Below are 57,671 nucleotides of genomic sequence, written 5' to 3'. Positions count from 1 at the left end.
ACGCTGGGTGCCGGCAGGGGTTGTGGCGGCGGCCGGTCCCGCGCAGGCCGAGGCGTCCGACCCCGCGCTGCCGTGGGCGGACCAGCCTCGCCCTCGCACCGTGGCGCGGGTCGAGGGGAGCCCCTTCGCCCTGGTCGACGAGGAAGGCTCGGTCTTCAGCTACCGGCGCGGTGCGGACGGGACCTGGGAGCGCGACAGCTGCCTGCGGCTGGTCGATCCCGAGCCGTTCGTGGCGTCCCCGCAGGAGTCGGGGAAGCTCGCCCAGGTCACCGGCGACCTGGACGCCACCCCGACACCATGGGGACAACGGGCAGCGACCCTCAGCCGCTCGCTGACCGCGGCCGGCATCCGGGGCACCGACCTCGGCGTCCGCGTCGACCACGGCGGACGCACCTTCCTGCTGTTCGGCGACACGCACTGGACGCGGCCGTGGCTGGCGACCAGGGACGCGATCGCCGAGGTCGTGGACCCGTCCGACACCCGGCCCGCGGTGCAGTTCCACGGTGCGCCGGTGAAGCTGGTCGGCCACGCGGCGGGGCGGGTGACGATGCGCGAGTACGACGTCCCCCTGGACGGCTTCTCCGAGGGTGGGCACCTGCACGTCTTCTTCAGCTCGAACCACTTCCGAGGCGGCCGGGTGATGGGACGCTCCGTGCTCGCGCGCGCGGTCGATGCGGACCCGGTCGTCGACGGCGGCGCGCGGCGGCGTCCGGTGCGGTTCGAGGTCCTCGGCACGTTCAGCGCGAGGCACTTCATCAACGTGTCGGTGCAGCGGCGGCCCGCCTCCGCCGTACCGGGGTGGAGCGGTCACGGCGACGTGCTGCTCGTCTGGGGGACGGGACCGTACCGCGCGTCCGAGGTGCGCCTGGCCGCCGTGGAGCCGGCAGCGCCGCTGCGTCCGCGCTACTGGGCGGGGGACGGCTGGTCGGAGTCAGAGGCCGACGCCCGGCCGCTGTTCCGTCCGGCGGCGCTCGGCGAGTTGTCCGTGCGCTGGTCGGAGGAGGCGGGCCGGTACCTGATGCTGACCGCGTCCGCGCCCGAGGAGGACATCGGCAACGCGGTCGTCCTGCGTGCTGCTGGCGAGCCGTGGGGGCCGTGGTCGCCGCGGATCCGGCTGCTCGACTGGGTGGTCACCGGGATGTCGCTCGACCCGCACACCCGGTTCATCCGGGCGACCCGCGACGACGAGCACGTCGGCGACCGCATCTTCCGCGCGCAGGCGTCGGGGACGGGGGCGGCCTACGCGCCCTACCTCTTCGACACCGCTGTCGACGGTGACGACCTCGTCCTGCGCTACACCCTGTCGACCTGGAATCCTTACCAGGTCGTCCTGATGCGCCACCGGCTCCCGCTCGCGCTGCTCGCCTGACCTCCCGCGTCCCCGTTGTGGTGGACGGTTCGGTGGCGAACTCGCCGCGGGATGGTCCACGTTGTGGTGGACGGGGCCGCGTCCACCTTGTTGTGGACGGTTGTGGGGTGAACTCGCCGCGGGATGGTCCACGTTGTTGTGGACGGTTGTGGGGTGAACTCGCCGCGGGATGGTCCACCTTGTTGTGGACGGCGCGTCCCCGCCCCGGGCGCTCGACGACGAGCGGTGGCTCCCGACGGGAACCGTCTAGGCTGTGTCGCGGTCTCGACCAGGAGGTGGCTGTGGAGCAGGTCCGGCGCTGGGCCGTGCGGGTCGGACTCGTCCTCGTGCCGGTGCTCGCCGCGCTGTACGTCGGCGGGACGCAGATCGCCGGCGGCTCGTTGTGGCCCTGGCACCCCAACATGATCGACCTGCAGGTCTACCAGCGCGCGGGCCAGATCCTCCTTTCCGGGGGCGACATCTACGCCTCCGGCGGCGAGCTGCCGTGGATCTACCCGCCGTTCGGCGCGCTGCTGACCGTCCCGTTCGCCGTGCTGTCGGCGGACGTCGCGGCCGCGGTGTGGCTCCTCCTCTGCACGGCCGCGCTGGCCGCGATGTTGTACCGGCTCGGCTACACCGGCTGGCTGCTGAGCCTGCTCACCACGCTGGCCATCCTGTTCGTCCAGCCCGTCCGTGACACCCTCGGCTTCGGCCAGCTCGGCATCTTCCTCGTCGCCGCGGCCGTCCTCGACTCGATGCCCGGGCCGCGCCTGTTGCGCCGCCGGGTGCTCCCCGAGGGCTGGCTGGTCGGCATCGCGACCGCGGTCAAGCTCACGCCCGCGGTCGTCGCCGCCTACAACTTCTTCGCCGGACGCCGCAAGCCCGGCATCGTCGCCTTCCTCGGCTTCCTCGCCGCCACCGCGGTCGCGTTCGCCGTCCTGCCGGCCGCGTCCCTGACCTACTGGCACAAGCTGCTCTCCGGCGACTCCGGGCTGAACTCGGGGATCGTCTACGCCACCAACCAGTCCGTCCTCGGCATGTGGAACCGGCTGACCGGCGCACCGAGCCGCGGCGGACTGGTACTCAGCGCGCTCGTCGTCGTGCTCGGCGTCGTCGCCGCCGTCCTCATGCACCGCGCCGGCCAGACCGCCCTCGCCCTGTGCCTGGCCGGCCTGACCAGCCTGCTCGCCTCACCGATCTCCTGGTCCCACCACTACGTGTGGGTCGTGCCGCTCGGCATCGTCCTGTGGCAGCGCAGCGAACTTCCCGGCGTCCTGCGCTGGGCGGGCCTCGGGTACGTCGCCTGGCTGGTGGTCGCCCCCTTCATGTGGCTGCCCCGCGGCGACAACATCGAGCTCACCTACGCGCCGTGGCAGCAGGTCGTCGACAACCTCGGCGTCGTCGCAGGTGTCCTCCTGCTCGCCGGTTCGGCGGCCGCCGCACTCAGTTCCTGGGGACGCCAGCGCAGGGCCCTGCCGTAGCGCGAGAATGTCGGACGCGGGCCGCGCGGAGGTGGCCGAGGACGGGGACGACAGGACGATGCGAACGACCACCCACTGGTTCACCGCCGCGGCGGTGCTCACCTTCGCATCGATCGTGATGGGTGCCGTCGTCTGCGCCACCCAGTCCGGCGCGTCCTGCCCGAACTGGCCGGGCTGCTACGCCGGCCAGTTCCTGCCCATACCCGCAGCCGGCCTGCAGACGAACCCGCTCGTCGAGTTCGCCCACCGGGTGGTCGCCGGCGCGACCGGGCCCGCCGTCCTCGTCGCCGCGATCCTCGGACGCCGGCTCGCCGACCCCCGTCCGCGGATCCTGGCGTGGGTCGCGCTGGCGGGTGCGCTCGCCGCCGGGGTGTTCGGGATGCTGACCGTCAGGATCGGCATCCCGTGGTGGATGGGCGTGATCGACCTCGCCTGCGCGCTGGCCGCCACCGTCGCGATGCTGCGGGCACGGCTGCTGCTCGGCCGTCCGCTCGCCGTCCCGAACCCGACGGCGCGGATCGCCTGGGCCGCCGTCGGCACCCTCGGCGTCCTGCACTTGCTGGGCATCGCCGTGGCAGGGGAGAACTCGTTCACCCGCTGCCTGAGCTGGCCGCTCGGCATCCTCGCTGCCGACCGGTGGCCGCTGCTGCAAGGGGTCCGAGTAGGCCTGGCCGGCCTGGCCGCGGTCCTCCTCGTCGTCGTGGTCGTCCGTTCGCTGCAACACCCGGGCCGGCGGGCGTGGGCCTGGCTGCTGGCCGGCCTGCTCGCCCTCGAACTGCTGCTGATGGGGGCGCTGCTCGCCGGCGCGGGGGGCGTGGGCCTGCGCACGGCGTACGCCGTCGTGGCCGCGGGCGTGTTCGGAGCCGCTGCCGTCCTCGCGTCGAGCGCCGGACTGGCCGTCGCCGCCGGGCACCCCGAGCGGGTCGCGCAGTCCCAGCCGGCATGAGCAAGAAGGCGCCTTTCGGCCCGCACAGCTGCGGGGGCACACTCACAGGGCAGCCACAGGCAGGGGAGAGCTCTCCCTGATCCGCGTCGTGTCGACTAACGTGATCGTCTTCACGACGTTTCAACCCCGTCCGCCACCCCCGTGACCGACGCGAGAGGAATCATGACCGAACCCGACGTGCTGCCCCCGGGCGTGCGCCTGTTCCACATCGGTCCCCAGAAGACCGGCACCACTGCGCTCCAGGCGTCTGCCGCGGCCTCTCGTGGCGCTCTCAGGGAGCACGGGGTCCTGTACCCCGGCGTCGCCGTCAACCACCGGCTGCCGATCGCGGCGCTGATGGGAAAGACGATCGGCTGGAAGACGGGTGAGGGCCAGTCGCCCGTCCCGGAGCGCTTCTACTGGACCCGGCTGGTCTCGGAGATGCAGGCGCACCCCGACCTGCGGGCCTGGTTCGGCCACGAGTACGGCGCGGGTGCCTCGATCGAGGTGATTCGCGAGGTCCACGAGACGTTCGGGGACGACCTGCACGTCCTGATCACGCTGCGCAGCCTCTCCCGGCTGTTGCCGTCGGTCTGGCAGGAGACCAACAAGGCCGCCGGCAACCGCGGCACGTTCGACAGGTGGCTGGAGAAGGCGTTCGACGAGGGCTCGCCGGTCAACGAGATCGTCCGGACGCGGCACGACCAGACGGCGCTGGTCCGCCGGTGGGCCGACATCGTCGGCGAGGACCACGTGACGGTCATCGTCCTGGACCCGACCGACCACGCGTTCCTCCACCACACGGTCGAGCGCCTGCTGGGCCTGCCGCAGGACCTGCTCGCCGAGGTGGACGCGGGGCTGCGCGCGGCGAACCGCAGCCTGACCGTTCCGGAGATCGAACTCTTCCGCCGCTTCAACAAGAAGCTCAGGGCCCACGACGTGACCTGGGCGCAGTACGACACCCTCGCCGTCCGCGGCGCCATCGCCCGGGTGCTCGGGCACCGTCGGCCACCGGCCCACGAGGCGCGGCTGACGATGCCGGACTGGGCGGCGGACCGGGCGGACGCCCTGTCGATCCGGAACGCCGAGGGTGTCGCCGCGAGCGGTGTGCGGGTGATCGGCGACCCGCACCTCCTGGCCCAGCCGGCCGTGCGCAGGCACTCCGACGCGGAGGACCACCAATCGGTCACGGACGTGCCGGTCGACCTGGCTGTGCACGCCATGCTGGGCCTCTCCGCGTCCGCGCTCGGGCTCACCCCCGCCTTCGAGGAGCCGCAGAACGCGGCGAAGTGGGTGAACCCGTTGTCACGGTTCACGGCGAAGGAACTGGCGACAGAGCTCTACCGGCGTGGCCGGGGGAAGCTGCAGCGCTGAACAGGTGGACCGGGCCGGGCCGGTTCGGGGCGATGCGATACCCTGTCCCGACTGTTGGTTCTACAGCGACGTTCGCCGGGACGCCCGGGGATGCGGAGTTCCGGGGAAGTAGGGCATGGACGTAGGCATCGCACTGGCGGGTTTGCTCGTCGGCATTGTCGTCGGCCTGACCGGAATGGGCGGCGGCGCCCTGATGACCCCCGTGCTGGTCTTCTTCTTCAAGGTGGACGCCCTCACCGCGATCTCCAGCGACGTCGTCAGCAGCCTCTTCATGAAGCCGGCCGGCGCGATCGTCCACATCGTGCGCAAGACCGCGAACCTGCAACTGGCCTTCTGGTTGTGCGTGGGGTCGGTTCCCTCCGCCTTCCTCGGAGCGATGTTCGTCGACCACCTCAAGGTGCTCCCCGGCTTCGAGCAGGTGCTCCTTGCGATGCTCGGCGTCGCGCTCCTGCTGGCGTCCTCGGGCCTGATCATCCGCGCCTGGTTCCAGATGACCCGTCGCAGCCTCCCGTGGGGCGAGGGCCCGGCGCCGATGGCGTCCGCGGAGGTCGAGGTCCGCAAGGTGGCCACGGTCGCGCTCGGTGCGCTGGGTGGTCTCATGGTGGGCATGACCTCCGTCGGCGCGGGGTCCCTGATCCTCACCCTGCTGCTGGTCCTCTACCCGCGGCTGAAGCCGTCCCAGCTCGTCGGCACCGATCTCGTCCAGGCCGTGCCGCTGGTCGCCGCGGCGTCCCTCGGCCACCTGATCTTCGGGCAGGTGTCGCTGGGGATCACCGGGTCGATGCTGATCGGCGCGATCCCCGGCACGTTCATCGGTGCCCAGATCTCGTCCCGTGCCCCGGGCGGTGTGATCCGCCGGGCGCTCGCGGTCCTGCTGATGGCCTCGGGGCTCAAGCTGCTGGGGGTCTCGACCCCCGTGGTGCTGATCGCCTCGGCCCTGGCCATCGTGGTCGGCCCGATCGCCTGGGCGGTCCTGCGCCGCCGGTACAGCCGGGCGCGGGGAGCGCCCCCGCCCGCCGAGGACGACCCTGAATCCATCGTGGAGGCCGTGAATGACCCCTGACACCATTGACTGGGACACGATCGCGAGCCTGCCCACGATCACCGTCGAGGCCGGTGACCTCGATGTCGCCGAACTCGTCCAGATCGGGCTGGTCGCGCCCACCCTCCGGCTGACGCACACCGCGCTCGCCGCGCTGGCCGACGTGGACGCCCTCGTCGTCCGCGACGTGGAGGCCACACCCCTGCTGCGCGGCTCCCGACGCGGGGACCTCGTCGACCTCGAACCGCTGCGCAGGGTTGCTCCCGTCTCGGACGTCCCCGGACTCCTGGACGACGAGGCGCCGGTCGACCTCGCCGTGGTGGTCCGGGAGGTGCCGTCCGCGGCCGACCTCGCCCGCGTGGACGCGCTCACCACGCCCCGCAGCCGGGTGCTGTGGATCGTGCTCGCCGGCCGCACGAGGGACGGGCGCGAGATCCTCGCGTCCATCCCGGAGGTGATCGCCGAGCGGCCGAGGGGCCACCACCAGGTGGTCAGGGTGCCCTGGCCCGCCCCGGGCAGCCGGGGAGTGTTCGAGCGTCCCCAGCTGCCGGACGCCGGCGCGGTGGCCGCGGCGAGGGGTGCCAAGCACTTCGTCGTCGTCGGCGCGGCGCATCCCGAGACCCGCCGCGTGGACCGCGGTGGCACCGTGGTCTTCTTCACCGGCCTGTCCGGGTCGGGCAAGTCCACGATCGCGAAGGCGCTGCGCGACTCCCTGGAGCAGCAGACGGACCGGGAGATCACGCTGCTCGACGGCGACGACGTCCGGCGGATGCTGTCGGCAGGCCTGGGCTTCGACGACGAGGGCAGGGCGGCCAACGTGCGCCGGGTGAGCTGGGTGGCCGCGCTCCTGGCCCGACACGGCGGCATCGCCATCACCGCGCTCATCGCGCCGTTCGCGGAAGGCAGGGCGGAAGCACGTCGGATGGCGGAGGAGGCGGGGGACTTCCTCGAGGTCTGGGTGTCGACAAGCATCGACGAGTGTGAGCGTCGTGACCGCAAGGGCCTCTACGCGCAGGCCAGGGCGGGTCGGATCCCGAACTTCACGGGGATCGACTCCCCGTACGAGGAGCCCGTCGACGCCGACCTCGTGATCGACACCGCGGAGGTGGGGATCTCCGAAGCCGTCGAGATCGTGGTCAGGGAACTCGCCGAGCGGGCCGTGCGCCGGGGAACCGAGTTGGGCCCCGTGGACGGCGCGCCCAGCCACGCCACGCAGGAGGAACTGGTGACCTATGACATCTGACGCCGCACTGGCTGCTGCCCTCGCCGAGGGCGCGGGACAGATCCTGCTCGGGCTCAGGTCCGGGGTCGACGAGGTGTCGGGGGCGGCGGGCGACCGCCTGTCCAACGAGTACCTGCTGGCCGAGCTGGCGACCCGCCGCCCCGACGACGCCGTCCTGTCGGAGGAGGCGAAGGACGACGCGTCCCGCCTCGACGCGGAACGGGTGTGGATCATCGACCCGCTCGACGGGACGCGCGAGTTCGCCGAGCGGACCGACGGGGCGTGGCGCACCGACTTCGCCGTCCACGTCGCGCTGTGGCAGCGCGGGGCCGGCCTGGTCGCCGGAGCCGTGGCGCTCCCTGCGCGTGGCCAGGTCTTCATCACCGAGCCGCCGGCCGTCCTGCCCGATCCGCGGGGCGGGGAGGTCCTGCGTCTCGCGGTGAGCCGCAGTCGCCCTCCCGAGCTCGTCCAGCGGATCGGCGAGGTGCTGCCGGTCGAACTGGTCGGCATGGGGTCGGCCGGGGTGAAGGCGATGGCGGTCGTCACCGGAGAGGTGGACGCCTACGTCCACGGTGGTGGACAGTACGAGTGGGACTCCGCCGCGCCGGTCGCGGTGGCCGCAGCCGCAGGGCTGCACACGAGCCGACTGGACGGCTCGCCGCTGGTCTACAACAATTCCAGTCCCTGGCTGCCTGACCTGGTGGTGTGCAGGAAGACCGACGCGCCGCGGCTGCTCGCAGTCCTGGCGCAGATCGAAGGAGGACGATGACTGGCTACGTCTTGAGCCAGCTCCGCGCACTGGAGGCCGAGAGCATCCACATCATCCGGGAGGTGGCGGCGGAGATGCAGCGTCCCTGCCTGCTCTTCTCGGGGGGCAAGGACTCCGTGGTGATGAGCGTGCTGGCGCGAAAGGCGTTCGCTCCCGCCCGCATCCCCTTCCCGTTCATGCACGTCGACACGGGGCTCAACTTCCCCGAGGTGATCGCCTTCCGGGACTGGTGGATGGACCAGCTGGAGGTGCAGCTCGTCGTGGCCTCGGTCCCGGAGGCGATCGAGCGCGGCCTCGTGCAGGAGGAACCGAACGGGTCCCGGAACCGGATCCAGACCCCGGTCCTGCTGGACGCGGCGGAGAAGCACCGCTTCGACGCCCTGTTCGGCGGCGCGCGCCGCGACGAGGAGAAGGCCCGCGCCAAGGAGCGCGTGTTCTCCTTCCGCGACGAGTTCGGCCAGTGGGACCCGAAGAACCAGCGTCCCGAGCTGTGGAACCTCTACAACGGGCGGGTCAACTCCGGGGAGAGCATCCGGGTGTTCCCGCTGTCGAACTGGACCGAGCTGGACACCTGGGCCTACATCGCCGAGGAGGAGATCCCGCTGCCGAACCTGTACTACGCGCAGGAGCGGGACGTCGTGAAGCGCGACGGCATGCTCTACGCGGTGAACGAGTTCATCACCCCGAAGGACGGCGAGGAGATCCAGCGGTTGAGCGTCCGCTACCGCACGATGGGCGACGCGAACCTGACCGCAGCGGTGGAGTCGGTCGCCGACACGAACGAGACGATCGTGGAGGAGATCTCCGCCGCACGGCTCACGGAGCGGGGCGCGACCCGTGGTGACGACAAGGTGAGCGAGGCCGCCATGGAGGACCGCAAGAAGGAAGGCTACTTCTGATGAGCATGGACCTGTTGCGGTTCGCCACGGCCGGAAGCGTCGACGACGGCAAGAGCACCCTGATCGGCCGCCTGCTGTACGACTCGAAGGCGATCTTCATCGACCAGTACGAGGCGGTGGAGCGGGTCAGCACGCAGCGCGGCGACGACTACGTCGACCTCGCGCTGCTCACCGACGGGCTGCGGGCCGAGCGTGAGCAGGGCATCACGATCGACGTCGCCTACCGCTACTTCGCCACGCCAAAGCGGAAGTTCATCATCGCCGACACCCCCGGGCACCCGCAGTACACGCGGAACATGGTCACCGGGGCCTCGACGGCCGACGCGGCGCTGATCCTCGTGGACGCGCGGAAGGGGATGACCGAGCAGAGCAGGCGGCACTCCTTCCTCGCCACGCTCCTGGGCGTGAAGCACCTCGTGGTCTGCATCAACAAGATGGACCTGGTGGACTTCGACGAGGGTGTCTACAACCGGATCGTGGAGGAGTTCACCTCCTTCGCCAGCCGGCTCAACGTCGGCGACCTGGCGTTCATCCCGATCTCCGCGCTGCAGGGCGACAACGTGGTGACGCGGAGCGAGCGGACGCCGTGGTTCGACGGCCCCGCGCTGCTCTACCACCTCGAGCACCTGCACGTCGCGTCCGACCGGAACCTCACCGACGTGCGGTTCCCGGTGCAGTACGTGATCCGTCCGCAGTCGGCGAAGGCTCGCGACTACCGCGGCTACGCCGGCGAGGTAGCCAGTGGCGTGATCAAGGTCGGCGACCCGATCATGGCCCTGCCCAGCGGCTTCACGACGACCGTCGCCGCCATCGACACCCCGACCGGTCCGGTCGACGAGGCGTTCCCGCCCATGTCGGTGGTGCTGCGGCTGGCGGACGAGATCGACATCAGTCGCGGCGACATGCTGGTGCGTCCGAACAATGCCCCCGAGGGGGTGCAGGAGCTGGACCTGCGGGTGTGCTGGATGGACGAGACCACCGCGCTCGCGCCGGGCCGGATGCTCGCGATCAAGCAGACCACCGTGTGGGCGCGGGCCAAGGTTCGCGAGGTCGTCTACCGGGTCGACGTGAACACGCTGCACCGCGACGAGAGCGCCAACACGCTCGACCTGAACGAGATCGGGCGGGTGCGGCTGCGCTGCACGCGGCCACTGTTCATGGACTACTACGCCGACAACCGGGCCACCGGAGCGGTGATCCTTGTCGACGAGGCGACCAACCGGACGGTGGGCGCGGGCTTCCTCGCCTGAGCGGCACGGTGGCGAAGTGGGCGGGGTGACGCAGGCGCTGCCTCCGGGCGCGCGGCTCTTCCACGTCGGCCCTCCCAAGACGGGGACGACGGCGCTGCAGGCTGCGGCCGCCGCGCAGCGCGAGGAGTTGCTGGCCCACGGCGTCCGCTACCCGGGGACCAGCCGCAACCATCGGCTGGCCGTGGCGTCCTTCCTCGGCCGGAGCAGCGGCTGGATCGCCTCCGGAGGGGGCGACGCGCCGTCGATCCGGCACTGGTACAGCCTGGTCGGTGAACTCGAGTCCGAGCAGACCCGCCGCACGTGGTTCGGCCACGAGTACGCCGCGCACGCCGACGCCGCCCAGATCCGCCGCTTCGCGGATGAGCTCGGCAGCGCGCTGCAGGTGGTGATCACCCTGCGGAGCTTCGGCGGGATGCTGCCGTCGATGTGGCAGGAGCACCTGAAGATCGGCGGTGGGCGCAGGGCGTTCGAGCCGTGGTTGAAGTCGGTGCTGCGGCCGCGGCGTCCGCAGGACAGGGCGGCGAGCGAGCGGCACGACCACGTCGCGATGCTGGAACGGTGGGTGTCCGGTGTCGGCAGCGACCGGGTGACGGTGGTCGTCCTCGACGCTGCCGACCGCGGCTTCGTGTTCCGAGCCTTCGAGGACCTGCTCGGGTTGCCGTCCGGCCTGCTCGTCGCCCCGGCGGGCGCGACGAACCGCAGTCTCACCGTTCCCGAGGTGGAGTTGCTGCGCCGGCTCAACCAGCTGACCCGGGCGGAGGAGCTTCCCTGGGCGGACCACGAGCGCCTGGTCGTCCGCGGCGCCGTGGAACGCATGCTGGCTGCGCCGGCGGGCCCGCAGCGCCTGGAGGTGCCGGGGTGGGCGGTACCGCTGGCGAGCCGGGAGTCGGAGCGCGTCGCTGCGGCCGTCCGGGAGTCCGGGGTGAGGATCGTCGGGGACGTGGACCGGCTCGCGGAGCCGGTGCGGGAGGCGTCCGAACCGGTCGACCACCGGCAGGTCACGGAGGTGCCGCTCAGCGTCGCGGTCGAGGCGGTCGCGGGCATCCTTGCGGCGGCCACGGGACGCGAACCTGACTTCAGCAGGACGCCGGAGCGGGCCGGGCGGCAGGCGCTGGTGCACCTGGACGACGACACGCGCGCCTTCGGCGAGGTGGGGCTGCGCCGCCTGGTGGGCGAGGGGATCGCGCGTGCGAGCGGGGGTCTTCGCGGGCTCGGCTATGCCGCGCGCGGATGGCGGACCGGCCGGCGCTGAGCGGAATAGCCGGCGCGCTAGAGTAGTTGAGTCTGGTGAACTCAACTTTGCCTCTCCCAAGGAGAAACCACCTACATGGACACCGAGAAGCTGACCACCCGCAGCCGGGACGCGGTGTCGGCTGCTGTGCGCACCGCCCTCACCAACGGCAACCCCAGTGCTGAGCCGGTCCACCTCCTGCACGCCCTCCTGCTGGTGCCGGAGAACCCCGTCGCACCGCTGCTGACCGCCGTCGGCGCCGATCCGGCCGTCGTGGACGCCGCCGCGCGGGGCGCCATCACGAAGCTGCCGTCCGCCCAGGGCTCTTCGGTCTCCCAGCCGTCGATGTCGGGCGGGCTGGCCCGCGTCCTCGCCGACGCGCAGACGCGCGCCCAGCAGCTGGGGGACGCGTTCGTCGCGACCGAGCACCTGCTGCTCGGGCTGGCCGCCGTGCAGACCGACGCCCGCAAGATCCTGAACGACCTCGGGGTGAGCGTCGAGAAGCTGAACGAGGCGTTCGCCGCGGCCCGCGGCACCAAGCGGGTCACCTCGCCGGAGGACGAGGGTTCGCAGTCCGCGCTGGACAAGTACTCGGTCGACCTCACCGCGAAGGCGCGCGAGGGCCGCCTCGACCCGGTGATCGGCCGGGACGCAGAGATCCGTCGCGTGGTCCAGGTGCTGGCCCGGAGGACGAAGAACAACCCGGTGCTGATCGGCGAGCCCGGCGTCGGCAAGACCGCCGTCGTCGAGGGCCTCGCGCAGCGCGTGGTGGCCGGCGACGTGCCGGATTCGCTGAAGGACCGCCGCGTGGTCTCGCTGGACCTGGCGTCCATGGTGGCCGGGGCGAAGTACCGCGGTGAGTTCGAGGAGCGGCTGAAGGCCGTCCTGAACGAGATCAGGGACGCCGAGGGGCGGATCATCACGTTCATCGACGAGCTGCACACGGTGGTCGGGGCCGGCGCGTCCGGCGACTCGTCGATGGACGCGGGCAACATGCTCAAGCCGATGCTGGCCCGCGGCGAGCTGCGGATGATCGGCGCGACCACGCTGGACGAGTACCGCGAGCGGATCGAGAAGGACCCGGCGCTGGAGCGGCGGTTCCAGCAGGTGTTCGTCGGGGAGCCCAGCGTGGAGGACACGATCGCGATCCTGCGCGGGCTGCGGCAGCGGTACGAGGCGCACCACAAGGTGCGGATCACCGATTCCGCGCTGGTCGCGGCCGCGTCCCTGTCGAACCGGTACATCACGTCGCGACAGCTGCCGGACAAGGCCATCGACCTGATCGACGAGGCCGCGTCCCGGCTGCGGATGGAGATCGACTCGTCCCCGGAGGAGATCGACCAGCTCCGCCGTGACATCGACCGGATGACCATGCAGGCGTTCGCGCTGGAGAAGGAGGAGGACGCCAACTCGCGTGAGCGCTACGCGCGGCTGACGGCCGAACTGGCGGACGCGAAGGAGGAACTGCGCGGTCTCGAGGCGCGGTGGGAGGCCGAGAAGTCGGGCCTGAACCGGGTCGGGGAGATCGCCGAGCACATCGACAAGCTGCGGGTGGACGCGGAACGGGCGCAGCGTGAGGGCGACCTGACCAGGGCGTCGCAGATCCTGTACGGGGAGATCCCGGCGCTCGAGGCCGAGCGGGCCGCGGCGGCGGAGGCCGAGCAGGCCACGACGCCGATGGTGAGCGAGGAGGTGTCGGCGTCCGACATCGCCGAGGTCGTCTCGGCGTGGACGGGGATCCCCGTCGGCAAGATGCTGCAGGGCGAGAGCGAGAAGTTGCTCAGCATGGAGGAGCACCTCGGCGAGCGGCTGATCGGCCAGCGGCGGGCCGTGGAGGCGGTGGCGGACGCGGTCCGTCGGTCGCGGGCGGGGATCTCCGACCCGAACCGTCCGACCGGGTCGTTCCTGTTCCTCGGCCCGACCGGTGTCGGCAAGACCGAGCTGGCGAAGTCGCTGGCGGACTTCCTGTTCGACGACGAGCACGCGATGGTGCGGATCGACATGAGCGAGTACGGCGAGAAGCACTCGGTCTCGCGGCTGGTCGGGGCGCCCCCGGGCTACATCGGCTACGAGGAGGGCGGCCAGCTCACTGAGGCGGTGCGGCGCCGTCCGTACTCCGTTGTACTACTCGACGAGGTGGAGAAGGCACACCCGGAGGTGTTCAACATCCTGCTGCAGGTGCTGGACGACGGCCGGCTCACCGACGGCCAGGGCCGGACGGTGGACTTCCGCAACGTGATCCTGATCCTCACGTCGAACCTGGGCTCGCAGTTCATGGCGGACCCGAAGCTGCAGCCGGAGACGAAGCGCGAGGCCGTGATGGGGGTCGTGCGGCAGGCGTTCAAGCCGGAGTTCCTGAACCGGCTGGACGAGATCGTGGTTTTCGATCCGCTGGGCACGGAGGAGCTGAGCCGGATCGTGGACATCCAGCTGCGCTGGCTGAACAAGCGCCTGGCCGACCGCCGGATCACCGTCGAGGTCAGCCCGGCCGGCAAGGACTGGCTCGCGCTCACCGGCTTCGACCCGGTCTACGGCGCGCGTCCGCTGAAGCGCCTCGTCCAGACCACGATCGAGGACAGCCTGGCGCGCCGCGTCCTCTCCGGCGACATCACCGACGGCGACACCGTCCACTTCGACGTCGCCCCCGACGGCGGCGGCCTCGCCCTCGTCTGACCGGCCGGCCGTCCACTCCAAGGTGGGCGGTTTGTCGTGACTACGCCGCAGAAGGGTCCACTTCAGGGTGGACGGGAGCTGTGTGCGCCGTCGTTGTCGTCCCGCGCATCGTCTTGTCATCCCGGGCCTGACCGGGATCTCCGGGACAAGGCGGACTGCACGGACGCCGGAGATCCCGGCTTTCGCCGGGATGACGGGGTCGCCCGTCCACTTCAAGGTGGACGGATTGTCGTGACGACGCCGCACAACCGTCCACTCCAAGGTGGGCGGGAACTGGGTGCGCGTCGTCCCACGTTTCGTTGTCATCCCGGGCTTGACCCGGGATCTCCGTGTGGGTGGTGTCGGCGGCGTCGCCGAGATCCCGGCTTTCGCCGGGAGGACGGGGTCGGCCGTCCAGTTCAAGGTGGACGGATAGTCGTGACTACGCCGCACAACCGTCCACTTCAAGGTGGACAGGAGCTGTGTGCGCCGTCGTTGTCGTCCCGCGCTTGGTTGTCATCCCGGGCTTGACCCGGGATCTCCGTGTGGGCGCTGGCGGTCTGTGTCGCCGAGATCCCGGCTTTCGCCGGGATGACAAAGGTCGGCCGTCCAGTTCAGGGTGGACGGATAGTCGTGACTACGCCGCACAACCGTCCACTTCAGGGTGGACGGGAGCTGTGTGCGCCGTCGTCCCACGCTTCCTTGTCATCCCGGGCTTGACCCGGGATCTCCGTGTGGGTGGTGTCGGCGGCGTCGCCGAGATCCCGGCTTTCGCCGGGAGGACGGGGTCGGCCGTCCAGTTCAAGGTGGACGGATAGTCGTGACTACGCCGCACAACCGTCCACTCCAAGGTGGACAGGAGCTGGGTGCGCGTCGTCCCACGCTTTCGTTGTCATCCCGGGCTTGACCCGGGATCTCCGCGTTGTTGCCGTCGGCAGTTGTTGTGGACATCCGGCGTCCCTGGGAACGCCGGGCAACTCAGCCCGGGACTCCGGACGTGGCTCCCGCGCGCGTGCGCGTCCTCAGAGGCCGAAGGTGATGGTCACCTTGCCATCGGAGAGCGTCGCGTACACCGAGTGGATGCTGGAGTAGCCGCGCCAGTGGATCCCGTTGGTCGAGTAGCAGTAGACGCGGGTCTTCACTGACACGTTGCCGGTGGCGCTGCCGGCGGCGAAGAGCTTCGGCTTGAGCTTCTTCATCGCGTTGCTGCCGCTGGTCACGTCCCAGTTGATCGTGGCGGGCCGGACCTTGTTCTTGCCGGGGAGCCACGTCGAGAAGCCACAGCCCTTCGGAGTGAGGGAGTGCTTGGCGATGCACGAGTCCAGCTTGGCCTGGGCGGCCTTACGGATGGCGGAGACGCCCGAGTCGCTGAGCTTCACGGTGACGGTGGCGGGGTCCGCGCCCGCCGTGGTGTCGACGACGTCGATGGTGCCGCCGGAGATCCGGTACCACTGGTCGGCGCTGGCGATCGTGTACTGGCCGGGGAAGACGTTGGCGTTGTCGGTGAACGCCACCCCGTTGACCGTGAGCTCGACGCCCTGTGCGGCGGAGGCGTCCACCGGAAGCGGAACGGCGACGCTGTCCAGGAGCCAGACCCCGGAGACCAGGCTGGCATCGAAGGTCGTGCTGACCGGGGTGGACCCGAGGGTGTAGCTCGCGGACACGGTCTGGTGGTCGGAACCGGTGCCTGCCGTGGTGGTGATGTCGCTGATCGGGGCGGCGGCGAGGCTCGCGGCCAGGACGTCGTCAGTGAGCAGTGACCTCTCGGTGGGCGGGGCGGCGGCGTAGGACAGGGCTGTGGCCGAGTCGCCGCTGGCGAGTGCCTCAAGGTAGCCGCGGACGGCGGACGCGGCATCGGCTGACTGGGGAGGCGCGGAGGCGGATGCCCCTCCCGACGATGGGCCGGTCGTGGCCCCCGTGCTCGGGGTGGTGGTGGCGGTGCTGCCCCTGGTCAGAGCGGACACTGCGATCAGGATGATGATGAGCCCGCCGACGCCGAGCGCGATCAGGAGGGGCACCCTGTTCTTCGGCTTCTGCGGCGGGCCACCGTTCGGGGCCTGCGGAGGTTGGCCCTGCCCGTAGGTCGCCTGCCCGGGGTACTGCTGCCCGTAGGGAGGCTGGCCCGCGTAGGGCTGTCCGCCCTGGCCCGCGTACTGCTGCCCTGGGTACTGCTGGCCGGGCTGGCCCGGGTAAGGCTGTGCGTAGCTTGCGCCCTGGGGAGCGGAGTACGGTACGCCGGCCTGCGGATACTGCCCGTACTGCGCCGCCCCTGAGCCGGGCTGGGGCGGGTACTGCTGCCCGTACGGCTGGGGCTGACCGTACTGCTGGCCCGGGTACGGGTTCTGCTGCGAGGGCTGGCCGTACGGCTGCGGCTGCACCGGCGGTTGCGGCTGGCCATAGGAAGGCTGACCGGGGGCCCGGGGCTGGCCGCCGTCCGGGTTCACGGGCTGGCCGGGAGGTTGTGCAGGGAAGACCGGCGGCCCGTACTGCAGCGTCTGCTCGGGTATGGCCTGGGTTGGTGCATCGGACGGATCCGTGCTGGCGGGGGGAGATGGCTGGCTGCCCGGCTGCTGCGGGGGAGCCGCGGGATCGCTGGCTGCCGGCTCGCCAGCACCCGGCCGTGGCCGCTGCGGCGTCTCGTCCATCGGGTTCTGATCGTTGGTCACGGTCGCTCCCACAGTCCTTCGTCTTGGTGGCTGTCACCCTAGCGGCCGGACGTCGGTATGGATCAGGACTCGGGCAGGTCGGCGTCCGGATCGATGAGGACGGCCGGACTGACCCCGAAGGCCTCCGCGAGGTGGTAGAGGGTGTCGAGGCGAGGATTGCCGCGTCCGAGCTCCCTTGTGACGGGGTCGCGGGTGTTGTTCCGCGAGTGCTCGATGTTCTGGATCTGGTTCCGCGAGACGCCCGAGAGGTGGGCGAGCTCCTCCTGCGTGAGCTTCCGCTGTCGACGCAGGTCGTACACCTTCCTGCCGAGTTGCCTGGCCGCCCTGTCGAGCTGGGCGGGGTCGGCGGGCACAGCCCCACCCTCTCGGCCGACTGTGCAGGAGTCAGCCCAATGCATTGGGTATTGCGCAATCCAGTGTGCGCAGGGACGGCCCGCGGCGGGCGAGGGCCATCCGTTGCCGGAAGGCCATCCGATTCGACGGAGGTGCGCGGCCCTCAGTGGTGCTGTGCTGAGATCCCGGGTCAAGCCCGGGATGACGGTGCTGGGGTGGGCCGTTCAGCTTCGGGTCCGGTGGTGGGTGGTCTGCGAGGCGAACGGACACGCGGATTCAACGGAGGGTGTGTGGCGGTCCGTGCCCGCTGTGCTGAGATCCCGGGTCAAGCCCGGGATGACGGTGCTGGTGTGGGTTGTTCGGGTTCGGGTCGGGTGGTGGTGAAGGAGGTTCGCAAGGCGCCTGGTCAGGGGGCATATGCCAGCCAACGGATCGGCTGGGGCGTGTCGTGGCCACACCCCAGCCTCGGGGCCGCGACCGAGGCCCTCGGCGCAGGCTCCATCCTGTCGTACCGCTGGACCACCCTTCGCGCCGCGGTCGCAACCCCCTCAGGCCGCGACCCGCCCATCCCGGCCCGCGACCCGGCCTCAGGCCGCGGCGGATCCTGCCGCGGCCGCCCCTTCCTCCGCGGTCCCGTTTCGTTCGCGCGCGGCGGCGACCCTTCGTGCGGTCGTGGTGCCACGTCCGTCGGTGGCGCCACTTGCTGAGGCGGTTGCTCCGTCCCGTCCCGTCGCGGTGGTCGCGTCCGGCTGCCCCTTGAAGACCCTGATCCGCCCTGGGGTGGGTCGGTCCCGGTCGCCGGGGACGCGCCGCCCACCGCGGCGGCTCCGGCCGTGCGCGCGCAGAATCGCTGGTGCCGCACCGGCTTCCGCTGCGGGTCCTGGCGAGCGGGCGGGACCGCTTCGGGTACTCCGTCAGGACCCAGTCGCATCAGCCACTGGTCGCGCACGCCGTAGCGGGCGGGCTCGACGAGCGCATGGTGGTGGTGGCAGAGCAGGACGAGGTTCGACAGAGCCGTCACGCCGCCGGCCCTCCACGGCACGATGTGGTGGGCTTCGCAGGCGTTGGGTCGGGTCTGGCAGCCGGGGAAGGCGCAGCCGCCGTCCCTGAGCATGAGCGCTGTGCGGATGGCGGGCGTGACCAGGCGGTTCGCTCGCCCGACGTCCAGCACCTCACTGGCGCCACCGAGGACGGCCGGGACCAGGTCGGCGTCGCAACACAGCCGGCGCAACTCCCCGGCCGACAGCTGCTCGCCGTCTGCGATCAGCCCGGCCCCCGCAGCGCCTCGCCGGAGGGCCTCGTGGTCGAGCGTCACAACCACGCGCGGCCGGTCGCCGCCGACCGAGGGACCCTGTCGCCCACGCTCCCGGTCGCGGATCATCGCCACCAGTGCGTCGGCGCGTCGTTGCCCCGGCGTCGGGCTCACGGCCAGCGGGTCGCGCTCCTCCAGGGCGGTGCGACGTTGCGACTCCATGTAGGCGTCGAGCTGCACCAGCCACGCCTCCGCGTCCGTGCGCGGCAGGCTGCCCCGGAAGGAGACCGAGCCGTTGCCGTCCCGGAAGAAGACCAGCGACCGGTTGCGGTGGGCGGCCTCCGCCTCGCGCTGCAGCCGCTGCTCGAGCTGTTCGTCCGCCGAGGCCGGCGCCACCGCCGCGAGCACGTCGCCCGCTGCCCTGGCCAGGCGGTCGGCGTCCATCGTGGACGCCAGCCCGACCATCACTCGTTCCGCGCTCGCGCGCTGGGCGTCGTCGAGCTGGGACGCCAATGAGCCCAGGACGTCGGTGATCGCCTTCGCCTGCCCGGCTCCGATCCGTCCGTCCGCCGCCGCGGCACCCACCGCGGGATGGTCGGCCAGTGCACGGGAGCGGTGCAGCAGCCCGGCGGACTCCCGGCGGGAGAGGTTGCCGTCGATCGACAGCCACGACGAGGTCGGTGTGCCGGACGCGCGCTCGGCGGCCTGCACCCGATCAGCCTCCCCGATCAGGAGTTGCGCGAGCGCCGTGACCCTGTCGGCCAGCACCCGTGCACTCCGGGCCCACTCCAATCTGGTCGGCGCCGGCAGCCCTGACCGGTCCTGATCGACCCGGTCGAGCAGGTCCCTGATGGACGCCAGCACCTGCCCCGCCGGCAGCGTGCCGGCGGTCGCGGGACCGGTCTGGAACTCCATGACTCCAGTGAAACACTCGCCTCCGACATTTTCGAGCACCTGAGCGATTTTCGGTGTTGTCCGAATGTTGCAGACCCACTGTCATCTCTCAGGACATCGGTGACGGTTCTGCGTCAGGACATCGGTGACGGTTCCGGGGTTCTTGGTGGTGACACTTCCTCGGCAGGGTTGGCCGGATGGCTGCCAACGACCCCATCGATCCTGTTGTCCGTCTCGCGATCGCCGAGTGGCCCGACGACGCCCCTCGTGGTGCGGTGTCGACGTTCTGTGCCGAGCACGGAATCTCGCGCAAGTCGTTCTACGAGCTGCGCAAACGGGCACGGGTCAACGGGCAGGCGGCGGTCCTCGAACCGAGGTCGCGGCGGCCGAGGTCGTCCCCGACGCGGCTGAGCGAGCAGGTGAAGGCGCAGGCGGTCGCGGTCCGCAAGGTGCTGGAGTCCTCCGGGTTGGATCACGGCCCGATCAGCGTGCACGACAAGATGACCGCGATGGGCCTGCCGGTGGTGCCCTCCACCGCAGCGTTGGCCCGCATCTTCCGCCAGGCCGGCGTGGCCCGGGCCGAGCCGAAGAAGAGGCCACGGGCCGCGTGGCGCCGGTTCGTCTATCCGGCACCGAACGCGTGCTGGCAGCTCGACGCGACCGAGTACGTGCTCACCGGTGGCCGAAAGTGTGTGGTCTTCCAGCTGATCGATGACCACTCCCGCTACGCGGTCGCCTCCCACGTCGCCTGGAGCGAAACCTCCGCTGCGGCGATCGCGGTGGTCGACAAGGGCATCGCCGCCCACGGCGTCCCCCAACGCCTCCTCAGTGACAACGGTGCCGCGCTCAACCCGTCCCGGCGCGGTGTCACCGGACAACTCTTCACCCACGTGACCCGGATGGGCATCCACGCGATCACCGGCAAGCCCTACAAGCCGACCACCCAGGGCAAGAACGAACGCTTCCACCAAACCCTGTTCCGCTGGCTCGACGCCCAACCCCTCGCCGAGTCCCTGGCGGAACTGCAAGCCCAGGTCGACACCTTCGACCGGATCTACAACACCCAGCGGCCCCACCAAGGCCTGCCCGGCCGGGTCACCCCCGAGACCGCCTGGCTCGCCACTCCGAAAGCCGCACCACCCCGCCCCCTGACCAGCCAGCCGACCCCTCCCCGCCCCCGCAAGCGACGCCGACCCGCACCGGCGCCCGACCTGCCCGCCGGCACCGTGATCCGCCACCTGACCAGCCAAGGAACCTTCGGACTCGACAACGTCCGATACCTCGTCGGCCCCGAACACGGCCTCGCCGAAGTCCTCGTCCAGCAACACGACGACCAGATCACCGTCATCGACCACAACGGCGAGATCCTCCTGGAAACCACCCGACCAGCGGCCGGGGTGACCTACGTCGGCCGGACCCGCAGCACCCACCGAACGTCACCGAAGTCCTGACACACGATCCGTCACCGATGTCCTGATGCTGAACTGTCACCGCTGTCCTGAGACATCACAATGTTGCAGACCCACGGCAGCCGACCGCGGCGCACCCCGTCAGCCCTGCGCAATAGAGTCAGCCCAACGAGTTGGGAGGGATGCGGTGCGGCTCGAGGACATCCTCATCGGGGCGAAGCTGGTCGGCGTCGTGCCCGGCGAACACGTGGACGCGCTGCACACCGCGTGGCACGGGCAGGACGCCGTCGGCCTGGTGTTCCGCCGCGCCGACGGTTCGATCAGCGAACGCGTCCTGTATCGCGCCGACGAGGACGCACTGGCGCCCGCCGCGTCGAAGGGCCGTCCGTTCGACGCCCCGGGCAGCGACTTCAAACTGGCCGCGGAGGCGCAGCGGATCACCCTCGCCGGTCTGTTCGACCCGATGGTGGCCGTCGCCACGAGCGCGGTGGAACCGCTGCCGCACCAGCTCCGCGCCGTATACGGCGAACTCCTTCCCCGCACGCCACTGCGGTTCCTGCTGGCCGACGACCCCGGCGCAGGCAAGACGATCATGGCCGGCCTCTACATCAAGGAGCTGATCCTCCGCCAGGACGTCCGCCGATGCCTCGTGGTCGCTCCCGGTGGCCTCGTCGACCAGTGGCAGGACGAACTCTTCTTCAAGTTCGGGCTGCGCTTCGACATCCTCTCTCCCGGCATGGCCGAGGCATCCCTGGGCGGTTCGGTCTTCGAGAGACACCCGCTCCTGATCGCCCGGATGGACCAGCTCTCCCGCACCGACGAACTGCTGGAGGCCGCCCAGGACGCCGAATGGGACCTGGTCGTCGTGGACGAGGCGCACCGGATGAGCGCGCACTACTTCGGCAACAAGCTCACCAAGACCCGGCGGTTCCAGCTCGGCGAGCTCCTCGCCTCCCGCACGCGTCACCTGCTGTTGATGACGGCCACCCCCCACTCCGGCAAGGAGGAGGACTTCCAGCTGTTCCTGAGTCTGCTCGATCCCGACGGTTTCGAGGGACGCTTCCGCCAGGGCGTCCACGACACCGGGACGCAGGGCCTGATGCGCCGGATGGTGAAGGAGGACTTGCTCACCTTCGAGGGCCGGCCCCTGTTCCCCGAGCGGATCGCGATCACGGTGCCGTACCGGCTGAGCGATGCCGAGGAGCAGCTCTACCAGCAGGTCACCGAGTACGTCCGGGAGGGAATGAACCGGGCCGACCGGCTCGACGACAGCCGCCGCAACACCGTCGGATTCGCCCTCACCGTGCTGCAGCGGCGGCTCGCGTCCAGCCCGGAGGCGATCCACCAGTCGCTGATCCGGAGGGCGGCCCGGCTGCGCCAGCGCCGTGAGGCGCTCGAACGGGGTGAGACGCCCGAGCCGCCGACGCGCGACACCGACCTGCTCGACGCGGACGAGTTTGCAGCCGACGACGTGGAGACCATCGAGGAGGAACTCGTCGACGCCGCGACCGCGGCCCGCACGATCGCCGAGCTCGACGTCGAGCTCGCCGACCTGGACCGCCTGGTCGGGGCGGCGGCCCACGTGGTCGCGTCCGGCACCGACCGGAAGTGGGCCGAGCTGCGCACGATCCTCGAGTCCGGTGTGCCGGACGCGGCGGGCGGCACCTCCGTCGCGACGGACCGCCCTGGGAGCGGGCCCTCCTCGCCGCAGGGGAAGCTGATCGTCTTCACCGAGCACCGCGACACCTTGAACTACCTGCGCCGCCGCATCGCCACCGTTCTCGGGCGGCCGGACGCGGTCGTGGCGATCCACGGCGGGGTGCAGCGGACGGAGCGGCGCCGGCTCACCGAGGAGTTCACCAAGAACCCCGACTGTCGCATCCTGCTCGCCACGGACGCGGCCGGCGAGGGCCTGAACCTCCAGGCCGCACACCTGATGGTGAACTACGACCTGCCCTGGAATCCGAACCGGATCGAGCAGCGGTTCGGCCGCATCCACCGGATCGGGCAGACCGAGGTCTGCCGGCTCTGGAACCTGGTCGCCGACAACACCCGGGAGGGCGAGGTCTTCACTCGCCTGCTGGGCAAGATCGAGGAGCAGCGCCAGGCCTACGGCGGCAAGGTCTTCGACGTCCTCGGAGAGGCGTTCGCCGAGCGTCCGCTGCGCGAGCTGCTGATCGAGGCCGTCCGGTACGGCGAGCAGCCGGAGGTGCGGGCCCGGATGGAGCAGGTGATCGACGAACGCGTCGCGGAGGGCCTGCCCGAGCTGATCGCCGAACGCGCCCTCGCCGCGGAGGTGCTGAACGAGTCCGAGGTCGCCGAACAGCGGCGGCGGATGGACGAGGCCAGGGTGCGAAGGCTCCAGCCGCACTACATCGAACTGGCGTTCCGGGCGGCCTTCACCCGCCTTGGCGGCCGGCTGTCCCGGCGCGAAGCGGGTCGGTTCGAGATCACCCACGTCCCGGCCGCTCTCCGCGTCGGACGGACGGTGGCGACCCGCTACGAGCGGGTGGCCTTCGACCAGGCGCGAGTGGAGGTGCCGGACGGTCCGCGCGCGGACCTGCTCGCTCCCGGGCATCCGCTCCATGACGCCGTGATGGCCGCCGCGATCGAGAAGTGGGGGCCGAGCCTGGAACGCGGCACTGTCCTCGTGTCGCCGACGGCCACGGCGCCGTCCCTGCTGGTCGGTGTCGTGGAGGAGATCACCGACGCCACGGGGGCGAGCGTGGCGCGGCGCTTCGGCTACGCCTTCGTCGACCCGCGCGGGACGGTGCGGGACGCGGGCCCGGCCCCTTACCTGGACTGCGTGGCGCTGCCGGAGGTGGCGACGAGCGCCGCGGTCGCGGGGTCGACGCACCCCGGCATCGACCGGGATGCCACCTCTTGGTCGAGTGCGGAAGTCGCGGCCACCAGCTGGTTCGTGGCAGAGCGCCTGCCGGCCTATCTGGCCGAGGTCGGCGCCGCCCGCGCGGCGGAGCTGCAACGAGCGCGGGAACGGGTCGTGCAGCGCCTGCACCAGGAGATCAACCGGCTCGCCGCCGAGGCGATCGTGGTGGCCGGACGCGAGCGCGCCCACGCGCAGGGGGGATCGGCTGCCGCAGCGCCGCGCGGCCCGAGCGCCGAGGCGCTGTCGCGGCGGGCGTCCGAACTGGAGGCGCGGCTCGACCATCGGCTGGCGGAGATCGACCGCCAGCGGGCCCTCTCCACCCGGCCGCCGCGCGTGGTCTGCGCAGCGCTGGTGATCCCGGCGTCGGCCCTGCCCGGGGCGGCCCCGGACGTCCGCGATGAGGTCGTCGCCGCCGCCCGTGCCGCCGTGGCGACGAAGGAAGTCGAACGCAGGGGCGTGGAGCTCGTGCTGGCCAGCGAGCGCGCACTGGGCCGGTCGCCGGTCGAGCAGCCGTTCAACAACCCCGGCTTCGACGTCCTGTCCGGTGTTCCGGGCGGCGACCCCGTCCGGATCGAGGTGAAGGCGCGGATCGCTGGCGCAGACGACTTCTTCGTTACCCACAACGAGGTCATCTTCGGCCGGAACGCTGCCCCTCGCTACCGGCTCGCGCTCGTCCGGGTCGATCCGCGAGGCCCGGACTTCGACGAGGTGCGCTACCTCGACGATCCGTTCGCGGGCGTCGACCTCGGCGGCTTCGACGCGGTCGGCCACCGCGGCGACTGGTCGCGGACCTGGGCCAAGGCCCGCGAACCCTTCTGATCAGCCTCCCGCCGGAGTGAGCAGAACCACATCACCCCGGCCTCGGCCTGGGTCGCCAGAAGGGACCCACCTGGTCCTGTCATCCCGGGCTTGACCCGGGATCTCCGGAAGAGGACCGACCGCACCGGACGGCGAGGCTCCGGCTGTCGCCGGCATGACCGGGGGAGAAGGAGTTGCCCCTTCGGTGCTCTCAGTGCAGGAAGACCTCGTCCATGTGCCAGCTGACCGCGTCCCGTGAAGGACGGTCGGCGCGTCGCTCCGGCAGGTCGATCGTTGACCCGGCACGGCCGTAGAACTCCGCGCCGTTGCCGAAGTCGTCCCGAAGACGTCGGCTCACCTGCAGGCGGAGCTTGTGGTCCACCCCCAGATAGCCCTTGTCGAACAAAGTGTGCACGTCGGAACGCAGCAGCAGGCCGTTGTCGAGCCGGTGCTGGCCGCCCTTGTGGACCGGCACGATGTGCGCGGCTTGCAGGGTCGGGGTGATCTTCGCCCCAGTGATCGCGCAATGGCGGTGGTAGGCGGTGAGTACCAGGCTCTTGAACGCTTCCTGTCCGAGCCGAGGGACGGTGAGTCGTGGTTCCCCGAACACCGGTCCGGAGACCATCGTGCCGGCGTCGACGAACACCCGGGGCACGACCAGGTCGAGATACGAGCTGTCGACGTAGTTCTTCCAGCGGACGATCGGCCCGGCGAAGTCCTCGGGAGCCGGCAGCGCCTCGGCGTCGGTGAGGAACGCAACGCTGTGCAGCATCACGCAGCCGATCTCCGGATCGGGCTCCCGTTGGCCGCTGCGATGGCTGTGGATCGCGGCCAACAGGTCGCCCTCGCTGGCGACGCCGTTGCCTTCCTCGAAGAACCGCCAGGCCTCGCTCACCCTGAGCCGGGTGTAGCCACTGACGACTCCACCCCCGATGATCCGGTTGGGCGGCATCGTGTCGGCGACGCCGCGGCGTCGGGACGAGTGGGTCTTGAACAGGAAGATGGTCCCGGACGACCCTCCGAATCCGACGGTGCCGGGCAGCCAGAAGTTCACCTCGTCCAGGTGAGGTCGATCCCGCAGGAAGGCGGCCCAGTCGTTGTCGGTGACCGCCACCACAGCCCGCATGGCGGCAGGCTATTGGTGTGGGTTGGCGCGGTCAGCCCAACGCGGTGGGTGGGGTCGGCGGCTGGACGAGTTCGAGGTCGCACTCGTTGACGCCCGACGCGTCGCCGTGATGTTCGCGAGACTCGACCGCATTCCGACCGGTTCTGACCGACCCCGGCGGCGCTTCAGCGGGCGCTGGAGCTCATCGGGGACGTGGCGGGCCTGGAGTCCCGGCATGCAAGGCGCGTAGCCACACGCATTCCACATGTCAGGTGCCAAGCCCAATAGGGTGTGCGAAGCACAACAAGTTGGGTGGAAATGGCGAAGAAGCTGATCGAGGTCTCCCTGCCTCTGGAGACGATCAACCGCGAGTCGGCAAGAGAGAAGTCGATCCGGCACGGGCATCCGTCGACGCTCCACCTGTGGTGGGCACGGCGTCCGCTGGCCGCGGCCCGGGCGGTGCTGTTCGCCCAACTGGTCGACGACCCGTCCGCGCACCCGGAGCTGTACCCGACCGAGGAGGCCCAGCGGGCGCGCCGAGCCGAACTGCACGAGCTGATTGAGCAGCTGGTGGTGTGGGAGAACACCACGGACGAGACCCTGCTCAACCGGGCGCGGCAGGAGATTCGCGCCTCGTGCGGCGGCAATCCGCCGCCGATCCTCGACCCCTTTGCCGGCGGCGGGACGATTCCGCTGGAGGCCCAGCGGCTCGGCCTGGAAGCGCACGCGTCCGACCTGAACCCTGTCGCGGTGCTGATCAACAAGGCGCTGATCGAGATTCCGCCGAAGTTCCGCGATCGGCCACCGGTGTTCCCGGGGCTGGCCGACACCCGGGCCAGCTGGCGAGGTGCCGAGGGCCTGGCCGCGGACGTGCGGGCCTACGGCGAGTGGATGAGGGACGAGGCCGAGCGGCGGATCGGCCACCTCTACCCGAAAGCCACCCTGCCCGACGGGACGCAGGCGCCGGTGATCGCGTGGATCTGGGCGCGGACGGTGCGCTGCCCCAACCCCGGCTGTGGCATCGAGATGCCGCTCGTGCGGTCGTGGTGGCTGGGCAAGAAGAAGGGCAAGGAGGCGTACGTCGTGCCGCGGGTCGTGGCGGACGCGAGCGATCCCAGCGGCAAGCGCGTGGAGTTCGGCATCGGGCATGACGCCGGGGGACCGAGCGCGGATGGCACCATGTCCGGCCGGCAGGGAGGCGTGTGCCTTGCCTGCGGAGGTGTTGTCGACAAGGACCACATCAAGTCCGAGGCGGTCGACGGCCGCATGAGTGCGGTCTTGATGGCCATCGTCGCCGAAGGACAGCGCCAACGCATCTACGTGCCTCCGACCTCCGAGCACATTGCGATGGCGAGCGTTGCGCGGCCTCCCGACGTCCCCGATCAAGAGTTGGGCTACGACCCTCGAAATCTCTGGACACCCGCCTACGGCCTGACCCGCTTCTCCGACCTGTTCACCAACCGCCAACTGGTCGCGCTCACCACCTTCAGCGACCTGGTGGGAGAGGCACGCGAGCGGGCGCTGGCCGACGTGTCGGCGGCCCTTCGTGACGCGGGCTCCCTCGCAAGCTCGGTAGCGCGCTCCTCAGGGACCGAGTACGCCGACGCGGTAGCGACCTACCTCGGCATCGTGTCGAGCCGCATCAACGACAGGAACTCAGCTGCTCTGCTCATGGGATGCCAGCCCGAGCAAGGAGCAGGTAAGGGGTGTCTTTGCGCGGCAGGCGATCCCGATGGCGTGGGACTTCTCCGAAGCCAACCCGTTTGCTCGGTCGAGTGGGACCTTTCGAGAGAGCATTGAGTGGGTGGGCCGAGTGGTAGATCGATTGCCCTCTGGTGCTGGCGTGGTTTCGCAGGGTGGCGCGCTCGAGGCGGCCAGTTCCACGGCACTGATATCCACCGATCCGCCCTACTACGACAACATCGGCTATTCGGACCTGTCCGACTTCTTCTATGTCTGGCTGCGGCGCACGCTTCGGGACATCTATCCGGACCTGCTCGGCACGATGCTGGTGCCGAAGGCGGAAGAGCTCGTCGCCAATCCCTATCGGCACGGCGGCAAGGAAGGCGCGAAGGACTTCTTCGAGGACGGCTTCCGAAAGGTGTTCGCTCGCGCGCGACAGTCGGCGCTGCCGGACTTCCCGATCACGGTCTACTACGCCTTCAAGCAGAGTGAGTCGAGCGAAGCGGGGGAGACGTCCACCGGCTGGGAGACCCTGCTGGAGGGGATGATCCGCTCCGGCTGGAGCATTACCGCCACGTGGCCCGTCCGCAGCGAACTGAGCAACAGGATGATCGCGTCCGACACCAACGCTCTCGCGTCCTCGATCGTGCTGGCGCTGCGGCCGCGTCCCGACGACGCGCCGACGACCGACCGGGCAGGGTTCATCGCGGCCCTGCAGGCGGAGCTTCCCGACGCGCTGCGCAAGCTTCAGCAGGGCGGCATCGCTCCCGTGGACCTGCCGCAGGCGGCGATCGGGCCGGGTATGGCGGTGTTCTCCCGGTACGCGAAGGTGGTGGAGGCGTCAGGGCAGCCGATGAGCGTGCACTCGGCGCTGGCGCGGATCAACGAGATCCTCGACCAGGTGCTGAACGAGCAGGAGGGCGACTTCGACGCCACCACCCGGTTCGCGCTCGCCTGGTACCGGCAGCACGGCTACACCACGGGCCAGTTCGGCGACGCCGACAACCTGGCGCGGGCCCGGAACACGTCCGTGGCCGCGATGGACCGCGACGAGATCCTCACCAGTCGCGCCGGCAAGGTGGCGCTGGTCCGGCCTGCGGACACCGACGCCGGCTACGACGTCACCACCGACGAGCACACCTCGGCCTGGGAGGTGCTGCACCACGTGATCCGCTCGGTGCAGTCCGAGACCGAGGGTGTCGGCCCGGCGGGGGAGTTGCTGGCGAGGGCGGCCGCGCGTCCGAACGGCCCGGTCGACCCCGACCTGGTGAAGGAGCTGGCCTTCCTGCTGTTCTCGATCGCCGAGAAGAACGGCTGGACCGCCGACGCGCTCGCCTTCAACACGATCGCCACCTCCTGGCCCGACGTCACCGCCGCCGCCCGCAGCGTCCCGGCCCGCAGCGAGCCGGTTCAGGGTGTCTTCGACTTCAGCGAGGAGGAGTAGGCCTCACCACCCGACGACAGCCGCGAGGTCCGGGGGTGGCGCTACGGTGCTCGCATGAGCGAGGACATCCGCGAAGCACTCCGTCCGCTGCTGGCCGGCCGCCAGGCGTTCACCCGGGGCGACGCGGTGGCCGAAGCCCTCGCCGGGATCGCCGATCCACAGCAGGTGATCGCCGACAACCTGCTCAACAAGGCGATGCGCGTGCTGGCCGACGACCGGGAGCGGGCGAGGGCCTACGTCGAGCGCGCCACGCGGCTCCCGGTCGGCCCGGACGGTCCGCCGGTCGCCATCGCCGCCCACATGATGCTGTACTCGCTGGTCACCGACGTCGTCCAGGACTCCGACGAGGACGACCACGACTGGCTCGACGCGGCGATCGAGGCTCTGGCTGTGGCGGACGAGACCGGCCGTTGCGAGCTCAGGGACGTCCTGGAGGCGATCGACCACGACTACTCCATCGATGCGGCGGAGAGCCGTCGACTGCGCGCGGCGCTCGCCGACGTCCCGCCACGGGCGGACATCCTCGACCTCAACCTTGCGGGGCAGGAACTGGTCCACCACGTGATGTCCACCCTCGACACCTGCCGCGCCTACGACGAGTGGTGGGCCGACTGAGCCGAACCGGCGGCATGGGGCGCTGAGCCGGGCGGCGTGTCTTCACCTACCGGGTCGACCGGAAGGGCGGCACCAGATCGGCGAACATGGGGTAGTGGCGGACGTTCAGGGTCGCCAACTCCAGGCCGCGCGTGTCGGCGGTCGCGGCGATCAGGTAGTCAGCGATCCCGATGCCCGAGTGGCTGCGGCGGTACTCCCGCATGAGTTCGCCCGCGCGGTGCGCGACCACCTCGGTCACCGGCTCGGTCCGAAAGGCCGACAACAGCAGGTGCACGTCCTTTCGCTCGTGGGTTCGCATCCCACCGGTGATCTCCGCGACCGTGACCACACTGATTGCCAGCGGACCGTCCACTCTGGACGTGCGCAGCCAGTCACGGGCAGACGCAGCTCCCCGCAGGTGGGCGATGAGTACATCGGTGTCGACGAGCCTCACTCGTCACCCCACAGGTCGGACAGCCAGCGTTCGCGTGCGCCGGCCGAGCGATCAGGAGTCTCCAGATCCGGCGCCGAGCCGAAGGAACCGTCGATCGCGGCGAGATCGGACGCCGGGTCGTCGTCGATGCCGGCGAGCCCACGGTCGAGGAGCTGCCTGATCACCTCGGCACGGGAGACGCCACGTCCCGTTGCGAGACGGTCGAGGGCCTCCGTCTGCTGCGCCGCGAGGTAGATGTTGGTTCGCTGCATACGCCAGATCATACATCGCTGCATCAACAGAACCATCCGGCTATGCCCATCGGTGGCATCGACCCACGCTGACAGTTGGTCTCGATACGGTAAGCACAACAGGTTGGGTAAAGGAGACTGGGTAGTGAAACAGCTGGACGCGGGGGAGTACCCGCTGCGGAAGATCTTCTCCTCCGACTTCCAGTTCTGGATCCCCGACTACCAGCGCCCCTACGCGTGGGGCGTCGAACAGGCGCTCCAACTCCTCGACGACCTCGAAGGCGCGCTCGACCGCGACACCGACGAGCCCTACTTCCTGGGTTCGATCGTGCTGGTCAAGGAGTCCGGTGCGGTCAAGGCCGACGTGATCGACGGTCAGCAGCGACTGACCACCCTTTCGATCCTCTTCGCCGTGCTTCGCGACGTGACCGGGAACCCTGCCCTCTCCACCGAACTGGGCAACCTCCTCGTGGAGCCGGGCCAGATCCTGGCCGGCACGACCGCTGAACAGCGACTCCGCCTCCGCAAGCGCGACAGCCAGTTCTTCCGGGACCATGTCCAGACCGCGGGCCGACTGGGAGCGCTGATCGCCCTCACGGACGCCGCTCTCGAGACCGACGCCCAGAAGGCGATCCGTGACAACGCGAAGGCGCTACATGAGCGCATCCAGAGCTGGCCGGATGCGAAGCTCCAGACTTTCGCAGCGATGGTGGGCACCCGCACGTTCCTCGTGGTGGTGAGCACGCCCGACCTGAACAGCGCCCACCGGATCTTCAGCGTGATGAACGCCCGCGGCCTCGACCTGAGCCCCTCGGACATCTTCAAGGCACAGGTGATTGGCGCGATCGGGTCCGACGAGCAGTCGGCGACCTACGCGGACAAGTGGGAGCAGGAGGAACAGGACCTCGGCAGGGACGGCTTCGCCGAGCTCTTCGGCCACGTCCGGATGATCTTCGCCAAGGAGCGCGGTCGCCGGGAACTGCTGATCGAGTTCCCGCAGCAGGTACTGAACGGCTACCTGCCCGAGCGGGCCAAGGAGTTCGTGGACGAGGTGCTCATCCCCTACTCCGACGCGTACGAGCACCTGATCACCCAGAACTATCCCCATGACGCCACGTGGAGCCCTGTGAACGCCTGGCTGGCACGACTGATGCAGGTGGACAACAGTGACTGGCGTCCCGCCGCACTCTGGGCGCTCCGTCACCACGCGGACGAGCCGGCGTTCCTGGCCGCATTCCTCGAGCGGCTGGAACGACTTGCCGCCAGCATGCTCATTCGTCGGGTGTACGCGACGCCGCGTGCAACCAGGTACGCCGAGCTACTGAGGGAACTGGAGCGCGGTCTCGGTCTGGATGCGCCGTCGTTCGGGCTCAGTGCGGAAGAGAGACTCGAGACACGGCGCCGGCTGGAGGGCGAGATCTACCTGGTCGCACCGGTCCGCAAGTATGTGCTGCTTCGGCTTGATGAGCGCCTCGCGAACCAACCGGGCGTCAGCTACCAGCACAAGCTGATCACCGTCGAGCACGTCCTGCCGCAGACCCCGAAGACGGACAGCGCCTGGGCGCGGGAGTTCTCCGAGGACGAGCGGACGTCATGGACGCACCGGCTGGCGAACCTCGTCCTGCTCAACCGGGCCAAGAACAGTGAAGCCCAGAGGTTCGACTTCGGCGAGAAGAAGACGCGGTACTTCACCGGGCCGAACGGCGTCGCCGTCTTCGCCCTCACCAAGGGAGTGCTGCAGGAGTTCGAGTGGACGCCGCAGGTGCTCGAACGACGTCAACGGAAGCTGCTCGACCTACTCGGCTCGATGTGGGGGCTGAACTGACATGGCCGTCTCCAACCGCGACCGGATTGGGCAGATGTTCGAGGCGATGGCGCCGGCCCTCGACGCGTTCATCGCCGACTGCGTCCCCACCTCGCCCGGCATCCCCACCTGGGTGGACGTGCTGCGCCGCAAGGACGAGGCCAACGGCATCACGGGGAAGGCCTACGACCGGCTCGACCCGCAGGCACAGCTCCGGATGCTCACCGAGGCGTGGCGGTCGTTCGACGGCCGGCTGGGACGCGTCCACTCCAGCTACGCCAGCGAGCTGCGCGACATCCGCAACTCGTGGGCCCACAACGCGCCGTTCAGCGACGACGACGCCTATCGCGCCCTCGACACCGCCGAGCGGCTGCTCGCCGCGATCAATGCTCCCGAGGCGGCCGAGAAGGTCCGCGGCATCCGGCTCAACCTGCGCCGGGTCACCGCGGAGAAGGACGACCGGCGCACCCTGAAGTCCGCCTCCGAACTGCCCACCTCGACGGGATTGCGGCCCTGGCGCGAGGTGCTGCCGCCCCACACCGACGTGGCCACCGGCAACTTCCAGGCCGCCGAGTTCGCCGCCGACCTCTACAAGGTCGCTCACGGCACCGAGGTCGGCGCCGACTACGCCGATCCGCGCGAGTTCTTCGCCCGCACCTACCTCACCACCGGCCTGCGCGACCTGATCGGACGCTCGGTGCGCCGCCTCGCCGGCGACGACAACGCATCCCCGGTGATCAACCTCCAAACCAACTTCGGTGGCGGCAAGACCCACTCGATGCTGTCGCTGTGGCACCTCGCGTCCGGGCAGCAGTTGGGCGTCTACCCGCAGGACCTGCAGGAACTGCTCGCCGAGGCGGGCTACGCCAACCTGCCCACTGGCATCCGCAGGGTGGCGCTGGTGGGCAACCACCTCTCACCCGCGGGCCTCACCAAGCCGGACGGCACCCGCGTCAACACCATCTGGGGCGAACTCGCGTGGCAGCTCGGCGGCGCCGAGGCGTTCGCCATCGTCGCCGAGTCCGACGCCCAGCGGACGCCGCCGGGCGACGCGCTGCACACTCTGCTGGCCCGCTGCGCGCCCGCGCTGATCCTGATCGACGAGTGGGTGGCCTACGCCCGCTCCCTGGTCGGACGCGACGACCTCGCCGGCGGCACCTTCGACGACCAGTTCACGTTCGCTCAGGCCCTCACCGAGGCGGTCAAGGGCACCTCCGGCACCCTGCTGGCGATCTCGATCCCCGCGTCCGAGACCGGCGACGACTCCCAGATCGCGCTCGGCAACTCCGAGGAGGTCGGCGGGACGCACGGGCTGGAGGCCCTGCGCCGGCTGCAGAACGTCGTCCGACGGATCGCCGACCAGTGGCGTCCTGCCTCGGCCGACGAGGCGTACCACATCGTCCGGCAACGGCTGTTCACCGAGCCGGACAGCGCAGCCCTGGCCGAGATCGGAGCTACGGCGAAGGCCTTCGTCGAGTTCTACCGGCGGCACTCGGCCGACTTCCCGCTGGAGGCCAGGGACGCGGCCTACGAGCGCCGGATCCGGGAGACCTACCCCATCCACCCCGAGTTGTTCGACCGGCTCTACCAGGACTGGTCGAGCCTCGAACGGTTCCAGCGCACCCGCGGCGTGCTGCGGCTGATGAACGCCGTCATCCACGCGCTGTGGGTGGGGGAGGACGGCTCGCCGCTGATCCTGCCCGGCTCGATCCCGCTGGCCACCGGCGCGGTGAACGCGGAGCTCACCCAGTACCTGCAGGACTCCTGGAAGGCCGTCATCGACGCGGACGTGGACGGTCCCGGCTCCGAGCCCGTCCGCATCGACACGGAGAAGCCGCTGTTCGGCCAGCGCGCGGTCACCAAGCGGCTGGCCCGCACGGTGTTCTTCGGTGCCGCCCCCACCATCGGGTCGGCCCACAAGGGCATCGAGACGCAGCGGGTGTTCCTCGGCATGGCCACTCCCGGCGACGTGCCGGGCAACTTCCACTCCGCGCTCAACCAGCTGGCCGACCGGGCGACCTACTTCTACACCGGGCAGGGCAAGCACTGGTACGACCTGCAGGCCAACATCAGCCGTCGCGCCAAGGACCAGGCCGAGCGCCTGCACCCCGAGGACGTCTGGGCCGAGGTCGTCCGCCGCCTCGACGACCAGCGGCGCAGCCCCGGCGACTTCGCCGGCGTCCACGTCTGCCCCCAGGAGCACGGCGACATCCCCGACAGCGATGAGGCCCGGCTGGTCATCGTCCACCCCGGGCTCGTGCACAAGCGCGGGGACGCGGCGTCCACCGCCGTGGTGTTCGCGAAGACCGCCACCGAGCGGCGCGGCCCGGCCAACCGCGTCCACCGCAACATGGTGGTGTTCCTCGCCGCCGACGCCGACCGGATGGCCGAGCTCGATCACGCCGTCCGCGACTACCTCGGGTGGGCGCAGGTGCTGGGCAGCGCGGACGAGCTCGACCTGACCCGCAACCAGCTCGCCCAAGCCCAGGCCCGACTCCAGCAGGCCGACCAGACCGTCGGGCTGCGGCTGCTCGACACCTACCAGTGGGCGCTCGTGCCCGAGCAGCCCGACCCGGGTGAGGGGTTCGGCATCGGGGTCGCCAAGGTGGAGGGACAGGCGCGATCGCTCGCCGAGCGCGCGTCCCGGCGCCTCGGCAACGACGGCAAGCTGAACACCCAGCAGGCCGCCGGTGTGATCCGGATGAAGCTCGACACACTGGTGCCACGGCTGTGGGAAAGCGGCCACGTCCGCCTCGGTGACCTGTGGGGCGTCTACACGCAGTACCCCTACATGCCCAGACTGCGCGATCGCGGGGTCCTCAACAGCGGACTGCTGCAGCAACCCCTGCTGCCGCTGGAAGGGCTCGCCTTCGCCGACTCCTGGGACGAGGACGCTCGGCGGTACCGGGGGCTCGTCCTCGGCGCGGACGCGGGACTCGTGAACCCGACCGACGACCTGCTCGTCGTCAAACCCGAACTCGCCGAGGCGCAGCTGGCGGCCGACCGGCCCCGGCGCGTGGACGAGTCCGATCCCGCGCCCGGGCCGACCGGTGACGCGGGTGCGGGTGGGGGCCGTTCCCCGGTTGACCTCGCCTTCCCTGCGACCCCCGTGAAGGTGCGCTTCTTCGGTGCGAAGGAGCTCAGCGCCGACCGGTACGCCGTCGACTTCAAGAAGGTCGTCGACGAGGTGCTCGTCCACCTCGCCGCCACGCCGGGCGTCCGGTTGAGCCTGCGGGTGGAGATCGAGGCCGACGCCCCGGGCGGCTTCGACGAGGGGAGGGTGCGGACGGTCTCGGAGAACGCGGCGACCCTCCGGTTCGAGCAGGCCGGCTTCGAGGACCGCTGATCCCGGCGGGTCGGTTCACCGATCCTCGCTAGGCTCGGACCCCATGATCATCTGGTCGCGCTGGGGGTTCCTGTCGTTCCTGGGCTTCGGGGTCGGGGTGGGGCTCGCGTTCGCCACCGCGTCCCTCTTCGGGCTGGACACGTCCGGGCTGCTGATCGGCGCGCTGATCTTCCTGTGGGCGGCCGCGATCAACCTCCTGCTCGCCTACCTCGTCTACCCGCGGCTCGACAAGCCGCGCCCCGTGACCGTCGTCCGCCGGCTGCCGCAGCCCTACACCTGGCCGGACGGACGCGTCCAGACCGAGGAGGTCGTCCCCGCCCTCGACCCGCAGGGACGCCCCGTCTGGACCACGCCCCGGTCCACCCTCTTCTTCATCCCCGCGAACATCCTGTGGATCCCGCTCCTCGCCGTGTCCCTCGTCCTCGCCGTCGCGTCCTTCTTCAGCAGGTGAGCCCGCCATGAGCGAAGTGGTGCCCGCCCCGGACGACCGCCGCGCCTTCATGGTCGTGAACGGACGCACCGAGCAGTCCTGGGTCGACCTCTCCGACCCCCTGCGGCTGGAGTTCGAGTATGTCCAGCGCATCGCCGAGGTCCTCGAATCCGGCGTCCTCGCCCGCCCCGAGGCCGAGCGCGTCCGGATCGTCCACATCGGCGGCGGCGGGCTCACCCTTCCCCGCTACGTCGAGGCCCGCCGTCCCCGCACCGCCCAGGTGGTCATGGAGCCGGACGAGGCCCTCACCGAGCAGGTCCGCGCCAAGCTCCCGCTGCCCCGCAACAGCGGCATCAAGATCCGTCCGGTCGACGGACGCACCGGCGCGGCCCAACTCCCCACCGCCTGCGCCGACACGGTCATCGTGGACGCCTTCGCGGGCGCCAGCGTCCCCGCCGAACTCGCCACCGCCGAGTTCCTCGCCGAGCTCGCCCGCACCCTCCGCGACGGCGGGCACGTGGTCATGAATCTCACCGACCAGGCCCCGTTCGCCTGGTCGCGCCGGACGCTCGCCGGCTTCACCGCCACCTTCGGCCAGGTCGCCGTCAGCGCGGAGGTCCCGGTCTGGAAGGGACGCCGCTTCGGCAACCTCGTCGTCGCCGCCGGCGCCGACATGCCCGTCCAGACCCTCGAACGGCACCTCGCCCGCGCCCCCTTCCCCTACCGGCTCCTGCACGGACGCGAACTCGCCCGCTGGATCGGCGGTGCCGCCCCCTTCACCGACGCGGACGCCGAGCCGTCCCCCTCTCCGGCGTGGAGCCGCGGCTGGTTCTCCTGACGGTACGGTTCTGCCCATGGCAGCGCGTGACGACCTCGTCGAACAGATCAAGAACCTCGCCGTCGTGTGGGGGAAGGTGACCCTCGCCTCCGGCCGCGAGGCCGACTACTACGTCGACCTCCGCCGCGTCACGCTGGACGGGGTCGCCGCCCCGCTGGTCGGCGAGGTGATGACCGACCTCGTCGCCGACCTCGACTTCGACGCCGTCGGGGGCCTCACCCTCGGCGCCGACCCCGTCGCCGTCGCCATGCTCCACCACGCCGCCCACACCGGCGGCCGCCTGGACGCCTTCGTCGTCCGCAAGGAGTCGAAGGCCCACGGCCTGCAGCGCCGCATCGAGGGCACCGAGGTCGCCGGACGCCGCGTGCTGGTCGTCGAGGACACCTCCACCACCGGCGGTTCGGTGATGACCGCCGTCGACGCCGTCCGCGAGGCCGGGGGAGAGGTCGTCGCCGTCGCCGTGATCGTCGACCGCGCCACCGGCGCCGCCGAGGTCATCGAGGCCGCCGGCGTCCCCTACCGCTACGCCGTCGGCCTGGCCGACCTCGGCCTCGCCTGAACCGCAGTCCTCCACCCGCCCGACACCCACCCGCCCGAACCCGTCCGGGCTTCCGCATCCGGCCGCCCGCCTACATCGATGGATATAGGATCCTGAACCGTGACGGCCCCAACCATGCAGGACGTCGCCAGGCTCGCCGGCGTCTCGGTCAAGACGGTGTCGAATGTCATCAACGACTACCCCTACATCAGGGCCGAGACGCGCACGCGCGTCGAGCACGCCATCGATGAGCTCGGCTACCAGCTGAACACCTCCGCCCGCAGCCTCCGTTCCGGCCGCACCCGCACGCTCGGCCTCGCCCTGCCCGAACTGAGCCTGCCGTACTTCGCAGAACTCGCCGACCGGGTGATCCGGGCCGCCCGACGAAGCGGCCAGGTCGTGCAGGTGGAGACCACGAACGGCGACCGCACCCGCGAGCTCGACCTGCTCCGCAGCCCCCGGCTCCAATTCCTCGACGGCCTCATCTTCAGCCCGCTGGGGATCACGCCCGACGACATCGACGCTCTTCCCAAGGCGCTTCCCGTGATGCTGCTCGGCGAGCGGATCTTCGGCGCCCCCGCCGACCACGTCACCATGCACAACGTCAAGGCCGCCGCTGCCGCCACGTCCCACCTGGTCGCCCTCGGCAGGCGCCGGATCGCCGTCATCGGCGAACACCCCGACGAGGTCGTCGGTTCGGCAGGACTGCGGCTGCGCGGCTACCGTGAGGGCCTCGAGCAGGCCGGCATCGACTACGACCCCGCGCTCGTCGTTCCGGCCGGCCTGTGGCACCGCGCCAACGGTGCGTCGGCGATGCGTGAACTGCTCGGTCGCGGCGCCGCCTTCGACGCGGTGTTCGCCTTCAACGACACCCTCGCCCTCGGCGCCATGAGGGTGCTGGAGGAGGCCGGGTACCGGATCCCCGAGGACGTCGCGGTGATGGGCTTCGACGATCTGGACGAGAGCCAGTACTCCCTGCCCAGCCTCTCCAGCGTCGACCCCGGACGGGCCGAGATCGCCGACCTGGCGGTGTCCATGCTGCTGGAGCGCATCGAGGGTCGCGTCCCCGAGGCGCCGCGGCTGGTCGAGGCGCCCTTCGCCATCGTCGACAGGGAGTCGACCCTCGGCCAGGGGGTTGACACCTCTTCATCGATGTAAGAAGCTTCCCTCCATCGATGTAGGACGGTGGTGTTCCACCCCTGTTCGCACCGTGGCGGCCCCCCGGCCGTCTGCCCACCGACACTGAGGTCAGGGAGAGCATCACGATGCGCAGGCGAGCAGAAGATGCGGTGACGACGAGCACTTCGTCGGCGACCGGAGGCAGCGCCCCCCTCGGGGAGCGGATCGCGGCCGCGGCCTCTGCCGGAGGCCAGCGGTGAGGAAGTTCCTCTACTCGCCGAAGGTCGCCCCGTACGTCTTCGTCCTCCCGTTCATCCTCACGGTCGCGATCTTCTGGGCCAGCCCGCTGGTCAAGTCCGGGATCATGAGCACGCAGCACATCGTCGCGGGATCGGTCGAGAACGTCGGGCTGCGCAACTACGAGCGCATCCTCGGCGACCGGCTGTTCTGGCTCGCTCTGTGGAACAGCTTCCGCTATATGCTGCTCACCCTGCTGATCCTGATCCCCGGCCCGCTCGTGCTCGCCGTCCTGATCAACTCCAAGCTCGGCAGCGCGCGGTTCAAGGCCTTCTTCAAGTCGCTGATGTTCCTCCCTGCGCTGACGTCCGTCGTCGTGGCCGGCATCATCTTCCGGCTGGCCTTCGGGGAGTCGAGCGTCGCACTGATGAACCAGGTGATCGGCATCTTCGGTGCCGATCCCGTCAAGTGGCTGAAAGGTGACCTGACCGGCCTGATCGCGCTCCTGATCCTCGCCAGCTGGCGATGGACGGGGGTCAACATCCTCTACTTCCTCGCCGGGCTCCAGGCGATCCCCGCCGACTACTACGAGGCCGCAGAACTCGACGGCGCCAACGCGTGGCAGAAGTTCTGGTTCGTGACCGTCCCCTCGATCCGTCCGACCCTCGTCTTCGTCCTGACGATCAGCGTGTACGGCGGCCTGGCCATGTTCCTGGAGAGCTTCATGCTCTGGAACGGCAACAACTCCCCGCAGAACATCGGCCTCACGATCGTCGGCTACCTCTACCGGCAGGGGATCGAGAAGAACGACCTCGGCTACGCATCCGCCGTCGGCGTCGTGCTGCTCATCGTCGTCCTGGCCATCAACATCCCCCAGCTGATCGCCAACGGCTCCTTCAAGCAGGAGACCCACTGATGTCCGTGATCCAGAAGGCACCGGCCACCACCACCCCCGCAGGCCCGGTGTCCACCGCGGACGCAAGGGCCGCGCGGCGCCGGCGGCGGCTGGCGACCTGGCTGATCGTCGCGCTCTTCGTCGTCCTCGGCGTCCTGGTGATGATCCCGTTCTGGGCGGCGTTCATCGCCACGTTCCAGGACGGCAACATGATCGTGCGGTACGGGCTGAACCTCGGGATCGACCTGAAGTCCGCCAGCCTCAAGAACTGGGTGATGCTGTTCACCGACTCGGGCAGCTACTTCCGCTGGTTCTTCAACAGCATGGTGGTGACCGTCGTCCAGGTCGTCCTCACGCTCCTGGTCAGTTCCTTCGTCGCCTACGGCTTCGCGATGTACCAGTTCCGGTTCAAGAACACCCTGTTCGTGATCGCCGTCCTGCTGATGAGCGTGCCGTTCGAGATGATCATGCTTCCGCTGTACATCCAGATCAACGACATGGCGCTGCAGGACACCTACGCCGCGGTGATCCTCCCGTTCCTCGCCGCCGCCGTCACCATCCTGTTCTTCCGCCAGTACATGCAGGGCGTCCCCCGGGAGATCCTCGAGGCCGGACGCCTCGACGGGCTCACCGAGTACGGGATCTTCTTCCGGCTCGTCCTGCCCGTCTGCAAGCCGGCGTTCGCCGCGATGGCGATCCTCAACGGCATGGCGAGCTGGAACAACCTGCTCTGGCCGCTGCTGGCCCTGCGCAGCCCCGAGAAGTACACCCTCCCGATCGGCCTGAACACGCTGATGACGCCCTACGGCAACAACTACGACCTGTTGCTGGCCGGCTCCTTCTTCTCCGTGATCCCGATCTTCGTGCTGTTCCTCGCCTTCCAGAAGTTCTTCATCGAAGGCATGACCGCCGGTGCGGTCAAGGGCTGACCGCCCGCACACCCGAACCCCCCAGCTCTGACCGGAGCTGAGCCCCCCACCCGACACCGCAGGTGTCACCACCCAGGAAAGGAACTACATCGATGAAGATGCGGAAGCCCTTCGGCGTAGCACTGGCGGTCGCAATGGCCGTCTCCGCGTTCGCCGGCTGCGCCACCGCCACGAGCGGAGGCGAGGCGTCCCCGAGCGCCGAGGGCAGCGTGATCTCGCAGGCTCCCGTCGAGGGCGCCACCGAACTCTCGCTGTGGACGTTCGTGGAGTTGCACGCGAAGTTCTACCAGTCCATGGCGGAGAAGTGGAACGCGGCGAACCCGAACGAGAAGATCACGGTCAACGTCAACGTGCTGCCGTACGACGACATGCACAACAAGCTCCAGATCGCGCTGACCTCGGGCCAGGGCGCTCCTGACATCGCTGACATCGAGGCCGGCAAGTTCCCGCAGTTCGTCCAGGGCACCCCGGCCCTGCTCGACCTCACCTCCTACGCCGAGCAGTACAAGAAGGACATCGTCCAGGCCCGCCTCGACCTGTTCTCGAGCCAGGGCAAGCTCTACGGCATCGACTTCCACGTCGGCACCACGGTCGCCTTCTACAACACCGAACTGCTGGAGTCCGCGGGCATCGACTACAAGACGATCAAGACCTGGGACGACTACAAGGCGGCCGGCGCGAAGTACTACGAGAAGACCGGCAAGCACCTGGGCACCGTCGACACGTCGGCCCTGTGGCAGACCAACCTGCTGATGGGCCAGCTCGGCGGCGAGTACATCGGCACGGACGGCAAGGTGAACGTGGACAGCCCCCAGCTGACCAAGGCGCTGGAGATCCTCAAGGGCCTGCAGGACGCGAACGCCGTGGCCGTGCCGCCGGGCGGCCAGCCGGACACCGAGGAGGCGTACGGCGCCTACAACAACGGTGACTTCGCCGCGGCGATCATGCCGTTCTGGTTCACGTCCCGCTACCTCGCCTACATGCCCGACTTCAAGGGCAAGATCGCGATCGCGCCCGCTCCCGTCGTGGACGGGGCGAAGGTCGACACCGTCGGTGGTGGCGGCACCGGGACGGCCGTGGTCGCCAAGGGCGCGCACGCCGACCTCGCGGCCCGCTTCGTGGCCTGGGCGAAGCTCTCCAAGGAGGGCAACATCGAGACGTGGAACCAGCTCGGCTTCGACCCGCTGAACACCACCGTGTGGAGCGACGAGTCCATCACCCACAACCCGGACAACTCGTTCGTCCAGTACTTCGAGAACAACCCGTTCGACCCGCTTCTCGAGGTGAAGGACAGCATCGGCCACCTGCAGTCGCTGTCGAACGTCGCGATGCCCTCGGTGAACAACACCTTCGGCACCACGACCCTCAACGACATCTTCGAGAACGGTGTGTCGATCTCGGACGCGCTGGGACAGGCGCAGTCCGACTTGAAGAATGAGCTCGGCCAGTAGCGGACCGAGTCACCTTCCCCGCGCCGGTGGGGCGGTCGGTCCTTGCGGCCGCCCCACCGGGTCCCGGCTTGCCCCAGAATTCGAGAGAGATGAGTACTGCACAGATCACCGTCGACCCCGGCTTCGTCGTCGGCCCCGTCCGGAGGCGCACCTTCGGCTCCTTCGTCGAGCACCTCGGACGCTGCGTCTACACCGGCATCCACGAGCCCGGGCACCCCACCGCGGACGAGAACGGGTTCCGCACCGACGTGCTCGACCTCGTCCGCGAGCTCGGGGTCGGGACGGTGCGCTATCCCGGCGGCAACTTCGTCTCCGGCTACCGATGGGAGGACGGCGTCGGCCCCGTCGACCAGCGGCCGCGCCGCCTCGACCTGGCCTGGCACTCCACCGAGCCGAACACCTTCGGCGTCGACGAGTTCATGGCGTGGTGCGCGAAGGCCGGCATCGAACCGATGATGGCCGTCAACCTCGGCACCCGCGGGATCGCCGAGGCCCTCGACCTGCTCGAGTACTGCACGATCGCGGGCGGCACGGCCCTCTCCGACGCCCGCCGCGCCAACGGTGCCGCCGACCCCTACCCGGTCACGATGTGGTGCCTCGGCAACGAGATGGACGGGCCCTGGCAGATCGGCCACAAGACCGCGACGGAGTACGGCCGGCTGGCCGCGGAGGTCGCCCGCGCGATGCGGATGGTGCAGCCCGACCTCGAACTGGTCGCGTGCGGCTCCTCGGGCACGGCGATGCCCACCTTCGGCGAGTGGGAGCGCGAGGTGCTCACCGAGACCTACGACCTGGTCGACCTCATCTCCGCCCACGCCTACTACTGCGAGGAGGACGGAGACTCGGCCTCCTTCCTGGCCTCGGCCGTCAACATGGACGCCTTCATCACCGGGGTGTCGGCCACCGCCGACGCCGTCGGCACCGCGCGGAAGTCGGCGAAGCAGATCCACATCTCCTTCGACGAGTGGAACGTCTGGTACCAGCAGCGGGTCGAGTCGAAGGTGCCGGAGGGCGACGACTGGCCGGTCGCCCCGAACCTGCTCGAGGACCGCTACAACGTGGCGGACGCCGTCGTCGTCGGCAACCTGCTGATCTCCCTGCTGCGGCACACCGACCGCGTCCACTCGGCGTCGCTCGCCCAGCTGGTCAACGTGATTGCCCCGATCATGACCGAGCCGGGCGGCCCGGCCTGGCGGCAGACCACCTTCCACCCGTTCGCGCTCACCTCCCGCCACGCGCGCGGCGAGGTCCTGCGTGTCCCCGTGCGCTCGGAGAGCTACGCGACGGCGAAGTTCGGGGACGTGCCGGTCGTGGACGCCGTCGCCACGCACGACGCGGACGCCGGCGAGGTCGCCGTCTTCCTGGTCAACCGCTCGATCGCCGAGCCCAGCCCGGTCGAGATCGACCTGCGGGCGTTCGGGGGGATCGAGCTCGTCGAAGCCGTCGTGCTTTCCAACCCCGACCACACGTGGCACGCGACCGCGTCCGACTCCACCTCCGTGGCGCCGAGGCCGCTCGACGGCGCCGGGATCGACGCGGGCCGGCTGTCCCTCGTCCTGCCGCCGGTGAGCTGGGCGATGGTCCGGCTCCGGACGGCTTGACTCCCGGGTCTCGTCGCGCCCGGTGGATCGGCGGCGTCGCCCTGGTGGCGGCGGTGGCGGTGGCCGTGCTCCTGATCCGGCCGTGGGCAGGGAGCGCCCCGCTGCGGCTGGAGCTCAGTGGCGACCTCGCCGCCCACGACCCTGCTCTCGTCGTGGGGGAGGAGGGCCAGCCGTGGTACGTGTACTCCACCGGCGGCGGACGCGGCAGCAACGCACCGATCGTGCGCCGGAGCACCGACGGTGGCCACACCTGGGAGTTCGTCGGGGCGGCGTGGAAGGGTGCCGACACCCCGGCCTGGGTGAAGGCCGCCGTGCCCGGCGTGTCGAACCTGTGGGCCCCCGAGCTCGTCCGCCACGACGGCACCTGGTACCTCTACTACTCGGCCTCCAGCTTCGGCAGGAACCGCTCCGTGATCGGCCTGATGACCGGCCGGAGCCTTGATCCCGACGCGCCCGACTACGGGTGGACCGACCAGGGCCTCGTCGTCGCCTCCACCTCCGCGGACGGCTACAACGCCATCGACCCGGGGGTGGTGACGGACGCCGACGGCACGCCGTGGCTGTTCTTCGGGTCCTTCTGGGGCGGCATCCAGCAGGTGAGGTTGGAGTGGCCCAGCGGGAAGCCGGTGGCCGGAGCGACGCCGGTGACCGTCGCCGCCCGGGCGTCCGCCGACTCCCCGGCCAACGCCATCGAGGCCCCGTACGCGATCCGGCACGGCGACTGGTACTACCTGTTCGTGTCCTTCGACGCCTGCTGCCAGGGCGTCGAATCGACCTACCGGATCGCGGTCGGTCGCTCCCGGCAGGTGACCGGTCCGTTCGTCGACGGGGATGGCCGGCCCATGCTCGAGGGTGGCGGGTCGATCCTCGCGGCGAGCGAGGGCGACCGGATCGGGCCGGGCGGGCAGTCGGTGTCAGGGGAGTACCTCGCCCACCACTTCTACGACGGCGCGCGCCGCGGCGCCGTCACGCTCGCCATCGACAAACTGGGCTGGACCGTGGACGGCTGGCCGGTCCTGCCCGCGGCGGACGGGCAGGAAAGCCCGTGACCGGTGCCGCGACACGGGCGCGGCGATCGGGGCTCGGCCGACGAAACCCGGCGCGCTCTCGCCAGTCCTGAGCAGCCATCGTTAGGCTGGGCCCACCGTCACTGCGGAAATGGAGAACTGCCAATGGGTACCGTCCTCGTCATCCTCCTGGTCATCGTCGTCGGCCTGGCGATCTGGGGCGTCTCGCTCTACAACGGGTTCGTCCGGTCCAGGAACCTGATCCAGGAGTCGTGGCGGCAGATCGACGTCGAGCTGAACCGGCGCTACGACCTGATCCCCAACCTCGTCGAGACCGTCCGCGCCTACGCCGCGCACGAGCGCAACACCCTCGAGGGCGTCACCCGGCTGCGCAACCAGGCCGCCTCGCTCGCGCAGGCCGGCGGGGGGCCGGTGACCCAGGAACGGGCCCAGGTCGAGGAGCAGCTGAGCGGAGCCGTCCGCAACCTGCTCGTCAGCGTCGAGGCCTACCCCGAGCTGAAGAGCAACGTGAACTTCCTCGAACTGCAGCGCGAGCTGACCGCCACCGAGGACCGGATCGCCGCGGGCCGCCGCTTCTACAACGCCAACGTCCGCAACTACAACACCCAGGTCGAGTCGTTCCCCTCCAACGTCCTCGCCGGCATGTTCAAGTTCGAGAAGGCCACCTACTTCGAGGTCAACGACGCCGCCGTCCGGCAGGCCCCGCACGTCAGCTTCGGCGAGATCAGCGACCGGCCCGAGGCCACCAGCGAGCCCACGAACGACCAGCTCGCCGCCGGCGCGCAGCCGTCCGCCCTGCCCAACCCGCAGGCGTACCCGCAGGCCGACCCCGCCGCTCCCGCGCCCGGCCAGTTCAGCGCGCCGCAGCCGCCCACCTACGCGCCGCCCGTCGAGGCCCCGGCCCCGCAGCAGCAGCCGCCGCAGGGGGGCTACACGCCGCCGAACTACCAGCAGCCGCCCACCCAGCAGTAGGGCGTTCGCCAGCGGGCTACAGCTTCCGCTCCAGGTAGGTGACCACCTCGGTCGTGCCCGCGTTGAGCCGGACGGACGCGAGGTCGTCACCCCTGGTCAGGCCGCGGTTCACCATCACGATCGGCAGGCCGAGCCCGGACGCGTGGCGCACGAACCGGAGCCCCGACATCACCGCCAGCGACGTGCCGGCGACCAGCAGCGCGTCCGCCGCGTCGACCAGGTCGAACGCCGCGCGAACGGTCGCCTGCGGCACCGACTCGCCGAAGAACACGATGTCGGGCTTCAGGATGCCGCCGCACACCGGGCAGTCGGCCACGACGAAGTCGGAGGTCTCCTCCAGCACGACGTCCGCGTCCGGCGCCACCTCGACGTCGCCCAGCTCGGTGACCCGTTCGAGGAAGCCGGGGTTCAGCGCGGACAGCATCACGTCCAGCTCCGCGCGCGTGCACGTCCACCCGCAGGACAGGCAGCGGACCACGTCGTAGTGGCCGTGCAGGTCGACCACCCGTCGCGAGCCCGCCCGCTGGTGCAGCCGGTCCACGTTCTGGGTGATCACGCCGAGCACGCGTCCGGACGCCTCCAGGCGGGCCAGCGCGTAGTGGCCCTCGTTCGGTTCGGTGACGCGCATGTGGTGCCAGCCGAGGTGGTTGCGCGCCCAGTAGTGCCGCCGGTAGTCCGCGCTCCCGACGAACTGGTCGTAGGTCATCGGGTGGCGTTCCTTCGCGTCCGGGCCCCGGTAGTCCGGCAGGCCCGAATCGGTGGAGAACCCCGCGCCGGTCAGCGCGACGAAGCGGCGTCCGGCCAGCGCGGCGACGGCCGCGTCCAGCTCGGCCTGGCCCGCGGGCGGACGCGAATCGGCCTCGCCCGGCATCCAGCCGATGCTTGTGCGGCGGACCGGCATCAGCCCTGCGCCGACTCGGCCCTCGCCCTGCGGCGGGCCAGGAGCCACTCGACCACCATCGGGATCACCGAGACCAGCACGATCACGACCAGGACCGCGTCGATGTTGTGGGCGATGAAGTCGATCGTGCCGAGGAAGTAGCCCAGCAGCGTCACGCCGGCCGCCCACAGCACCGCGCCGATGCCCGTCCACGTGATGAACGTGCGGAAGCTCATCCCTGCGGCGCCGGCGACCATCGTGACGAACGTCCGGACGAACGGGACGAACCGGCCCAGCACGAGCGCCTTGGAGCCGTACCGCTCGAAGAACTCATGGGTCTGGTCGAGGTGTTTCTGGGAGAAGATCTTGCCGATGAATCCCGGCCTCGGCTTGAACAGCCACGGGGACACCTTCTTGCCCACCCAGTAGCCGACCACGTTCCCCGCGACCGCCGCGACGACCAGGACGAGGATCGCGATCGCGAGGGTGGCCTGCTGGCTCATCCCGGCGAAGCTGATGATCGGCGGGTCCTGGGCGATGAACATGCCCACCGTGAACAGCAGCGAGTCGCCCGGCAGCACAGGGAAGATCGCGCACTCGATGAAGACGATGAAGGCGGCGCCCCACAGGGCTCCGTTGCCCAGCGCCCGCAGGAGGAACTCGGGATCGAGCCAGTCGGGCAGCAGCAGGGGCACGAGGGCCAGCTGGGGCAACAGGTTCACAGGACTGAGGGTACCGTGACGGCCATGCCCTCCCTGAGCGACGACGAGGTGGCGGCTGTGAGCAGCCCCGGGGTGGGTCCCCACCCGCTGCCGTGGCCGGACGACCCGCGCTACGACGCGTCCCTGCTGGCCGAGGGCGACCGGCGCAACGTCCTCGACAGGTACCGGTACTGGAGCGTGACCGCGATCGTCGCCGACCTCGACACCCGCAGGGCGCCGCTGCATGTCGCGATCCAGAACTGGGAGCACGACTTCAACATCGGGTCGATCGTGCGAACGGCCAACGCCTTCAACGTCGCCGGCGTCCACATCGTCGGGCGACGGCGCTGGAACCGCCGCGGCGCGATGGTCACCGACCGGTACCTGTCGGTCCACCACCACCCGGACGCCGCTTCCCTGCTCGACTGGCTGGCGGAGGCGGGCGTGACGCCGATCGGGGTCGACAACATCCCCGGCTCGGTGCCGCTGGAGACGCAGGCGCTGCCGGAACGCTGCTGCCTGGTCTTCGGCTCGGAAGGCCCGGGCCTCACCGAGGAGCTCGCGTCCGCCTGCGAACGGGTGGTCGCGATCACCCAGCACGGGTCCACCCGCTCGCTGAACGCCGGCGCCGCCGCCGCGATCGCGCTCTACCACTGGTCGTTGCAGTGGCCCCGTTCCTGACGTGGACCAGGTCCGGGCAGCGGCGGTCGATATCGGGGCTCTCCTAGACTGGCCGGGTGAGCGACGAGTACGGGGTCTACTACACCCGGGGGCTGGGGAAGCGGCAGGTGGCCCGCGCCCGGAACCTGATCTGGTGGCGGCTCGGTTCGATGCTGTTCAGCGCCGCGCTCGCCGGTGCGGCCTGGTACTTCTGGCCCGACCAGTTCGGTGAGTGGGCTCCCTGGGTGATCGGCGCGGCCGTCGTCACCGGCCTGGTCTCGGTGGGCCTCAGCGTCGTCCAGTTCGTCCGGGTGGACAGGGACGCGAAGCTGGCCCGGAACGGCCTGGCGATCGGGCTCAACCGCGACGGCATGCTGATCGGCCAGCGGTGGCTCGTCTGGCCGGAGGTCGGGTCGGTCGTCGTCCGCCCCGGCACGCTCGGCTCGTCCACCTCCCTCGTTGCGACGGCACGCGACAACTCGACGGCCCGCGTCCCTCTGGACTACACCGACACGATGCCCGCCACGCTCGACTCCGCCGTCCGCGTCCTCTCGTCCGGCCGCGCGTGGGTGGACCTGTCCCGGCTGGACTGATCCCGCGGGCTGGGACGGCTCCGTCCAATCTCGCACGGGGTTGGGCAACCGCACCCGAACTTTGAGAGACTGGACGCGTTGCTGGCGGCCGCGATGTCGCGGGCGCAACCACTCCAGAGAGGCCTCGAATGCCCATTGCAAGTCCTGAGAAGTACGCCGAGATGCTGGACGCCGCCAAGAGCGGCAAGTTCGCCTACCCGGCGATCAACATCACCTCGTCGCAGACGATCAACGCGGCCCTCGCGGGCTTCGCCGAGGCCGGCTCGGACGGCATCATCCAGGTCAGCACCGGCGGCGCGGAGTACGCGTCCGGCCCGACCATCAAGAAGATGGTCGACGGCGCGGTCGCGCTGGCCGAGTACGCGCACGTGGTCGCGAAGAACTACCCGATCAACGTCGTGCTGCACACCGACCACTGCCAGAAGGAGAAGCTCGACACCTACGTCAAGCCGCTCATCGCCATCTCGCAGGAGCGCGTCGACCGCGGTCTGGAGCCGCTGTTCCAGTCGCACATGTGGGACGGTTCCGCCGTGCCGATGGAGGAGAACCTCCAGATCGCCGACGAGCTGCTCGCCCTCACCGCGAAGGCCCGCCAGATCCTCGAGATCGAGGTCGGCGTCGTCGGCGGCGAGGAGGACGGCGTCGTGGGCGAGATCAACGAGAAGCTCTACACCACCGTCGAGGACGGCCTGCGCACGATCGAGGTGCTCGGCCTGGGCGAGAAGGGCCGCTACATGACGGCCCTCACCTTCGGCAACGTGCACGGCGTCTACAAGCCGGGTCACGTGAAGCTGCGTCCCGAGGTGCTCAAGGAGATCCAGGACGCGGTCGGCGCCAAGTACGGCAAGGACAAGCCGTTCGACCTGGTCTTCCACGGCGGGTCGGGCTCCACCCCGCAGGAGATCTCGGACGCGGTCGACTTCGGCGTCGTCAAGATGAACATCGACACCGACACGCAGTACGCGTTCACCCGTCCGGTGGTCGAGCACATGTTCCGCAACTACGACGGCGTGCTGAAGATCGACGGCGAGGTCGGCAACAAGAAGCAGTACGACCCGCGCGCGTGGGGCAAGGCGGCCGAGGTCGGCATGTCCAAGCGCGTGATCGAGGCCTGCGAGTACCTGCGCAGCGTCGGCAAGAGCGTCGGCTGACCCTTCTTCCTTCGACGGCCCGGAGCTCTGGCTCCGGGCCGTCGTGCGTTCCCTGCGGAATTGCTCAGCCGATGGCGACGCCTGCCCTGCAGAGGCGTACGAACTCGATCTGCCGTGCCATTCCGCAGGCTCAGTACTCCGCCGCCCGTCGGTAGGCCTGGAGCACGATGCCCACCAGTTCGGCAGGATCGTCCAGGTGCTCCCACCCGAAGTGGAGCATGTGGTAGCCGAACGCCTCGTACAGGTTCCAGTGCTCCCGATCAATCAGGAACTGGCTCGGCTGGTTGTGCACAGTCCTGCCGTCGAACTCCAGGATCAACCGGCGACGCCGGAAACGGACATCCGGCCACAGCAGCCGATCCCCGAGCCGCAGCGGCCGGTTGCCGACCCAGTCCGTGATCCCGGCCTCGATCAGGATGCGATGCAGCTGGAGTTCGGCGTAGGACCACGGGTTGGTGCGGCACGCCAGGACCGCCCTGCGTCGGGCGTCCTGACCAACCGTTCCTTGGAGCGCGGCGAGCGCAATCAGGAGGTTCTCGCTGTCGGCCAGCCGCAGGCGAATCGCCTCACAGGCAGCCCTCCCGTCGTCCGTGGCGGCCAACTCCGCGGCTGCGTAGGCCGGGGCGGCGACGCGGAGCCCGGGGAGGTCCATCACGAACCCGGATGGGATTCTCCGGCGGGTGACCTCGACGTTGCGACGGGACCGCAGGCTCGGATGGGCGAGCTGTGCAACCGGTGAGGTCAGCTCCGGCAACCAGATCGAAGCGGCTGAGCCCGCATGCAGTACCCCCTGCGGCCTGCTCCACGCCGAGACGGCCTTCAGCCAATCGGTCGTGGAGTAGCCCGGCGGGAGGTAGATGCCGGGGAGGGGAGCCCTGAGCTCTCCGCTCGCCTTCAGCTGCGAGAGCGCCCACCTCAGCCGGGGGTGTTCCGAGACGGCGACGTGGCCCTGGCTGGCGAGCAGTCCGGCGATTCTTGTGTCCATGCCCTGCACCTTCGGCAGGCGACGAGTGGACCGCTCAGTCATCCACAGGGCGCCCTCCGCGGATTCGCCCTGTGGATGGCGGATTCGCTCCTGCCGGGCGCCGCCGGTGCCGTCAGCGGTGCAGATCCGCAGGGCATGCCGAGGAGGAGTCGTGACGGTGGCGCCCTGGCGGAGCCGGAGGACTTTCGGGTCACCCGTTGCGGCCGACGCTGGGATCTGCGGAATCGCGCTGTGGATGGGCCGGCGGAGCCGTGACCGCGCCGGAGGGGCGATCTGGGGTGCAGATCCGCAGGAGTGTGGTCTGAGGCGGCGCTGCAGCCGCAGACGTGGGAGCAAGAGGAGCGAGGCGCGCGTCCTCCCTCGCACTGCCAGGCACGGGTCCCTCTCGCGGTCGGGGGCTGCGGTCCACGACGACCGCTCTGGACGGTCTGAAGTCGCGGCCCCTCTCGCGTTGGGGGGCTGCGGAATTGCGCTGGGGATGGGTCAGCGGGGCCTTGACAGCGCCGGAGGGGCGATCCGGGGTGCAGATCCGCAGAGCAGCCGTTCCCGAAGGGCGCCCCGGCGCCAGGTCTCCCGCCGCTACAGGCTGGCCTCGATCCGGACCACCGAACCCGCGGGGGCGTAGGGCACCAGGTTGCCCTCGACCGGGGCGCCGTCGACGACGAGGCTCGCCCGCGACCCGGGGGCTCCGGAGTTGGTCACCTCGACCACGTACGTCGCGCCGCGCAGCTTCCGGGTCACGGTGAACGACGGCACGTCGGGCCCCAGCTGGGGGTCGACGACCAGCCCGTCGTAGTCGGGGCGCACGCCCAGCAGGTACTGCGATACCGCGACGAAGTTCCAGGCCGCGGTCCCCGTGAGCCACGAGTTCTTTGCCTCGCCCTCCCGGACGGCCTGCTTGCCCGCGATCATCTGCGCGTACACGTACGGCTCGAGCCGGTGCACGTCGCTGATCTCCTCGCGGTAGGCGGGCGTGATCCGCCGGTAGTAGTCGAACGCCCGCTCGCCCCGTCCCACCACCGTCTCGGCGATGATCACCCAGGGGTTGTTGTGGCAGAAGATGCCGCCGTTCTCCTTGTAGCCCGGCGGGTAGGTCGACACCTCGCCCAACTCGATCCGGTAGGTCGTGTACGCGGGGTACTGCAGCACCAGTCCGTGCGGGCTGCCGAGCAGCTCACCCACCGAGTCCAGCGCCCGGATCGCCGGGGCGGACGCGTCGTCCGGCCCGGCACCCACGCCGACGCCCGCCATCACGGCGAAGCCCTGCGGCTCGATCCAGATCCGGCCCTCGGTGTCGGCACCGGTCCCGACCGGGTTACCGAAGTAGTCGTACGCGCGCAGGAACCACTCCCCGTCCCAGCCGTGCGCGAGGATCGCCTCCCGCATGGACGCGACGTCCGCCTCGGCCGCGTCCGCGACCCCGGCCAGGCCGCGGCGCCGTGCGATCGCCGCGAACTCGGCGCCGTACAGCACGAACTGGGCGGCGATGAACACCGACTCCGCCGACCCGCCGGCCTTGTTCTCCGTGGTCTGGAACGGCTCCCCGGGCTCGGAGGAGAAGCAGTTCAGGTTGAGGCAGTCGTTCCAGTCCGCGCGCCCGATCAGCGGCAGGCCGTGCGGGCCCCGGTGCGTGCGGACGAACTCGAACGAGCGCACGAGGTGCTCCCACAGCGGCACCTCGCTGCCCGGCTCGTTGTCGAAGGGCACAGGCTCGTCGAGGATCGAGTCGTCCCCGGTCTCCTTCAGGTAGCCGGCGACCCCGGCCACCAGCCACAGCGGGTCGTCGTTGAAGCCGGAGCCGATGTCGTTGTTCCCGCGCTTGGTCAGCGGCTGGTACTGGTGGTACGCGCTGCCGTCCGGGAACTGGGTGGACGCGATGTCGATGATCCGCTCCCGCGCCCGCTCGGGCACGAGGTGGACGAAGCCGAGCAGGTCCTGGTTGGAGTCGCGGAAGCCCATCCCGCGCCCGATCCCGGTCTCGAAGTAGGACGCCGAGCGGGACATGTTGAACGTGACCATGCACTGGTACTGGTTCCAGATGTTGACCATCCGGTCCAGCTTCTCGTCCGGGCTGGTGACCGTGTAGGTCGACAGCAACTCCGTCCAGTGGTCCTTCAGCTCGCCCAGCGCCGCGTCCGCCGCGTCCGCGGTGGCGAAGCGGGCGAGCAGGTCGTGGGCGCCCGCCTTGTTCACGACCTGGTGGGCGTCATCGGCCCACTTCGCGTCCTGCGGGTTCTCCAGGTAGCCGAGGACGTAGACGAGGTCGCGGGTCTCCCCGGGGGCCAGGTCGAGGTCCACGCTGTGCGACCCGATCGGGTACCAGCCGGACGCGACGGAGTCCGCCGAGCGGCCGGCGCGCGGGACGGCTGCGTCCGCGAACCCCGCCCAGGGGTCGCCGAGGAAGGTCTCGCGGTCGGTGTCGAAGCCGGCGGCCGGCACGTTCACGCCGAACACCGCGTAGTGGTTGCGGCGCTCCCTGTACTCGGTGCGGTGGTAGATCGCCGAGCCGCCGGAGGGGGTGGCCGGCTCGACCTCGACCTCGCCAATCGAGAGGTTGCGCTGGTAATTGGTCTGGTCGTCGTAGGCGTTCCAGAGCGCGAACTCCACGAACGAGAACAGCGTGATCCGCTTGGCCGCATCGCCGAGGTTCGTCACCCGGACGCGCTGCACCTCGGCGTTCACCCCGAGTGGCACGAAGTAGGTCGTGCTCACCTCGACGCCCCCGCGCGCGCCGGTGATCACCGAGTAGCCCATCCCGTGGCGGGCCTCGTAGGCGTCCAGTTCGGCCTGGACGGGCATCCACGTCGGCGACCACACGTCGCCGCCGTCGTTGACGTAGAAGTAGCGCCCGCCGGCATCGGTGGGGACGTTGTTGTAGCGGTAGCGGGTGAGCCGGCGCATCCTGGCGTCCCGGTAGAACGAGTACCCGCCGCCGAGGTGCGACAGCAGGGAGAAGAAGTCCTGCGAGCCGAGGTAGTTGATCCAGGGGTACGGCGTCCGCGGCGTGGTGATCACGTACTCGCGGGCCGCATCGTCGAAGTGCCCGTACTGCATCAGGGGTTGCCTCTCCGTCGAGGTGTGTGGTCCGGCTCCCTGGACACCACGGCGAGGTTCGAGTCCCCCGTTCCCGGCCCGCTGGAAGCGCTCTCACGATACCCTGCGTGGACGTCCTCGTGCACGCGTCTTGCCCACGCTTGATACCGCGCGCCATAATGTGGCGACGGTCCCGGGGGGATGACCGTTTTCGGGGCTACCCACAAGGGGATGGGGGTCAGTTCCACTGCTTCACCTCGGGAACACCAGACGCAACCGCGTCCGAATCGCCTGGGGGAAAATGAAGCGGCGTTCGGTAATCTCATTAATGGTCGCACTGTTCGCGACATTCCAAGTTCTCATCAGCGGAGCCGCACCGGCTTCCGCGATCACGCAGCCCGCGGGTCAACTGCCCAGCGACGACCCGGCCGCGTTCACGCCGCACGTTCTGGACGGCTCCGTCTACTCCGTCGTGCAGGTCGGCAACACGATGATCCTGGGCGGCGACTTCAGCCAGGTGCGGAACAACTCCAACACCACGGTGCTCACCCGGAACCGGCTGGTGGCCTTCGACGCCACCACCGGCGTGATCAGCACCACCTTCGCCCCGAACCCGAACGGCACGATCAACGTCGTGCTGCCGGCGGGTGACGGCACCAGCGTCTACGTCGGTGGCAGCTTCACGACGATCTCTGGTCAGTCGGTGAAGAACCTCGCCCGCATCAACGTCGCCGACGGCTCGGTGGTCTCCACGTTCAACGGCGGCTCGCCCACCGGCGTGGTGAAGGACCTCAAGCTATCCAACGGTCACCTGTGGGTCGCGGGTGCGTTCACCCACATCCGCAGCACCGCCCAGCCCGCGCTGGCGACCCTGAACCCGACGACCGGTGCGTTCGACAGCTTCTACCGCGGCACGATCGCCGGCGTGCACAAGGCCGGCAGCGTCACCAACGTCTACAAGATGGACGTGTCCCCGGACGGCAAGCGCCTGGTCGCGGTCGGCAACTTCGACACCCTCAACGGGGTCAAGAACCACCAGCTGGCGCTCCTCGACCTGACCGGCGCCACGGCCGTACCGGCCGACTTCCAGACCAATTTCTACGAGGCCGGTTGCTCGTCGTCGTTCGACACCTACATGCGCGACGTCGACTTCTCCCCGGACAGCACGTTCTTCGTCGTCGGCACCACCGGCGCCTACGGCGGCTCGACGGCTCCGTGTGACACCACCGCGCGGTTCGACGTCTCGCAGACCGGCACCTCCATCCAGCCGTCCTGGATCGACTACACCGGTGGTGACACCACCTACAGCGTCGAGGTCACGAACACCGCGGTCTTCGTGGGTGGCCACCAGCGCTGGCAGAACAACGCCTATGCCGGTGACAACGCCGGTCCCGGCGCAGTGTCCCGCCCCGGCATCGCGGCGCTGAGCCCGGTCAACGGCATCCCGTTCAGCTGGAACCCGACCCGCACGCGCGGCGTGGGCCTGTTCGACTTCCTCAACACGTCCCAGGGCCTCTGGGCGGTCTCGGACACCGACCGGATCGGCAACTACGAGTACCACGGCCGCGTCGCGCTGTTCCCCGCGAACGGTACGACCGTGCCCGCGGTGAGCAGCCCGGCCTTCCCGAACGACGTCTACTCGGCCGGAACCGTCGGTTTCTCCAGCGATCCCCGAGTGCTCTACCGGGTCAACACCGGCGGCAGCGAGGTCGCGGCCAGCAAGGGCATCGACTGGGCTGACGACTCCAACGGCAACAACGTGTACTCCACCCCGCACAACGTCGCCGGCTACAGCACGGTCGGCTCGGTGGACAGCACGGTGCCCGCGGGCACCCCGGCCTCGATCTTCAGCTCGGAGGCGTGGGACTCGTGGGACGCGCAGGAGATGACCTGGTCCTTCCCCGTGCCGGCCGGAACCCCGGTCGAGGTCCGGTTGTACTTCGCCAACCGGTACTCCGGCACCAGCGGAATCGGTCAGCGCGTCTTCAACGTCGATGTCGACGGAACCCGGTTCCTGAACAACTTCGACATCGTCGCCGCGGCCGGTGACAACACCGGCACCATGCGCGCCGACGACATCGTCAGCGACGGAAGCGTGGACATCTCCTTCGGCCACATCACGGAGAACCCGCTGATCAACGGCATCGAGATCGTGCGCACCGACCTTCCTGCGGCCGCGTCCGGCGGACTGTCGAAGCGTTCCTTCAACGGAACCGTCGCGGGTGCCAGCCTCGCTGTCGCTGACGGCGGACTCGACTGGGACACCGTGCGCGGTGCGTTCATGGTCAACGGGTACGTGTACCTGGCCATGTCGGACGGCTCCTTCGTCCGTCGCAGCTACAACGGGTCGACCCTCGGCTCCGCGCAGGCGGTCAACGGCCAGGATGAGATCGTGACGCTGTCGGACTGGCAGGCGGAAGCATCCAGTGCGACCGGAATGTTCTACGAGAACGGCCGGATCTACTTCACGATGTCGGGCAGCAACACGCTCTACTACCGCTACCTGAACGTGGAGAGCGGCATCGTCGGAGCCGTCCGGTACCAGGCCGCCAGCGGCGTCAGTGGCATCGACTTCTCCAAGGTGAGGGGGATGTTCCTCGGCGGTTCGAAGTTGTACTGGGCCACGGTGGACGGCAACCTGCACAGCATCGACTGGAGTGCAGGCGCCGCCAGCGGGACGCCCGTCGCCGACACGGCGGCCGTGGTCTCCGGCCCGAGCGTGGATGGCAACAGCTGGAGTTCGCACGCGCTGTTCCTGTACCAGGACACCAACGGTGACGGTGCCGGACAGCCTCCGGTGGCTGCCTTCAGCCTGAACTGCACGGGCATGACGTGCTCGGTCGACGCCTCGGGCTCCACCGCCACGGGCGCGACGATCACCTCCTACCAGTGGAACTGGGGTGATGGCGCCAGCACCACCGGTGTGACGTCGTCGCACACGTTCACCGCCAGGGGCACGTTCAGCATCACGCTCACGGTCACGACCTCCAAGGGCGCATCGAGCCAGCTCACCCAGCAGGTCACGATGAACATGCCGCCGACCGCAGCGTTCACGTCCAGCTGCACGCTGCTGGCGTGCGGGTTCGACGCGAGCGCGTCGAGCGACGACGCAGGGATCGCCAGCTACGGCTGGGACTTCGGCGACGGGGCCACGGCCACCACCGCCAACCCCAGTCACACCTACGCGACGGCCGGTTCGTACACCGTGACCCTCACGGTCACCGACTCGGACGGCGCTACGGCCACGAAGACGGCTACGGTCAAGGCCGTCGATACCCCGACGGCCGACTTCACGTCGGACTGCACCTCGCTCGGTTGCACGTTCGACGCGTCGGGTTCGGTCGCTCCGGGTTCGACGATCTCGGGCTACGCCTGGTCGTTCGATGACGGCACGGCTGCGGGCACCGGTCAGAAGCCGACCCACACCTTCCCCGCCACCGGCACCTACAACGTGCAGCTCACCATCACGACGGCGGAGGGCCTCACCGCAACGGTGACCAAGGCGGTGTCCGTCACCAGGGTGAACCAGGCGCCGACGGCAGCCTTCAGCAAGAGCTGCACGCAGCTGGTGTGTTCCTTCGACGCGTCCGACTCCAGCGATTCGGACGGCTCGATCGCCAGCTACGCGTGGGACTTCGGTGACGGCACCACGGGCACGGGCAAGACGGTGAACCACACCTTCGCCTCCGGGTCCTGGGACGTGAAGCTCACGGTCACGGACAACGACGGCACGCCGGACTCCGAGACCATGACCGTCGTGGTCAGCTCGGCGTCGGTCAGCTTCGTCGAGGCCGCGTCGGCGAACGGGAACAAGGCCAGCCACGTGGTCCGGATCCCCACGTCGGTGAACGCGGGCGACCGGCTGGTCCTGTTCCTGACGCTGAACTCCACGGCGGCCACGATCACGGCGCCCAGCGGCTGGACCGCGGTTCGCAGCACGGACGGCAGCTCGTTCCTCGGACGGGTGTGGACGAAGGTCGCCACGGCGTCCGACGCGGGCGCCAATGTGACGGTGGGCCTGTCGGACTACGCCAAGGGTGACATCACCGTGGCGGCCTACCGGTCCACCACCGGAACGGTCGGCGTCGCCGATTCGGCGGCGACCACCGCCAGCGCCGCGACGTCGATCACCACGCCGAGCCTCTCGGTGGGTTCTGGTGGCATCGTCGTCAACTACGTGGGCGTCAAGGCGGCTTCGACCGTCACTGCGAACCTGCCGAACGACCTGACCCAGCGCGCGTCCTCCGCGGGCTCGGGCAGCGGCGCCATCTACGCCTGGGGTGCCGATTCCGGCAGCTACCTGAGTGGCGGCACGTTCGGTGGGAAGTCGGTCACGTTCTCGGGGACGGCCACGCGGGCCCTCGCCTACGGGCTGCTCCTGCGGGCACAGTGATCGGAAGGACCCTCCAGATAGGGCCGTTCACGGTGGCGGACCTGGACTACCGCGACGCTGTCCAGGCCGCTGCCACCCTGGCGGTCGGGCCCTCCCACGTGCAGCGCTTCTACGCGCTGCACGTGGGGGACTCAACTCCCGGCAC

General features: G+C 70.1%; 41 protein-coding genes and 1 pseudogene (1 of these 42 only partly in view). 32 read left to right on the top strand and 10 right to left on the bottom strand.

Going from position 1 to position 57,671, the window contains the following annotated elements:
* From QM779_RS10550 to clpB, 11 genes are all read left to right on the top strand, one after another.
* Positions 1–1,369: the 3' portion of a DUF4185 domain-containing protein gene (locus tag QM779_RS10550; protein WP_428534936.1), read on the top strand. Its footprint begins 254 nt before the window's first position; the window shows 1,369 of its 1,623 coding nt (coding positions 255–1,623); its start codon lies beyond the left edge, outside the window; it ends in the stop codon at positions 1,367–1,369.
* A gap of 281 nt (positions 1,370–1,650) precedes the next feature.
* Entirely contained in the window at positions 1,651–2,829 is a 1,179-nt protein-coding gene (locus QM779_RS10545) for a glycosyltransferase 87 family protein (protein WP_428534934.1), read from the top strand.
* A gap of 58 nt (positions 2,830–2,887) precedes the next feature.
* Positions 2,888–3,775: a COX15/CtaA family protein gene (locus tag QM779_RS10540; protein WP_428534932.1), complete on the top strand. Its 888-nt coding sequence runs from the start codon at positions 2,888–2,890 to the stop codon at positions 3,773–3,775.
* Positions 3,776–3,937: 162 nt separating this feature from the next.
* Positions 3,938–5,128 (top strand): hypothetical protein, encoded by a 1,191-nt coding sequence (locus QM779_RS10535; protein ID WP_428534930.1) that lies wholly within the window; start codon positions 3,938–3,940, stop codon positions 5,126–5,128.
* Between the two features lie 115 nt (positions 5,129–5,243).
* Complete coding sequence (locus QM779_RS10530; RefSeq protein WP_428534928.1) at positions 5,244–6,191, top strand: sulfite exporter TauE/SafE family protein; 948 nt, start codon at positions 5,244–5,246, stop codon at positions 6,189–6,191.
* Complete coding sequence (gene cysC / locus QM779_RS10525; RefSeq protein ID WP_428534926.1) at positions 6,181–7,413, top strand: adenylyl-sulfate kinase; 1,233 nt, start codon at positions 6,181–6,183, stop codon at positions 7,411–7,413. The genes QM779_RS10530 and cysC overlap by 11 nt, the downstream gene beginning before the upstream one ends.
* Positions 7,403–8,161 carry a 3'(2'),5'-bisphosphate nucleotidase CysQ gene (locus tag QM779_RS10520; RefSeq protein ID WP_428534924.1) on the top strand — a complete coding sequence of 253 codons (759 nt, stop codon included), beginning with the start codon at positions 7,403–7,405 and terminating at the stop codon, positions 8,159–8,161. Before cysC ends, QM779_RS10520 begins: the two co-directional genes overlap by 11 nt.
* Entirely contained in the window at positions 8,158–9,060 is a 903-nt protein-coding gene (gene cysD, locus QM779_RS10515) for a sulfate adenylyltransferase subunit CysD (protein WP_428534922.1), read from the top strand. The genes QM779_RS10520 and cysD overlap by 4 nt, the downstream gene beginning before the upstream one ends.
* Positions 9,060–10,310: a sulfate adenylyltransferase subunit 1 gene (locus QM779_RS10510; protein WP_428534920.1), complete on the top strand. Its 1,251-nt coding sequence runs from the start codon at positions 9,060–9,062 to the stop codon at positions 10,308–10,310. Before cysD ends, QM779_RS10510 begins: the two co-directional genes overlap by 1 nt.
* Positions 10,311–10,326: 16 nt before the next feature.
* Complete coding sequence (locus QM779_RS10505) at positions 10,327–11,562, top strand: hypothetical protein (RefSeq protein WP_428534918.1); 1,236 nt, start codon at positions 10,327–10,329, stop codon at positions 11,560–11,562.
* Between the two features lie 75 nt (positions 11,563–11,637).
* Positions 11,638–14,214: an ATP-dependent chaperone ClpB gene (clpB, locus tag QM779_RS10500; RefSeq protein WP_428534916.1), complete on the top strand. Its 2,577-nt coding sequence runs from the start codon at positions 11,638–11,640 to the stop codon at positions 14,212–14,214.
* A 1,001-nt stretch (positions 14,215–15,215) separates the two neighbouring features.
* On the opposite strand, the gene QM779_RS10495 is transcribed toward clpB, so the two are convergent.
* The 3 genes from QM779_RS10495 to QM779_RS10485 all read right to left on the bottom strand — a co-directional run bounded on the left by QM779_RS10495 (position 15,216) and on the right by QM779_RS10485 (position 19,359).
* Positions 15,216–16,859: a hypothetical protein gene (locus QM779_RS10495; protein WP_428534914.1), complete on the bottom strand. Its 1,644-nt coding sequence runs from the start codon at positions 16,857–16,859 to the stop codon at positions 15,216–15,218.
* A 62-nt stretch (positions 16,860–16,921) separates the two neighbouring features.
* Positions 16,922–17,212 carry a helix-turn-helix domain-containing protein gene (locus QM779_RS10490; RefSeq protein WP_428534912.1) on the bottom strand — a complete coding sequence of 97 codons (291 nt, stop codon included), beginning with the start codon at positions 17,210–17,212 and terminating at the stop codon, positions 16,922–16,924.
* 386 nt (positions 17,213–17,598) lie between these two features.
* On the bottom strand, positions 17,599–19,359 hold the full coding sequence (locus tag QM779_RS10485) for a DUF222 domain-containing protein (RefSeq protein ID WP_428534910.1): 1,761 nt from the start codon (positions 19,357–19,359) through the stop codon (positions 17,599–17,601).
* Between the two features lie 176 nt (positions 19,360–19,535).
* Here QM779_RS10485 and QM779_RS10480 point away from each other — a divergent pair.
* Positions 19,536–20,507: pseudogene (locus QM779_RS10480) on the top strand (integrase core domain-containing protein); the annotation flags it as partial.
* Between the two features lie 427 nt (positions 20,508–20,934).
* On the top strand, positions 20,935–24,453 hold the full coding sequence (locus QM779_RS10475; RefSeq protein WP_428534908.1) for a helicase-related protein: 3,519 nt from the start codon (positions 20,935–20,937) through the stop codon (positions 24,451–24,453).
* Between the two features lie 190 nt (positions 24,454–24,643).
* Here QM779_RS10475 and QM779_RS10470 read toward each other — a convergent pair whose 3' ends face one another.
* Complete coding sequence (locus QM779_RS10470) at positions 24,644–25,558, bottom strand: HNH endonuclease (RefSeq protein WP_428534906.1); 915 nt, start codon at positions 25,556–25,558, stop codon at positions 24,644–24,646.
* Between the two features lie 297 nt (positions 25,559–25,855).
* Here QM779_RS10470 and QM779_RS10465 point away from each other — a divergent pair, with 297 nt between their 5' ends.
* The 3 genes from QM779_RS10465 to QM779_RS10455 are packed head-to-tail and all read left to right on the top strand — an operon-like array spanning position 25,856 to position 29,279.
* Positions 25,856–27,337 carry a DUF1156 domain-containing protein gene (locus QM779_RS10465; protein WP_428534904.1) on the top strand — a complete coding sequence of 494 codons (1,482 nt, stop codon included), beginning with the start codon at positions 25,856–25,858 and terminating at the stop codon, positions 27,335–27,337.
* 43 nt (positions 27,338–27,380) lie between these two features.
* Entirely contained in the window at positions 27,381–28,664 is a 1,284-nt protein-coding gene (locus tag QM779_RS10460) for a DUF1156 domain-containing protein (protein ID WP_428534902.1), read from the top strand.
* A gap of 54 nt (positions 28,665–28,718) precedes the next feature.
* Entirely contained in the window at positions 28,719–29,279 is a 561-nt protein-coding gene (locus tag QM779_RS10455; RefSeq protein WP_428534900.1) for a hypothetical protein, read from the top strand.
* A 46-nt stretch (positions 29,280–29,325) separates the two neighbouring features.
* Here the strand turns inward: QM779_RS10455 and QM779_RS10450 are convergent, their stop codons facing one another.
* Together QM779_RS10450 and QM779_RS10445 are read right to left on the bottom strand one after the other, a co-directional pair.
* A complete protein-coding gene (locus QM779_RS10450) occupies positions 29,326–29,712 on the bottom strand; it encodes a type II toxin-antitoxin system VapC family toxin (protein WP_428534898.1) in 387 nt (128 codons plus the stop codon).
* On the bottom strand, positions 29,709–29,963 hold the full coding sequence (locus QM779_RS10445; RefSeq protein ID WP_428534896.1) for a CopG family transcriptional regulator: 255 nt from the start codon (positions 29,961–29,963) through the stop codon (positions 29,709–29,711). Before QM779_RS10445 ends, QM779_RS10450 begins: the two co-directional genes overlap by 4 nt.
* Before the next feature lie 124 nt (positions 29,964–30,087).
* Between QM779_RS10445 and QM779_RS10440 the strand changes: the two genes are divergently transcribed.
* The 12 genes from QM779_RS10440 (at position 30,088) to QM779_RS10385 (ending at position 45,130) form a co-directional block, all read left to right on the top strand.
* The gene (locus QM779_RS10440) at positions 30,088–31,767 is read left to right on the top strand and encodes a DUF262 domain-containing protein (RefSeq protein WP_428534894.1); all 1,680 of its coding nucleotides are present in this window, start codon (positions 30,088–30,090) and stop codon (positions 31,765–31,767) included.
* 1 nt (position 31,768) lies between these two features.
* Positions 31,769–35,092 (top strand): Swt1 family HEPN domain-containing protein, encoded by a 3,324-nt coding sequence (locus QM779_RS10435; RefSeq protein WP_428534892.1) that lies wholly within the window; start codon positions 31,769–31,771, stop codon positions 35,090–35,092.
* Positions 35,093–35,135: 43 nt separating this feature from the next.
* Complete coding sequence (locus tag QM779_RS10430) at positions 35,136–35,543, top strand: hypothetical protein (RefSeq protein WP_428534890.1); 408 nt, start codon at positions 35,136–35,138, stop codon at positions 35,541–35,543.
* Positions 35,544–35,550: 7 nt separating this feature from the next.
* Positions 35,551–36,360 (top strand): spermidine synthase, encoded by an 810-nt coding sequence (locus tag QM779_RS10425; RefSeq protein ID WP_428534888.1) that lies wholly within the window; start codon positions 35,551–35,553, stop codon positions 36,358–36,360.
* Between the two features lie 16 nt (positions 36,361–36,376).
* Positions 36,377–36,919, top strand: a complete 543-nt coding sequence (gene pyrE, locus QM779_RS10420; protein WP_428534886.1) for an orotate phosphoribosyltransferase — start codon at positions 36,377–36,379, stop codon at positions 36,917–36,919.
* 99 nt (positions 36,920–37,018) lie between these two features.
* Positions 37,019–38,056, top strand: a complete 1,038-nt coding sequence (locus QM779_RS10415) for a LacI family DNA-binding transcriptional regulator (protein ID WP_428534884.1) — start codon at positions 37,019–37,021, stop codon at positions 38,054–38,056.
* A 217-nt stretch (positions 38,057–38,273) separates the two neighbouring features.
* On the top strand, positions 38,274–39,170 hold the full coding sequence (locus QM779_RS10410; RefSeq protein WP_428534882.1) for a carbohydrate ABC transporter permease: 897 nt from the start codon (positions 38,274–38,276) through the stop codon (positions 39,168–39,170).
* Positions 39,170–40,078, top strand: a complete 909-nt coding sequence (locus QM779_RS10405) for a carbohydrate ABC transporter permease (protein WP_428534880.1) — start codon at positions 39,170–39,172, stop codon at positions 40,076–40,078. Before QM779_RS10410 ends, QM779_RS10405 begins: the two co-directional genes overlap by 1 nt.
* 92 nt (positions 40,079–40,170) lie before the next feature.
* Positions 40,171–41,529 (top strand): ABC transporter substrate-binding protein, encoded by a 1,359-nt coding sequence (locus tag QM779_RS10400; protein WP_428534878.1) that lies wholly within the window; start codon positions 40,171–40,173, stop codon positions 41,527–41,529.
* An 89-nt stretch (positions 41,530–41,618) separates the two neighbouring features.
* Positions 41,619–43,130 (top strand): alpha-N-arabinofuranosidase, encoded by a 1,512-nt coding sequence (locus tag QM779_RS10395; protein ID WP_428534876.1) that lies wholly within the window; start codon positions 41,619–41,621, stop codon positions 43,128–43,130.
* Between the two features lie 44 nt (positions 43,131–43,174).
* Positions 43,175–44,179, top strand: coding sequence for an arabinan endo-1,5-alpha-L-arabinosidase (locus QM779_RS10390; protein ID WP_428534874.1), 1,005 nt, complete (start codon positions 43,175–43,177; stop codon positions 44,177–44,179).
* Between the two features lie 123 nt (positions 44,180–44,302).
* Complete coding sequence (locus tag QM779_RS10385; RefSeq protein WP_428534872.1) at positions 44,303–45,130, top strand: LemA family protein; 828 nt, start codon at positions 44,303–44,305, stop codon at positions 45,128–45,130.
* A gap of 16 nt (positions 45,131–45,146) precedes the next feature.
* Here QM779_RS10385 and QM779_RS10380 read toward each other — a convergent pair whose 3' ends face one another.
* Positions 45,147–46,079 (bottom strand): Sir2 family NAD-dependent protein deacetylase, encoded by a 933-nt coding sequence (locus tag QM779_RS10380; protein ID WP_428534870.1) that lies wholly within the window; start codon positions 46,077–46,079, stop codon positions 45,147–45,149.
* Positions 46,031–46,732, bottom strand: coding sequence for a DedA family protein (locus tag QM779_RS10375; RefSeq protein WP_428534868.1), 702 nt, complete (start codon positions 46,730–46,732; stop codon positions 46,031–46,033). Before QM779_RS10375 ends, QM779_RS10380 begins: the two co-directional genes overlap by 49 nt.
* 24 nt (positions 46,733–46,756) lie before the next feature.
* Between QM779_RS10375 and QM779_RS10370 the strand changes: the two genes are divergently transcribed.
* The 3 genes from QM779_RS10370 (at position 46,757) to fbaA (ending at position 49,115) form a co-directional block, all read left to right on the top strand.
* Positions 46,757–47,392: a TrmH family RNA methyltransferase gene (locus QM779_RS10370; protein ID WP_428534866.1), complete on the top strand. Its 636-nt coding sequence runs from the start codon at positions 46,757–46,759 to the stop codon at positions 47,390–47,392.
* Positions 47,393–47,448: 56 nt separating this feature from the next.
* Positions 47,449–47,964, top strand: a complete 516-nt coding sequence (locus QM779_RS10365; RefSeq protein WP_428534864.1) for a hypothetical protein — start codon at positions 47,449–47,451, stop codon at positions 47,962–47,964.
* Positions 47,965–48,092: 128 nt separating this feature from the next.
* Positions 48,093–49,115 carry a class II fructose-bisphosphate aldolase gene (fbaA, locus tag QM779_RS10360; protein ID WP_428534862.1) on the top strand — a complete coding sequence of 341 codons (1,023 nt, stop codon included), beginning with the start codon at positions 48,093–48,095 and terminating at the stop codon, positions 49,113–49,115.
* A gap of 130 nt (positions 49,116–49,245) precedes the next feature.
* On the opposite strand, the gene QM779_RS10355 is transcribed toward fbaA, so the two are convergent.
* The gene (locus QM779_RS10355) at positions 49,246–50,100 is read right to left on the bottom strand and encodes a hypothetical protein (protein WP_428534860.1); all 855 of its coding nucleotides are present in this window, start codon (positions 50,098–50,100) and stop codon (positions 49,246–49,248) included.
* Positions 50,101–50,679: 579 nt separating this feature from the next.
* Positions 50,680–53,154, bottom strand: a complete 2,475-nt coding sequence (locus QM779_RS10350) for a GH36-type glycosyl hydrolase domain-containing protein (RefSeq protein ID WP_428534858.1) — start codon at positions 53,152–53,154, stop codon at positions 50,680–50,682.
* Positions 53,155–53,461: 307 nt separating this feature from the next.
* Here QM779_RS10350 and QM779_RS10345 point away from each other — a divergent pair, with 307 nt between their 5' ends.
* Positions 53,462–57,526: a PKD domain-containing protein gene (locus QM779_RS10345; RefSeq protein ID WP_428534856.1), complete on the top strand. Its 4,065-nt coding sequence runs from the start codon at positions 53,462–53,464 to the stop codon at positions 57,524–57,526.
* The last annotated feature ends 145 nt before the right edge of the window (positions 57,527–57,671 follow it).

Origin of the sequence: Propionicimonas sp. (assembly GCF_049840635.1) — a bacterium.
In the GTDB taxonomy this organism is placed as follows: Bacteria; Actinomycetota; Actinomycetes; order Propionibacteriales; family Propionibacteriaceae; genus Propionicimonas.
This window is presented reverse-complemented; position numbering and strand designations above follow the sequence as displayed.

Excerpts from the sequence above, each read along its gene's own strand:
- QM779_RS10540 (WP_428534932.1), top strand. The coding sequence starts at position 2,888 with ATGCGAACGACCACCCACTGGTTCACCGCCGCGGCGGTGCTCACCTTC.
- QM779_RS10535 (WP_428534930.1), top strand. The coding sequence starts at position 3,938 with ATGACCGAACCCGACGTGCTGCCCCCGGGCGTGCGCCTGTTCCACATC.
- QM779_RS10530 (WP_428534928.1), top strand. The coding sequence starts at position 5,244 with ATGGACGTAGGCATCGCACTGGCGGGTTTGCTCGTCGGCATTGTCGTC.
- cysC (WP_428534926.1), top strand. The coding sequence starts at position 6,181 with ATGACCCCTGACACCATTGACTGGGACACGATCGCGAGCCTGCCCACG.
- QM779_RS10520 (WP_428534924.1), top strand. The coding sequence starts at position 7,403 with ATGACATCTGACGCCGCACTGGCTGCTGCCCTCGCCGAGGGCGCGGGA.
- cysD (WP_428534922.1), top strand. The coding sequence starts at position 8,158 with ATGACTGGCTACGTCTTGAGCCAGCTCCGCGCACTGGAGGCCGAGAGC.
- QM779_RS10510 (WP_428534920.1), top strand. The coding sequence starts at position 9,060 with ATGAGCATGGACCTGTTGCGGTTCGCCACGGCCGGAAGCGTCGACGAC.
- clpB (WP_428534916.1), top strand. The coding sequence starts at position 11,638 with ATGGACACCGAGAAGCTGACCACCCGCAGCCGGGACGCGGTGTCGGCT.
- QM779_RS10485 (WP_428534910.1), bottom strand. The coding sequence starts at position 19,359 with ATGGAGTTCCAGACCGGTCCCGCGACCGCCGGCACGCTGCCGGCGGGG.
- QM779_RS10470 (WP_428534906.1), bottom strand. The coding sequence starts at position 25,558 with ATGCGGGCTGTGGTGGCGGTCACCGACAACGACTGGGCCGCCTTCCTG.
- QM779_RS10465 (WP_428534904.1), top strand. The coding sequence starts at position 25,856 with ATGGCGAAGAAGCTGATCGAGGTCTCCCTGCCTCTGGAGACGATCAAC.
- QM779_RS10455 (WP_428534900.1), top strand. The coding sequence starts at position 28,719 with ATGAGCGAGGACATCCGCGAAGCACTCCGTCCGCTGCTGGCCGGCCGC.
- QM779_RS10445 (WP_428534896.1), bottom strand. The coding sequence starts at position 29,963 with ATGCAGCGAACCAACATCTACCTCGCGGCGCAGCAGACGGAGGCCCTC.
- QM779_RS10435 (WP_428534892.1), top strand. The coding sequence starts at position 31,769 with ATGGCCGTCTCCAACCGCGACCGGATTGGGCAGATGTTCGAGGCGATG.
- QM779_RS10430 (WP_428534890.1), top strand. The coding sequence starts at position 35,136 with ATGATCATCTGGTCGCGCTGGGGGTTCCTGTCGTTCCTGGGCTTCGGG.
- QM779_RS10425 (WP_428534888.1), top strand. The coding sequence starts at position 35,551 with ATGAGCGAAGTGGTGCCCGCCCCGGACGACCGCCGCGCCTTCATGGTC.
- pyrE (WP_428534886.1), top strand. The coding sequence starts at position 36,377 with ATGGCAGCGCGTGACGACCTCGTCGAACAGATCAAGAACCTCGCCGTC.
- QM779_RS10405 (WP_428534880.1), top strand. The coding sequence starts at position 39,170 with ATGTCCGTGATCCAGAAGGCACCGGCCACCACCACCCCCGCAGGCCCG.
- QM779_RS10400 (WP_428534878.1), top strand. The coding sequence starts at position 40,171 with ATGAAGATGCGGAAGCCCTTCGGCGTAGCACTGGCGGTCGCAATGGCC.
- QM779_RS10395 (WP_428534876.1), top strand. The coding sequence starts at position 41,619 with ATGAGTACTGCACAGATCACCGTCGACCCCGGCTTCGTCGTCGGCCCC.
- QM779_RS10385 (WP_428534872.1), top strand. The coding sequence starts at position 44,303 with ATGGGTACCGTCCTCGTCATCCTCCTGGTCATCGTCGTCGGCCTGGCG.
- QM779_RS10370 (WP_428534866.1), top strand. The coding sequence starts at position 46,757 with ATGCCCTCCCTGAGCGACGACGAGGTGGCGGCTGTGAGCAGCCCCGGG.
- fbaA (WP_428534862.1), top strand. The coding sequence starts at position 48,093 with ATGCCCATTGCAAGTCCTGAGAAGTACGCCGAGATGCTGGACGCCGCC.
- QM779_RS10355 (WP_428534860.1), bottom strand. The coding sequence starts at position 50,100 with ATGGACACAAGAATCGCCGGACTGCTCGCCAGCCAGGGCCACGTCGCC.
- QM779_RS10350 (WP_428534858.1), bottom strand. The coding sequence starts at position 53,154 with ATGCAGTACGGGCACTTCGACGATGCGGCCCGCGAGTACGTGATCACC.
- QM779_RS10345 (WP_428534856.1), top strand. The coding sequence starts at position 53,462 with ATGGTCGCACTGTTCGCGACATTCCAAGTTCTCATCAGCGGAGCCGCA.